Source organism: Paenibacillus sp. FSL R7-0345, from assembly GCF_038595055.1.
GTDB lineage: Bacteria > Bacillota > Bacilli > Paenibacillales > Paenibacillaceae > Paenibacillus_AQ.
Genome location: NZ_CP152002.1, coordinates 2123602 through 2181272 on the forward strand (window position 1 = coordinate 2123602; position 57671 = coordinate 2181272).

A 57671-nucleotide genomic window follows, 5' to 3' on the forward strand; every position below is an offset into this window, starting at 1 on the left:
GTTGCAGATTACAAAATGCAGCAATGTCACCATTACAGATTCGGATGAGCTGTTACTCACCCGGAGTTAGGATAATGTCACCGTCCGCGTTCTCCCGGGTACTAAATGAGCCGGAGGCGGGCCGGGCTTTGGCTTCCTTCCGGTACTGAAGCGGAGTCAGCCCGGTTGATTTTTTAAACGTCTTGTTGAAGTGGGAAAGATGCTCGAAGCCGACTGCCGAGGCGATTTCCTGGATTTTACCGGCAGAACCGGACAGCAGCCGCTCCGCTTCCCTGACCCGGATATGCACGATATACTCCCGGAAGTGAAAGCCTGTCAGGCGGTGGAAGACCCTGCTTAAATAAGAGGGGCTAATGAAAAAATGCCCGGCAGTCTGCTCAAGCGTCAGCGACTCGCGGTAATGATCGCGGATGTAGGTGGCGACTTCTGTTACCAGCTGGTGAAGCGGATGCCTGGTTGCTCCGGCCTGTGAGGTGGTCTCGGAACGCTGAAGCAGAATCATCAGCTCCGTCAGCAGTGTGATAATGGACGTCTCATAAAAGGGCCGCTGCAGCCGGCATTCCTCCAGCATCCGGTTCAGCAGGCTTTCCGCCTCATCCTGTTCACGCAGCGTCAGCCTGAACAGGCGGTAGCCGCGGCTGCTGAACCATTGCGCTCTATTGCGCAGCACCGGCGGGAGCAGGGCCGGGTCATAATTGATCAGAATCCGCTCAAATTCAGCGATTTCGGAGCTGGCTGTAGCATGAAGCTCGTTGCCGGGGATGAGGATCAGCTCACCTTTATGAACGGTGACCACCCTGTCATCGACAAAGTAGACGCGCTCCCCCTCCAGCAGATAATACAGCTCTGTTAACTCGTGGCTGTGCGGGCGCGGCATGGCAGTAATGCCTTTGCGCTTCATATGCTGAATGCTGCAGCGCCCGTCTGCAATATGATATTTGGGATTAGGGCTGCTTACGCTGGTCATGAATCTCCTCTTTTCTACAGGCCGATACGGCTATTATAGAATACATTCAGTTGGTTATGAAAGGAGCCGCACATGCTTATTACCGTTTCAAAAAATAGCGCCGAAGCGTTCAGCAGCCTGCAGGAGGCGCTGGATTCTATTCCGCCGGAGCAGAGTTCAGCGGTCACCATCCGCATTAAGCCCGGTGTCTATGCAGAAAAAATCACCGTAGGGCAGCATCTGCCTCCCATTCTGCTGCTCGGTGAGGATTCGCATTCCACGATCCTCAGCTGGCCGGATAACGCGCATACGCTCGGCCCGGACGGCGAGCCGCTTGGTACATTCAGATCGGGCACGCTGAATGTTTTTGCCGCAGGCTTCACCGCCGAGAATCTGACCGTCCGCAATGCCTCCGGTCCGGGTACAGGCCAGGCGGTAGCCGCTTTTATCGACGCAGACCAGGCTGTCTTCCGGCGTGTCCGCCTGCTTGGCGACCAGGACACCCTCTATACCGGCCAAGGCAGACAATATTACGACAATTGCTATATTGAAGGCGATGTGGATTATATTTTCGGCGCGGCCACCGCTTTGTTCGACCGCTGCGAGCTGCACAACAAGCGCTCCAGAGGCTACATTACAGCTGCTTCCACTCCGGAAAACACGCGGTTCGGCTATGTCTTTCTGGACTGCCGGATTACCGGCGGCGAGGGTGTAAGTGAAGTGTATCTGGGACGGCCTTGGCGGGACTTTGCCCGTGTGGCCTTTATCCGCACCATTATGGATGCTTCTGTTACCCCGGAAGGCTGGCACAACTGGGGGCAGCCTGGGCGGGAAACAACAAGCCGTTATGAGGAATTTGCCAGCAGCGGCCCCGGGGCCAATCCTGAGGCAAGAGTATCCTGGTCCCGGCAGCTGAATGCCGGGGAAGCAGCGGAATACCGGGTGCTGAACGTCCTCGGCGGCTGGCATCCGGAGGGGTATTAAACGCCTGCTTAACGCAGGCTCCACTTGAGGAGGCGGACAACGCATGGATGTATTGCAGCAATATATGAACAGGCTGACGGATTCCGCGCCCCGCAGCTCGGCTTACCGGGGGAATGTTCCTTTCAGCGAGTGGAGATCCGGCCTTGCCGCTGCCTTCACGGAGAAGCTGGGCGGTTTCCCGGAGCGGCACGCGGAGCTTGAACCCGTATTGCTGGAGCGTGTTGCCTGCTCCGGCTATGTCCGGGAGCGGATCGAGATCACCACTTATAAGGGACTGCGCATGCCGCTGTACCTGCTGATACCGGAGCAGGCTTCTGCCTCCCCGGCGCCTGCCGTTATCGCCGTGCACGGGCACGGCTACGGCAGCCGGGAGATTACCGGGCTTCATCCGGACGGCTCTGAGCGGCAGAGTGACCCGGGACTGCATAAGGATTTTGCCGTATCCCTGGTCAAAGAGGGATTCGTTGTCGCCGCGCCGGAGGTGCTTGGCTTCGGTGACCGGCGGCTGGCCGAAGACCGTGCAAGCGGCGAGCCGGGCAAAAACTCCTGCTTCCGCCTGTCCTCCGCACTGCTAATGGCAGGGCAGACAATGGCGGGCTACCGCATTTATGAGACGATGCGGGTTGTCGATTATCTCCAGACCCGCAATGAAGTGCACAGCGGGAAGACCGGCATTATGGGGATTTCCGGCGGCGGGCTGGTGGCCGGGTTCACAGCGGCGCTCGATGAACGGATCGCCTGCGCGGTAGTCAGCGGTTATGCCAATACGTTCGCGGCTAGTATTCTCTCGCGGAACCACTGCCTGGATAACTACATTCCGGGGATTCTGCTGGAAGCCGAGATGCCTGATCTGCTGGGCCTGATTGCGCCGCGCGGACTGTTCCTGGAGTCAGGCGCTGCCGATCCGCTGTTCGGTCCGGAAGGAGCCAGGCAGGCGTTAGCCAGACTGCAGGAGATTTACAGAGCGGCCGGTCATGCGGGGCAGGTCGGGGCGGATTTTTTCCCGGGCGGGCATGAGATTCACGGCGGGCTGGCGTTTGCGTGGCTGCGCGGGCAGCTTGCCGACTGACTTATATGCAAGATAAACGACAGGAGGAATGAAGAATGCCTACAACCGAAGTGAGTACCCTGAGCTGGTCCCGCAGGATTGCGGACACCATCCTCGGGCAGTGTAATGAGCAAGGTGAGCATGCTTATCTGCTGGAGCGCTGGGCTTATGTTCCGGGGATGATGCAGCTGGCAATGGCCAGAGCCGGGATTCAGCTGGGTGAGCCGGAGTATTTCGATTATATGCAGCGGCATATGGACAGCTTCATCGGGGAGAACGGCTCAATCCGGACATACCGGCTGGAAGAATACAACCTCGACCAGATCAACCAGGGCAAAAATCTGTTCCTGCTCTACCAGAAAACCGGAGAGCAGCGCTACGCCGAAGCCGCCCACCTGCTGGCAGCGCAGCTGATCAGCCATCCCCGCACCTCGGAAGGCGGCTTCTGGCACAAAAAGGTCTATCCGTTCCAGATGTGGCTGGACGGCTTATATATGGCTTCACCGTTCCTGGCCCAGTTCGGCGCAGTCTTCCAGCGTCCCGAGCTGATCGACGAGGCGGCCCGCCAGCTGCTGCTGATCGAGCGCCGGACCCGCGATCCCCGTACCGGGCTGCTGTATCACGGCTGGGATGAATCGAAGGAGCAGGAATGGGCCGATTCCACGACAGGCTTATCCTCCCACTTCTGGAGCCGGGCGATGGGCTGGTATGTAATGGCTTGCGTAGACTGCCTGGAGCACTTCCCGGTGACCCATCCGCAGCGCGGGACCATTATCGGCATTTTCCAGCGGGTGTGCGGTGCGCTTCTGGAGGTGCAGGACAAAGAGACTGGCCTCTGGTATCAGGTGCTGGATCAGGCGGGACGCAAGGGCAACTACCTGGAAGCGACCGGCTCAACCATGTTCGTCTATGCCATGGCTAAAGGTCTGAGACTGGGCTATCTGGAGCGTTCTTTTAGAGAAGGTATGCTGAAAGGCTATGACGGAATCATGAAGCATCTGGTCACAGAGGACAACGAAGGTCTTCATCTGCATAAAATCTGCAACGGAGCCGGACTCAGCAAAGACCGCAACGGTTCTTATGACTACTACATTTCTGAGGCAGTTGTTTCAGATACCCCGATGGGAGTGGGGCCGCTATTGCTGGCATCGCTGGAGGTGGAGAACTATGGGGACGGGCATTAGACAACAGCCGGAACAATCTGAGCAGCAGGCGGGATACCGTTACAACTTCACCAGCGTCCCGAAGGCCGGATATGTAACGGTTCCCTACGACCGGGAGACCGGTGCAGTGCGGTATGAGGATACCGGCAGTTACGGATTTGTGGAGCAGACCGGTGCCTTGCCGCCGCGCCGGGTGAACCGTGCGCAGATTTCGGCTGCTCATGGAGGATTCGAGTTGAGTGAGCCGGAGGCAGACAGCGGGACGGAAGTGCAGAGTGGGGAGCCAGGCAGTCATGGCAGCGGCGGCATGGCTTTTCGTGTCAAGCTTCCCCGCGGTGCCTATAAGGTTCAGGTCACGCTGAGCTCTGCCCCTGAGGATACAATCATCGCCGTTTCCGGCATGAACGCTGACGCGCTCAGCCAGGCGGAGTACTGGGACGCAGCCCGGCTTGTGCCGAACCTTACCCGGCCGCAAACTCAGGGGAAGATCTGGTCATACGACTATGTAAGCGGCCGCGAGTATCTGGATATTGAGCTCGAGCCGCGGCGGCCGGGTGTGACGGTGGGGATTGCGGAGCTGGTACTGATGCCAATCGGGCGCAAGCACCGTACCGTTGCGGAACTGCCGGTTATTTTTACACTCGGGGATTCGACGGTAAAATCATATGTGTTCGAGGAAGCGCCGATGTCCGGCTGGGGCCAGGTATTCGGCAAGCTTTTTGACGGGGAAAAGGTTCAGGTAGTCAATTACTCACAGGGCGGACGCTCCTTCAAAAGCGCACATAACGAGGGGCGGTTCAACGACATTCTGCTGACCGGCAGGGCAGGCGATTATCTTCTGATCCAGTTCGGCCATAACGACGAGTCAGAGGATGAGGAGCAAAGGTTCGGCAGAGGCTCGACCGAGGAAATGTACCGTACCTATGTGGAGGAAATTTATATTCCGGCTGTACGCGAACGGGGGATGATTCCTGTACTGCTGACCCCAATGTCGAGGACAGACGGAGCGGCGCAGCCGGGGCATGTATATAAGGATTCTTTTGCGGAGCGGAAATTCCCCGTTATCCTCAGAGAACTGGCCGGGAAGCTTGGAGTCCCGCTCATCGACCTGAATAAGGCCAGCCTGGAGTATTACAATGAGCTTGGAGTTGAAGCGGTAACGGCGATTTTTATGTCGGTTGAAGCCGGAGAGACACCGGGCAAAACCAATGACGGCAGCTACGCGGGCGGCCACCCCTCCTCCAAAAATGACGGCACCCACTACAAGGAAGCCCTGTCCAAGCAGTTTGCCCGGATGGTTGTTACGCTGATTGCTGAGCTGGGAAAAGAGGGGGATGCCGACGCAGCCCGGATTGCTGGTATGCTGAAGCCTACGGTGCATGCAGCTATACGGTCGCAGGACTGGTCAGCTGTGTATCCCGAGATTACCCCCGATATCGTGTCCGGCCCTGGCGCGTATTACCGGAATCAGATTGAGAAGCTGATTCAGCTGGGTGTGCTTGGTACAGATGAGGAAGGCCGGTTTAACCCGGAAGGCCTGATTACTGTTGGGGAGTCTGCAGCAGCACTGGGTAAAGTAATGAAGCTTGATCCTGCGGTGCTGGCAGACTATACGTCTGTGGCTGGAGCAGACGCGTTGACGAGGGAAGTGATGGGCGTCATGCTCTGGGATGCTTATCAGGCAGCTTTTACCGGGAAGCCGCGCTTTATGACCGATTATAACGGGGATGCCCTGGGCCCGGACGATCCCGGCTATGCCCCTTATCTGCCCCCGGAGCAGAGAGGGATCATGTATTACCCGCTTGTCTCCTTTGAGCAGCTGACGGATACGGATCAGGTTGACCCGGAGCTGCTGCCCAAGATCGAAGCTGCTTACAAGCGGGGACTCTTCCGAGCGGAAAAAGGAATCCGGCGGGGCGAGCTGTCTTACGCTGACGCACTTGAGCCCAAGCTGCCGGTTACCCGGGCCAAAGCCGCCAAGGCTTTGTATTATATGTGGGTGCTGATCCACCCGGTAAATGTGGAGAACCATGTGCTGCTGTAATGTAGCGGATGGCCACGTGGAGCTGCCTGCTCTTCCCCTTTAGAGGGGGAGGGGCAGGATTTTTTTGCTGAGGAGAGTTGAGTTTGCTGATATAGCTGCAGTTTGTGCAACTAAAACGAGCAAAAATGGGTGTCTTCGCGATATAAGTGTAGTTTGTGCAGCTAAATTTGCCCGGATTAGGCTATATAGGCTTTTTTCGGCTTTTTAAGTGTACGGAGTGCAGTTAAACGGATTTTGCGGAAAAAAAGGGCTGTTTTAGTTGTACAAAGTGCAGTTAAGACTGGTAGGAAGGGCCGGAAGCGGTATGTGCAGACCCCGGCGGCAAGTGTGTGCAGAGATCACCCGGATACGTGGTGGAGAAAATCAGCTTTTGGTGACGGCCTGAGACTGAATGTACTGCTCCATCTGCTTCTTATGGTGCTTGTCGTGAGGGAGGAAGCCCCGCAGGTGTCCGCGGCAGCTGAATGTTTTGCCATCCCCGTCCTTATACGTCCGCATAAAATCCTCATCGCAGATATCGGTCATTTCGGCAACAATCAGGCCCCGGTACAGCACAAACTGCCGGATTACCTCCTGCACGGTTACGGTCTGTGCATACTCGATCGCCCGGGCGTTGAACTCGCTGAAGTTCAGATGCTTCGCGGTCACCGGCTGACCTTCTTTTACTTTCGCAAAAGCCTCCTCGTAGAAGTACTGATCCCAGCGCATCATGTGGCAGAGCAGCTCTTTAAGTGACCATTTACCGTCCCTGATTGGATTTTCCCATAGGGTAACGTCTAAAGTTTCCAGTGACTGGACATAGGGGATAAATGAGTGAAATTCGGCTACCAGCTGAGCGTTTGTTTTTGGTGCCATCAAAGTAATCCTCCTGCATATAGGGTTTATTGGTTATATTTCTTATGCTGACTATACCTCATGTAACTTGACCACAGTGCGTCAGGTTTAATAATGCTGCGTGAATCTCCATTCCAGCAAAACAGGAACAGTCCTCCGGGCGGCGGGTTGCTATAATAAAAGTACCGTACGGGAAAGGCTGGGCTGCTCAGTGAACTACAGTAAGGATATAGAACGATGCATCGATTATATTGAGGAAAATATTAAGGAAAATCTGACTGCGGAAGGGATCGCCGCTGTGGCCGGTTATTCGTTGTATCATTTTTGCCGCGTGTTCAGCCTGTGTAAGGAGATGACGGTGATGGAATACGTGCGCAGCCGGAAGCTGTCTTTGGCGGCAGTGGAGCTGTTCAGCGGACGGAGTGTGACGGAGATTGCGCTGGATTACGGGTTTGAAACCCCGGGAGGCTTCACAAAAGCGTTCCGCAAGGCTCACGGTTACACCCCCTCGCAATATGCAGCGCGGATGGCCGGGTATCTTCAGAACGGTCCCGAATTTGAGATCGGAGGGTATGTAATGAATCCTGTTTTTGTGACTAAGCCGGCTTTCAAGACAGCTGGCTACGGCATTGAGACGAATGTGGCAGACAGCAGCTATACAAAGGATATTGCTTCGTTCTGGAGCCAGTATGAAGGGGAGAATCTGGAAGCCAAAGTGTACAGTATTCTTAATCCGCCAAGACACGGTGAAGTAGGGCTGTGTGTGCCGGCCTCAGGTGACAGAAATGCTGTGTATCTGCTGGGCGTAATCGTCGAAGATTTCTCTAGCGTGACGCCGGATATGCTGACTGTGGAGGTACCGGCCGCAGAGTATGCGGTGTTCACCACACCACCGGTGGACGGAACAGAGAATGGCGATCCGGATGTGTTCGTGCAGGTGATCAGGAGCACCTGGAAATATATTTTTGAGGAGTGGTTCCCGGCCAGCGGCTATGAGTTTGACGAGGATAAGCTGGACTTCGAGTTCTACGATGAGCGCTGCCATTCGCGGGTGGATACGGTGATGGAGATTTACATTCCTGTGAGGGTGCGGGCGTGAAAATCGGACTTTAACGTTGTTGCTGCGGGGCAAATACTGTCCGGGTGAAGGGGCTGCACTGCGGGAATGTTTGGGCTTCCGGCCGGATCAGGCCCGCGACGCACGGAACCCGTGCTGGCGGGCCATTGCTGTGAGCTGCTGCCTGCAAAGCAATTGGCAAACGTTTTTTTCGTAAGATCATCTAATACCAATCATTCCCGGCGGAATCTATAATGGGTTAGGATATATACCTATTGCTGAAAGGGATGTTCTGCAAATGCCATTAGTAGATATGCCGCTAGAACAGTTAAAACAATACCAGGGAAGAAACCCGCGTCCGGCTGACTTCGACGCTTACTGGGAACGCGCGCTGGAGGAGCTTGCTGCAGTTGAAGCGCAGCTTGAGCTGATTCCGAGTCCTTTTCAGACGCCGCAGGCGGAATGCTTTGATCTGTACTTTACGGGAGTACGCGGTGCGCGTATCCATGCCAAATACCTTCGTCCGAGAGCGGTAAGTACGCCGCAGCCGGCGGTTTTGCAGTTCCACGGATATACCGGTGATTCCGGCGAGTGGCAGGATAAGCTGGCGTATGTCTCGCTGGGCTTTTCGGTGCTGGCACTGGACTGCCGCGGGCAGGGAGGGTTGTCTGAAGATACAGGCGGTGTGAAAGGCAACACGCATAACGGGCATATTATCCGCGGACTGGACGATCATCCGGATAATCTGCTGTTCCGCCACATTTATCTGGATACCGTGCGTCTGGCTCAAATTGCGCTTGAGCTTCCCGGAGTAGATCCGGAGCGGGTGTATGCCATGGGCGGGTCGCAGGGCGGAGCTCTGACCATCGCTTGTGCCGCACTCGAGCCGCGTGTGAAAAAAGCTGCAACTACCTATCCGTTCCTCTGTGACTATAAGCGTGTATGGGAAATGGATCTGGCCAAGGATGCATACCACGAGCTGAGCATCTATTTCCGCAAGTTCGATCCGCTGCATGAGCGGGAGGACGAGGTGTTTGAGAAGCTGGGTTATATCGACCTGCAGCATCTGGCGTCCCGTATTCAAGGTGAGGTGCTGTTCATCACGGGGCTAATGGATACCATCTGCCCGCCATCCACCCAGTTTGCCGCCTACAACAAAATCACCGCAACCAAGGAGCTGGTCGTCTATCCGGACTTCGGGCATGAATATCTGCCCGGCAGCGGCGACCGGACGATGCAGTTTTTGCTGGGGGAATAGCTGCCTGCGTTAGAAAAGCTGAGTGCGGGTAAGCAGACAGCCTGCTGACAGATCCGTTCAGCCCCGTACATTTGGCTTAGATGAATGCAATATTAACAGTAAAGGCACTATCATTGGCCCAATTAAGGAAATGGCCAGCTGATAGTGCCTTTTTAACCGCTTGTAAGTCTTAACCTACATAAACTTCCGCTGCACCTTTTTCCCGTCATAGGTAAAGAGGGCTTTTTTGTCTTCAACGACAGTCTGCAGATGAACGGTGCGTCCCCAGAGGGAGTAGATATGCGGGAGGGTGCGCTCCAGATATTTCAGGTCAAGCTCGATGCTCTCGTAGCGGTGGGCGATCAGCAGCTCGCCGTTGCGCTCATAGTCGGCATCCTGGATGACGAGGTAAGGAGAGCCTCCGTTGACCCGGGCCAGCACGAGCTGGTCACGGACATTTTCCCAGGCTTTGTCGGTGATTTTCCACTCCGGGCCTTTTTTCTCGAATACATAGAGGTCAAGGTCGTTAACCAGCTGCTTCGACAGATAGCTGCGGATGAAGGAAATGTCGGAGTCGAGCTCGCGTACCTCGAACATTTTGTCACGGTCCCAGCGGCGTTCGATGTCTTCGAAGATCTTCAGGCCAAGATAATAAGGGTTCAGGCTTTGGCGTGACGGCTGCACGACAGACGAGTTGAGCTTGGAGTACTCGATCGTTTCCTCCGAAGTCAGGTCCAGCTCGCGCATGATCCGCTGATGCCAGTAGGAGGCCCAGCCTTCGTATTGCTAAGGTGCTTTACTTGTTCTAATTTTTCTAGATGAGATTTGTGATGTAGCTGAGGTTTCTTTAAACGTTTGATGAAGTGTCTGTAAATGATTGTAAAAATAATGTTTACCCATTTTTGAACCCATGTCGTAATAATTTAAATATAAATCAGTATCATGCTTTCTTTGCAAATAGAAGCGGGCTAGTTCGTAATAATATCGTTGTTTTAAGTTATGCTCATCATCAGGATGATCTTGAATAACATTTTTTATTGAAAGCTCATAAAAATACTTACCTTGTTTCTCACATTCCTCTATATCTAAACAGGAATTTCTAAAATACCATAGACCCATTGTGGCGTAAGCGAAGGAATCGCATTTATCATATTTTAAGCAAACATCTAAAAAGTGTTTTGAAGCTCTAAACGACTGATTTTCAATCAGCTCATGAGATACTTGGTTTAAATATTGAGTGAAATTATAAAATAATTCTTCATTATTAGCTAACAGGTAATTGTTTAATGAATCCATATTAGCAGTAATGACACCAGAATTAGCGATTGCTTTCGAAATTCCAAACTCTCCTTGGATTATATTGTGAAAGTTTGAATTTTCAGAAAGTGATAATTCTTTATAAATATTCATTATTTCTAAATTTTCGGTTCTTGGCGAATCATTTTTAGATTCCTTTATAACTAAATTAAGCAAAAATGTATTTGAATTACCTTTTATTGATTCTGTATAGATCTGATTATACAAAGGTAATCCTATCAAAAGTTGGTCATAACCAAAATTTAGACGGAAAAAAATTTTGCACTTGTCCACATAAAGATAAGGAAAATCACTTTCTATCTCAAATTTTTCTGCGATATCCCTTAAAAGTGTTGATATAATCCATGCATTTCTATCTATAATTGAGTTATTCATAGAACTGATGGTTTCAATTTTTAAGGAATCATGAGTTTTAGCCTTGTTTGTATATTTTGGAAATGAGATACATAATTTCGGGGTATAATCAACGTTTTTAAAGTCACGATGATTATTGAATAATGATTTTGAAAAATGATCGAACACATCAATAAGGTCGTTTTCTGTGATAATTTGATGTTTTGCAGAATTTTCATTGACCCAAATTGTCCATCTACCCTCTTTATCAAGGTGTACGTTCACGGCAATAGGTAAGGGATCAAGTAGCTCATAAATGTAATATTTCAATCTGTTTGTAATATTTGGTGTGAAGTTCATAGTGAATATAATATCTTCATAACTGAATTGCCCATCTAAATGCAAGGCAGTCATAAATAAATAACAATCCAACCCATGTATTGCTTCTTTTAAATCAATATCAAAGTAAGTCTTCTCTATATCCTTAGAAGGTTGATCGAGAACCTGTTTATTTGATTCTGATTTAGGAGGTTTAGGTTTTATATCATCCACAGAGAGTTTTTCTTCACCTTTGGAAAAGGAAATTAATTCACATTGCTTATACAATTGCTGAATAACATTTAAGAGTAAACTAACTTCTCTTGTTGAGGTTTTAATTTCGAAATCATAATCATAGTCAGCCGTTTGTCTTAACCAGTATAATCGTAAGGCAATAATAAAAAAAGAAAAGATAATGGATTCTTCTTCAGTTTTAGCGTCAAGAATAGATCTATAGGAAAATGCGATGCAAGCCTTAACTTCTGCTTCTTGTTTAGCGCCTTTCTCCCTAGGTCTATTCTTAATTGCTGACTCAATAAAATCATCAATATTATTTATAGAATCGTCAGTTAATTCTTTACCGAATAGTTCCTTATATAAGAAATACAGATAAGGATTGATATAATTGGCGATTGTAATACTTGTATCAAAAAGTACAATTGGAAGAATTTTAAATGGATTTGCTCCTTTTTTCTTAGTTGTAGAGAGAACATTTGAATAATTTTCTTTGTTTACATCAGTAACTTTGAATTCAGATAAATTAAAGTGCTTTCTGTAAATGTCGTTAAAAAACACCTCGCTTGTAAAATGTTCAACTTCGTTAAAATAAACTGCATGCTCGTCGACTTCTATTTTTTCAGACAGGTATTGAAACATTTTTCCTGTGGTGAAATTATGTAGGGAATAATACAGTAAACTTACACTTGCACGTAAATCCTTACCCAATAATCTAGAAGTAGATAATTCTATTTTTTCTCTTGAGTTGCTAATATATATTTCAGATCTCTGGGCAATTAATTTGTAAATCCTTTTTTTATGTTTCTCAGTGATTTCTGGTGAAAGAGAAGGAAAAAATGAAATAATGTTATTAGATATCTCTAATACACTTTTTTTTGGATTTATTAGTTTTATTGCATTCATTCCTATATGCTGTTCAGGATATTCATCATTAAATTCTTTTATAATCCGTACTTTTGCATAAATACTCAAGTTTTTAGTTTCAAAGATTGTAGCACCATTCTCATTGCGGAAAGTAAGCACTTCATTCAACCTAAAATCCCCCCATAAAAAATCGCGAGTGTTTTTTGAATGTATTCATCAATAAAAAATGAATTGAATTAATAATTCGACGTAAAACATAAATAAACCTTTTTACCAATGGGAAGAAAAAAAGTATATACTGTCAACTTTTCGCTTTTACAATTTATGCGTTAATAATCGTACTTAAATATTTAACTCTATATCCAACTCCCCCTCCCCCAAAACCGTGACCTTCGAAACCAACGTCCTTAGCAGCACCTTAGCCTCCTCAACAGGCAACACATTTATCGCATCCAGTACCGTCTTGATCTTGCTCTCAAGCATTTCCTTCAGCTCATCCACCTTTATTTTCTCTCCCTGTTCATTAGAACTCTGATTCTCCTGTATAACTTTCTCCATCCGCTGCTTCTCCTCGTTTAAATCCTGCAACTCAATCAATCCAGCGGTATATGCTTCAACCTTCCGCTTATAACGGTTTTTAGCTGCCGTGATTTGTTGATCACCACGGCTGCTCTGGCTGCTACGGGCCTTCTCAACCAAATGAGGAACCAGTTCAAGGAAAAGTGAATCAGATAAACCTGCTAACCCCTGCAAAAACCAGGATTCCACTTCGTCGGCTTTATACTGCTTGCTTGTGCATGTTCCTTTGTTCTTATTCGCAGAGCAGCGGTAGACGCGGTAACGTCTGTCTCGTGAACCTGACCAGCCAATGCTCATCCCCGACCCGCAGTTTCCACATTTCAGTATGCCGCCGAGAAGATGGGGGCTGGTCTGGGCGCGGGGAGCAATGCCTGGTCTGCTCATTTTGGTCTGCACTCTTTCCCAAGTGTTCTTGTCGATAATGGCGGGTAGGCAATCGTCAATGACAATCCAATCCTTATCATCCTTTATGGTTCTTTTCTTCTTGCTTGAATCCACGCGGTTCCATATAAAGGTGCCTTTATATACAGGATTAGTAAGCAGCAGTTTTACGGAACGAATGGACCATTCTTTGTTGTGTCTGGAAGGTATACCTTTTTCGTTCAGTTGTCTGGCAATTGCGAAGAATCCCATTCCCTGATTGAGGTATAGATCATACATCTGTCGTACAGTCTTAGCCTCGGGCTCATGGATGATAAGAACTTTATCTTCCAAGCGGTACCCGTAGGGACTCTGGGTCAGCCATTTACCTTGGTTGGCAGCATGGAACATATTATCCAGTACACGCTCTCGAATACGCTCACGTTCAAATTCCGCGACAGCACCAAGCACTTGAAGTGTTAAACGACCTGACGGCGTGTTCGTATCAAACGATTCACTGATCGAGATAAATGCGACTTGGTGCTGCTGGAACATGTCGATCAGCGTAAGCAAATCGAGCAATCGGCGGCTCATCCGATCCAGTTTGGTGACCATAACTTTTGAGATTTCCCCATTCTCTATGTATGTCATCAACCGCTTGAGCTGAGGGCGGTCTGTGCTTTTTGCGGAGTAGCCATCGTCAATGAACAACAGGACCTCGTCTGTCCAGCCCATGGCCTTACAGTAGGCCTTCAGGCGCTCCTGCTGCTCATCCAAGGAAACACCTTCACGTGCCTGCTCATCGGTCGATACGCGGCAATAAATCGCTACAAAACGGCTTGTGGTATTCTCAACATTCATAGGCGCTCCTCCTGATGGGCTGGTCCTTTATTCTATGCACCAAAAATTTGATTTACGATTATAGGGTTGTCCTCTCCGATCCGCCACATAGGTTGTATTAAAGGGGGGAGCACGATGGACCTGAAGATTCGTTTTACTGTCAACACTCCTTCGCAGCAGATTTGTTTTGGTAATCTTAAGGAAATCGATCATTCCGAAACATTAGAGAAGTTAGCGGAACACTTCGCTTCTTGGGAGAAGACGCTAAAAGAAAGAGCAGCCGCACATCTTCTCACAGAGACCCTAGGTTCGGAACAAGCTAGCGGGTATCAAATTAGCTTTGTTCATAAAGAAGAGAGACTTCCCGAGGTGGGATAGACTCTCCTTTTTTTTGTACGGCAATGGGTCTGATTATGCACGAAAAAGGGAACCAACCTATTGCAGGTTAGACTCCCCTTTAACTCGATCATTATTCACGGCTGTAAACGCATATTTATGAATATGTAGCTTGTTCCGTTCATGATTTTAAATATTTGTTCATGTGTATGAATAGTTTCTCTTATACATGCACATATTACCAATTACCGAGGCGAGGAGGTGTAATGCGATAAGAAAGCTTCGGCTCCTTCTTCAACACAGCGAAGCAAATATTCAACGGCATCAGGTTTACAAGTTTGCAAATTCATAAGAAGTTCGTACACCCTATCCAGACGCATTCGAATTTCATCACTGCTATCCGCAGGAAACGGGACTAAGTTAAGATCCTTTTGCAGTTGTTCCAGAACACTAAGGGTTATGTTTTGGGTTTTACCCGTTTCTAAGTTAGAAAGATATCCCGAAGATACACCGAGTTCATTAGCGTAGGCATTTAGACTAATGCCCTTCCGATTGCGAATTTGACGAATTTGTTGACCGATTTCCTGCATGACGCAGCCTCCTTAATTCAAAATACTAGAAGGGAATTGAACCCATGAAAAAAAGATACCAAGAGATTCAGGATACCCAAATTCATTCTGTAAAATACGTGAATGATCCCGCAGCGGCCAAACAATATCACGATTTGTTTCTTGAGGTTATTCAGCGGATTATTGAAGAAGAAATGGATAAGCAGAATCAGGAGCTTCCATGAAGACGGCGTTGTATGCAAGACATTCAATTGACCAAAAAATTCAAAAGACATCGTTGAAATCACAGATAGCCGAAGGAGAAAACACGGCATTCAAGAACAAGTTGTTCATCGATGAGCGATATCTTGACCCTAAAGTCTCAGCGCGTAACAATAACAGATTTCAGAGACCTGAACTGCATCGTTTGCTCTCCGATATTCAGGCGGGGATTATTCAAAATGTAATTGTTAGCAGACGTTGTAGGTTGGCACGCAACTTGACGGAACATCTTGAGATTTACGAAATTTTCAAGAAAAATAAGATCAGCGTGATCTTCTCGGAGGAGACCGAACCTCCTATGATCTATTCCGAGGAGGGGGAGATTCTTGAAGCCATATTTGGAGCGAAGAACGAGCTTGAAGGGGACAAGATTGTTGAAGGGATCAAAGCGGGTAAACGAGCGAAAGCGAAAAAGGGTGAAAGCCCAGGAGGTCAAACGCCTTATGGGTACCGACTAATTAAGACAGATGACAAAAGAGAAGCTGGGGCAATGATGAAACAAGAAGAGGAAGTTGTAGTGATAAGAAAGTTGTTCAATGTATTTCTCGAACAAAACTTCAAGTCATTCGCTAATTATGTAAAGTACTTAAAATCACAGAATATAATTCCCCAAGATTGGAGTGACTCTCGAATTCGCGGGATGTTCGGTAATCAGTATTACAATGGATATCTGAGTTATGGGGATGTGCGTACAGCGGTTCCTCACCTGCGTATTTTTGAAGATGAAGATTGGAATAAGATTCAGGAGAAGTTCGCAGCATATTCAACTGGCCGAAAGAACGCCAAACATAATGTCGTATATCTCCTTAAAGACAAAATCACCTGTTCATTATGTGGAGGTATGATGTCAACCCTGAATTATAACTATAAAGATGTTGAGGGGTTATACATTTGCAAAAAGCATGGTCTTAAACTTAAAAAGAATGAAGTTGAAGGAAGTTATTTACAAGCTGCTAAGGAATATCTTCTGCATGAGTTACCCTTGGAATTAGAGAAGCAGTTTCCCAAATATGTAACTGAAAAAACAAGCGAGTTAGAAAGCAGATTATTCCAGTTAGAGTTCGATCTCAGTATTATCGGCTCTTTGTTAATAACACAAACCAGGCAATACATGCTCGATAAGTCGAATCACAATAAGGATGAATTAATAGAGGTAAAGCGTAGACATCAATTCATACAGGAGGATATTAGCTGCATTAGGGGTGAAATTGAAAGGTTTAAAGGAATGGTACAATACGCTGCATCACCTCATTTGAAAGCGGCCGAATTTGCTCTGGAATCCAGATTATCGGAACTTGGGAGTGATGAGTTAATCCGATTTCTCATATCTATGAGCGTACGGATTACGGCGAATTCCAAAATATTAAGAATTGATTGGAGTCAGGGTCAAAGTAAATACACGGAGGTGGAGATTTGATTATAACTGACTTCATTAAACCTGGAATGAAGGGGGCTTTCTATGGAAGGCATTCGACGGATAAACAGGAGATGGATTCCCAGAACAGTGCTTGCGAGGAGTTCGTAAGACGGCATGAGTTAAGTCTCGTTGGCCGTTATTTGGACAGTGCGGTATCGGCAAGAAAGAAGGAGATGAATGAACGTCCCGAGTTGAAAAGATTGCTCGATGATGCACAGAAGCGGTTGTTTGATTTTGTCCTGGTGTGGGCTGAAGATCGATTGGCAAGAAAAACCAGAGAGCACCGTGAAATTCGCAAGAAATTTGTGGAGTATAAAATCCCCGTATATGTGCTTCACAATAACACCCGTTATGACGAAGGTGAGTTATTATCGCAAACGATTCGCGACAGTTTCTCACAGTATCAAGGGGATAAAATTGCTGGTGATACTAAACGCGCGATGAGGACATTGCTGAAGGAAGGTCAGTGGACGGGCGGATCAGCTCCATATGGTTATAGATATCTTAAGGATACGAAGAAATTTGAGACCATTCCCGATGAAATTGAGCATGTGCAAAAAATATTCTCTCTCTACAAGCAGGGTAATTTGGGATTCAGGGCGATTGCGGGAATGCTGCCCAAAGAGTCAAGAAGAGGTCGGGATTGGAAATGGAACCATATCAAAGAGATCATAACGAATCCTTTTTACGCGGGAATATTGACTTTGAACCGTCGCGATTCCATTTCCCATTTAACAGTAAATAAAGAAATGACGGATTGGCTACAAGGCAGTAATACTTCTATTAAACCCGTTGTGACACTTGAGGCGTGGAAAACAACCTGGTTCATATATAAAAATCGCAGGGATTATTACGATGGTGAAGAATCTTTGAAAAACGCAGGGCTTAAATTTGCTCAGTTCTATGTCACAAAGAATGTATTGAATGGACTGCTGTACTGTGCAGAATGCAATGAACGTTTGAAATGCAAGGATATGACCTCCAAAAATAAATACAATGGAAAGGATTATGGTGATATTTTTTATGTATGCACTGAGTGTAACTATAAGGTAGGGGCAGAAAAATTATCGCCGATTATTGACGCAATTTGGAAAAAGATACAGCGGTCAATCGATATTACCAGGATCTCGGAAGTAGTATATGCTCGCTTTCAAAATGAAGTAACCACCATACAGCATCGAACGGAATTGTATGAAAAGCAAATTCAAGAATTCTCAAACAACAAAGTGCATTACGAATCATGGATTGAAGAGTATGGGAAGATAAACAGTGAAGACAGGGATGTCTACGAGGCGTTCAGTTTAGCTAATGCCTATAATGAGCAAAACTTATTAGCTGCTAAGAAAATGTACACACGATATAAACATAAACTGGATTTCTTAAAACAAGATAAGGAGACGGTTATTCAAGAGACAGAGAAGCTTGTGAACAGAATAAAATGTGACCGTAAGAGTTTACCTGTTCATGACGAGAAACAAATACTTCAATTTGCTCTAGCTTACCTAACTATTGATCAGAACGGGAAAATTGAATACGCGATTAAGTCAGAATTGTTGTGAGCCGTTCTCTATATTGGAGGCGGTTTTTTTGATTTTTATCAGGAAAAGGGAAATGAATGTGGAGTGTGGAATTATAGGTATATCTCAAAATGGAAGGAATAAATACATATGATTAGAACCTTGGAATGTCCTAACTGCGGACAATTAAATGATGTAGACACTCAGAAATTCGCTCAAGCTTTATGTGGTTCTTGCAAAGGGAAATTTAGTAGTCTTACTGCTCTAGGTGCTTATAAATCGAGTAACGAGTTAGCCTCAGCACTTGAAATCGATACTGAGTATTCAGAGTCCGAAAAAATTGATGTTAAATCGTGGACATCAAAAATTGGTGGAGCTGAAAAGCAAGAAGAGTATGTGAAAGAAGGTTTCTTGAAAAAAATTAAAAAACACGCCTCAAAAATTCCCTTTGCCAAAGATGCCGTTGCTATGTATTTTTGTGCAACAGATAGCAAAACTCCGTTATCAGCACGTTTGATTGCTATGGGGGCCCTGGCGTATATTGTGCTTCCTATTGATGCAATACCTGACGTTGTTATAGGGCTGGGTTATACTGATGATGCGGCTGCATTTTGGGCAGCTTATAAAATAATTAGTATACACATTAATGATAACCATAGACAGCAAGCAGAAGAATGGTTTGGGAAATAAGTGATATTTGGGCTGATTGCAGTGAGGTCATTCGTGATCAGCTCGTTTTAATAATTCATTTCTCGGTAAGTGTATTAGACTAATCGGTCATTTGTCAAAATGTTAAGGCAAGCGTATAGGGTACCGATCGTCCCCCTATACACTTGCCTTAACTAATTTAGACCAAAACGTTGCTGCATCTGCATTTGTAACGCAAAAAGAACTGACGCAGCATCCTTTACAGGGACGCTGATCAGTTCTTTTCGGCAAGCGTATATGATGGCAGTATCTAATTTCGGTAAGTGTATATTAGTTCGTGGAAACATTGGCTCCAAATGATTGTTAGGGTTGATTCGGTTCTGAGGGTTCATTTTGTTCATTACTAACCAGTTCGTTGTACTGGTCTAGAGATTCATGATCCCAAGGCTCAGACTGATTTTCATGTGTGGCGTCTTTTAACGTTAAAGCTTCAAGTGTCTTCGTATTTTTCAGAGTTCTCGTTTTTCTCGTTTTGGGTTCTGTTTCGTCGGGGTTGCTTAAAGTATCCGTCTCCAGTTCACTTTTATCTTTCGTTTTTCTAGAACTTGGTTTTGCTGCTTTACGTGAAAGTCGTGCATTCTCTTCTTTGAGTTTTTGGATTTGAGATTTCTGACTTTCGTTGGTGTGTTTGAGTTTTTGAATTTCCTGCTGCAACAATTCGTAGTTATGAGACAGTTGTTCGTGTGATCCAGCCTCATCGATTAATGCACCTTCATTTTGTACGGGGAACTGTTGAAGATATTGCTGCATCTCCTTGAGGGCATCCTCGAAATAATGATGTACTCGTTTTCCTATGTCGTAGTACAGCTTGGCCTGACCTTCTTCGATCTTGCTCAAAAGCTGTTTTGACGAAATTGGCTCATAACTTTCCACTGTTAATCCCCCTCTGTCCAATGATCGGTTGATTAATATCTATGGTAAAGTCAGCTCAGTTATGTTGTCCGTTGCATCAAATTGCTAAGGTGAACGTTTAATAAAACAGAGGCAATGAACATTGAGTTCAAATGCCTCTGTTATAGAAACGTTATTTATAATGTTTGTATAAGCTTAAGGCAGGTCCAGACCTAGTTTTCCAGCAATTTCAATTAATTTGAGCTTATAGTACGGGTTCCCATGTTCTATGCTTAATGCTTCAATCAGCTTTGCCTGTGCAGTTTCCTTGTGATCCAAAGAATAGTAAAGTATTATTTCGTCATGAATATTAGGTAAGGAACCAAAGATATCTTGTTCTTTGGCAACTTCTATTGCTTTAATTAATGAATCTGTTGACCGTAGCGGGTCTATGTATGGAAGTATATAATTGATCAAATCGCTTCTCAAAGACTCAGCAACTTTACTCATATTTGTTTCCGAAACAATATGATAATTAGGAGTATATCCACGGGGAGCTTTTAAATGCTGTATATTACCTCCAAGTATTGGTCTATGCAACGAGGAGTTGAACCAACTCTTAGGTAGTTCATATTGCATGAGGGCATAATAAGGTTTCGAGAATAATGCAAAGTCAATTGAAAAATCATAATAATCGGGTAAATTCCAACTTGAAGCTGCAAGATGCACGATCTGAACAACTTCAGGGTATTCTCTGACAAACACATTGTTTTTCTTTTTATAGCTCCTCTCCTTAAATAAGGGTGTAATACTTTCTGATAACATCATTTTATACATCTCTTTTGGCTTCATAAAATTAATATCACCTCAGACCGATATACATGGACTCATTTTAAAAGGAGGAGTTGTTGTGAATAGAAAATATTTGGTGATATCTTCCTTAGGTATTACCTTGTTACTTGTAGTAGCTATAGTTTGGACATATCTTGGGGGAGAGCAAAGAGAATTGGTGTATGTCTATGATGAAAGCATACTTCATGACTTTTGGATTGATGATTCAGGCTACGTCACCTTCAATTGCGACATAACTATAAAAAACAGAAGTAATACTGAAATGAAGTTTACCATGACGGCAGATGTATCGAAGGATATTGGATTGACAAAGGAAACCTTCGCCTATTCTTTCAAAGGTGATTCACAAAATTACGAAGTGTACAATATTGCCCCGAATTCCAAACAAACTTATAAAGTGGAGTTTAAAGCACTTAACGGTGATAAAAAGACTAAGATGGACAGACTGCCTCCGAAAGAAGTTATTCTCAGTCCACTATAAAGCAACAATTTTCACGAAAAGAGCCAATTTATTTAGAAATTCCATAAGTTAACCACGTTGTAGGGTGATGAGTCAGCTATTCATCATCAGGATCAATACCCCAAAATACATAATGAGATAAACCCGTATTTGCAAAGTAACAAGCATCCACATACACTTCACGTAGCTCATCATCAACCCTGTAAATAACAATTACGTTGCCAATCAATGTCCAATAATAGCCGTTAAATTCAAACCCAGGAAAATCCGATATTCCATCAGCTTTGTATTTCGGCTCATCGGCCAAGACAGATTTAGAGCGTCTAAAGACGTTCATGGGGTCAACCTTATATTCCTTCATTCGGGCAAGAGCTACCCTAGCGTAAGTGGTCCAGAGCACCTTGTAACGGTCAGTCATTCTGAACCTCTTTCAGTAATTGTGCAAACTCCTCTTCGCTGTCACTATATGTGGAAATTCCATTCTCTCGGTCATACTTGGCCTGACGAAGCTGGGAAAGAACGTATTCATCTTTGAAAATGACAGATGTCATTCTTTTCTTCTGTTCATCAGTAAATGCAGGTTCATCTTTCCTCTGAAGCGTAACGTTAAATCCGAAATTATCCTCGATCAATTGCACCAGATCTTTAAGTTCAACATAAGGTTTGCCTCGAAAGCTTTGCTCCAGTTGTTCCTTTGATATGGACATTTCATTCACCGCCTTTTGCTCATTATAACATAAACCAATAGCAATCTAATTGTGTTAACATTACATTAATTAACATCTACGAGTCCAAATAAAATCTAAATTTTCTGAGGAGATGCAATATGGAAATAAAAAATCGACTTGGATTAAATATTTCTAATTTGACGGACTGGTTTCAACATGCTCCTCCAGCAAAAGGTGAAGCACATTGGGTAGATGGTAGAAGTGCGAAGGAACTTGCAAAGGCATGGACTCAATCGGGTGCTCCTACAGTTCCAAAGGAGTTGGAACGCTTGATAGACTCACATCAAGATATTAAGGGTTTAATTCCCGAGATAGCCATACCTGAGTGTGAAACTAAATTGGACGCCTTCAACGGCAATGGGCGTAAACATGATTTGATTGTATATGGAAAAACATCCGATAAAAAAACACTAATTTCTATTGAAGCAAAAGCTGATGAACCATTCGGAGAAGTTATCTCTAATCTGATCAAAAGATATTCAACCAATCCAAGAACAAAAGTACCTGAACGAATAAAGCAATTAGGTCTTTCTGTTTTTGGAGATAAGGATTTTGGACATATCCGTTATCAGTTACTTCACGCCGTTGCTGGAACATTAATAGAGGCCCGCATAAACAACTGCGGTCAGGCAGTATTTGTTGTTCATGAGTTCGTACCATCGGGAATACATTCGAAAAAATCGAAACAAAACAATGAAGATTTGCAGACGTTTGTTGAGCTTCTTACGGATATACCATTAATTGAAGGACAACTCATTGGGCCTATCAAAGTAATTGGTGGTAATAATATTCCAAGTAACATTCCATTGTATATTGGAAAAATCGAATCAGCCATAGAAATTTAATATCAAAATAACAGAGAGGACTGATTCAATGAAAATAGAAATCGGAGAATCCTTGATGCTCTCATGGCTGAGACATGCAAAGAATTGTCAGCTTGTTCAATTGAACTGGAAGCCATCCGTGAAGTCTTGGGAAATTTATAACGAAGCCGTTGTTGAAAGTATGATGAAAGATTCAGACCAATATTTTAAAGAGAAATACAGCCTTGATTTGTTCAAACAAAATAGTTCATTCTCTCAACTACTCCAACAAGCTGAGATTGATGCTCTGGGCTTAGAAGTAGGAGGGGAGAATGGTGTTCAAAACATATATGGTATTGATGTAGCTTTTCATGAGAATGGCTTGAATTACGGCTCCAAGGAAGAAACGATATCCAGAGTACTGAAGAAAATGATTCGCACTGCTATGGCGATTCATGGCTACTTCAATTTGAATGCTGGAAATATTATATTTGCTGCTCCAAAAATATATGGTGCAATACGTGAGCCGCTGCAACTCTACATAGCCGAACTCCAGGAGCTGTTCCATGCAAAAGGTTTAGATTTTCGTTTTGAGCTTCTTTGCAATGAAGACTTCAAGGAGAAAATCTTCAATGTGGTTACAGCCTTATCTAATTCTGTGTCTGATACTTCGGAGCTGTTTATGCGAAGTATACAAATGTATAATCTTTTTGCAGATGATAAGCAGAGTATAGGGAAGTCGATAAGCACAGTTAAGATTAAGAAAATGCCAGCCGATTTTAAAGGATCTGAGGAAATAAAGATTGGTGCTTTGGTTAGATCCAGTTTTGAGCGACTAATTGCAGATGATCTATTAACAGAGCACGAGGTTGAGCGGTTGCAGCGACTGGACTACGCCAAGAGGACATTTAATATCACTTATCCTGTATTGAAAAAAGTCGACCCTACCCAATCTTTAATCGAACAACGAAATATTAACGGACGGCCGAGATTCTACAGTGATCCATATTCGATCTATGGTTATGATTATCTATTATGTAATCATTGGGTGGAGAACCTCAGCAGAAGTTATTTCGATGCCTGGCTAAGACGTATAGATGAAACAAATGTAGGGGGGGACTCAATTTGAGTCCTCATTTTTTTATACTCTCCTTGTATTTAGACATGTTATTATGGACTTAGGAATATTTTCCTATGAATCATTTTACATTTTAAGAATAAATCATCCAGAGGTGAATGGAATGAGTAACAGCAATTTCACTTTCTTGTCGAACCATTGGAATATTCTCTCCAATCTGGCCGAAATGGCCGAGCGGAACGTTTATATTGACCCTAATACTTCCTTGATCAAGCTTCGTATGTTCGGGGAGACGATAACGAGATACATATGTGCTTTTGAGGAACTGCAATATCCAGAGCGAGCGACTCAGGACGATAGACTTAGGCTTTTGAAGCAAGAAGATCTCCTGACGCAAGAGCTGCTGGATATCCTCCACGCTATTCGCATGATTGGGAATAAAGCTAATCATGCTGAAGGAATTTACGGAACTCCAGAGGAAGCCAAAGCTTTGTTAAATATGGCCTTTCGCTTATCCGTCTGGTTTATGCAGGTGTATGGGGAGTGGGACTTTGTAGCCCCAGAATATATCGAACCTTCTAAGGTAGAGGATTCACAGAATCAGGAGCAACTTCAGTCACTAGCCGCTTCTTATGATGCGAAGGTACAGTATCTGGAACAAGAATTGCAGAAACTTACTCAACAGCAAGATTCCAAAACCCCAGACGAGAAGCAAAAACGCCATACGAAGGCGAGACAACTGGGCAGTGCTCTTAAGCTTACTGAAGCCCAGACACGAATCATTATTGACGAGAAGCTCGTTCAGGCTGGATGGGAGGCAGATACATTACAAATGCGTTTTAGCGCAGGGACTCGTCCTGAAAAAGGCAGGTACCTCGCTATAGCCGAATGGCCTCTGAAAAATGGGTTTGCAGACTATGCTCTTTTTTATGGAATGGAATTTATCGGTATCGTTGAGGCTAAACGTCAGAGCAAGGATGTTCAAGCCGACATTGAACAGGCGAAAAAGTATGCCTCTTATGTAGTTAAGCACGGTGAAGAAATCATTCATGGCCCATGGGGAAATTATCAGGTACCGTTTTTGTTTTCAACGAATGGGCGTCCCTATCTGAAGCAGCTTGAGCATAAATCGGGAATATGGTTCTTAGATGCACGTAAGTCTACGAATCATGCCAGGGTGCTGCAAACCTGGTATTCACCTGAAGGGTTAAAAGCTCTTTTACAGCAGGACATAGATAAGGCGACAAAGGATCTCAGAGATGAATCGCTGGATTACCTGCATCTGCGGGAGTATCAAGAGAATGCGATTTTGTCAGTGGAACATGCGATAGAAGCAGGACAGCGCAGAATTCTGGTAGCCATGGCCACAGGTACAGGTAAGACAAGAATGGCCATCGGCTTAATTTACCGTCTGATCAAACATAATCGTTTTAAAAGAATACTATTCCTCGTTGACCGTTCAGCGTTAGGCCGTCAGGCTGAGGCGGCGTTTAAAGATTCCAAGCTGGAGAGTTATCATTCGTTTACCGAGATTTTTGAGCTTCAGACGCTGGATGACAAGAAACCGAATGTGGAAACGAAGGTTCAGATTGCAACCGTTCAAGGTATGGTGAAGCGGCTGTTTTATAGTGAGGATGCTAAGGGCATTCCTTCTGTAGACCAGTATGATTGCATCATCGTGGATGAGGCTCACCGTGGTTACACGCTGGATAAGGAAATGAGTGAGATCGAACTGGAGTTTCGTGATCATGCCGATTATGTGAGCAAGTATCGGAAGGTACTGGATTATTTTGACGCTGTGCGAATCGGGCTTACGGCTACACCAGCTCTTCATACGGTTGAGATTTTTGACAAAGCAATCTTTAACTACTCCTACCGTGAAGCTGTCATTGATGGCTATCTGATCGACCATGAGCCCCCCGTCCAGTTTGAAACGGAACTGAAGAAGAACGGCATCAAGTGGCAGATTGGTGAGGAAGTAGCTGTATATAATGTGGACCTGGGAACCGTGGAAAAAGAAATGCTGGAAGACGAGGTCAACCTCGAAGTAACCCAGTTCAATAAGACGGTGATTACGGAGAATTTCAATCGTGTAGTGCTGGAGGCGCTCACTGAATATATCGACCCCGAAGCGGATGGTAAGACCTTGATTTTTGCGGCAACGGATGATCATGCGGATATGGTGGTTCGGATTTTCAAGGAAGAATTGGAGAAGGTCTACGGCCTAGTAGATGATGGAGCCATTCTAAAAATTACAGGTTCGATTAAAGATCCGCTGCATGCGATTAAGCTCTTCAAAAATGAACGGCTGCCGAACATCGTTGTCACTGTGGATCTGCTCACAACGGGGATTGATATCCCGAGTATCTCTCATGTAGTGTTCCTGCGGCGGGTTCGCTCTCGTATCCTGTATGAACAAATGCTGGGACGGGCTACCCGCCGCTGTGATGAAATCGATAAGGATCATTTTATGATCTATGATGCCGTAGGCATCTATGAGTCGCTTAAGCCCTATACAGACATGAAGCCTGTTGTGACTAGACCGCAGGTGAGTCTGGATCTCCTGGTCGATGAGCTGAAGCAGATGAAGAGTGAGCATCATATCAAGTCGCATCAGGAAGAGATTGTGGCCAAGATGCAGCGGAAGAAGCAGAGCTGGACGCCTCAGGATCATGAAGATTTCAAAGCTTTATCAGATGGGCAGACTATTGATGAGTTCATAGATAAGGTGAAGAAGGCAAGTGCTGAGCAGGTTAGCGAAGCTTTATTAAGCAAACCACAATTGCTGCTGTTTATTGAAGAGAACAAAGGGCGGCATAACCGCCAGTTCATCTCGGATCACAAGGATAAACTGATCGGAGTTACACGTGGTTATGGGGATGCCAACAAACCAGAGGATTACTTGGAAGGGTTCAATGGCTTTATCCGCGAGAATCTGAACCTGATCCCAGCGCTGAACATCATCTGTACCCGCCCGAATGATCTGACCCGTGAAGAACTGCGGAAGCTTCGTGTGGCCCTGGATCAGAAAGGTTTTACCGAGAAAAATCTGCAAACCGCTTGGCGCGATGCGAAGCAGCAGGACATTGCCGCAGACATCATCAGTTTTATCCGCCAGCAGGCACTTGGTGATCCACTCATCAGTCATGAAGAACGGATCGAGAATGCCATGAAGAAGATTTATGAGATGCGAGTATGGCCGAAGGTGCAGAAGGATTGGCTGAAGCGGATTGAGAAGCAATTATTGCAAGAATCTGTTCTGGACCCGAATCCAGAAAAAGCATTTGATGTGGAACCTTTCCGCAGCAAGGGCGGCTATAAGCAATTAAATAAAATTTTTGATGGTCAATTGGACGAGATTGTTGCTACAATAAACGTTGCGCTATATCCAACCAGACAGAAGGAGCAAGCTTAAACCATGAGGAATCAGGAAATTGTACAAAAGCTTTGGAACCTGTGTAATGTACTGCGTGATGATGGCATCACGTATCACCAATATGTAACGGAACTCACTTATCTGTTATTTCTTAAAATGATGAAGGAAACGAACAATGAGGGGATTTTGCCTGAGCAGTATCGCTGGGATTCGTTAGAAGAGCGCCACGGCCTTGAATTAACCAATCATTACCGCCAACTGCTGCTTGATCTTGGTAAAGAGGGTAACGAGATCATTAAGCAGATCTATATGAATGCCAGCTCTAATATTGATGAACCCAAGAATTTGGAGAAAATTGTGCGTTCCATTGATCAACTTGATTGGTATTCCGCCAAGGAAGAAGGTCTTGGGGATCTTTATGAAGGATTGCTTGAGAAAAATGCGAGTGAAACCAAGTCGGGAGCAGGTCAATATTTTACGCCGCGTCCTTTGATCGATGTGATCGTAAAGCTGGTTGATCCGCAGCCAGGTGAGCGCTGTAATGACCCTGCCGCAGGTACGTTTGGATTTATGATTGCAGCGGATAGCCACATTCGGAGCAAGACTGACGACTACTTTGACCTGAGTGAAAAAGAAGCCGAGTTTCAAAGAAACGAAGCTTTCACTGGGGTTGAGTTAGTTAAGGATACGCATCGCCTGGCGATGATGAATGCTATGCTTCATGATCTGCATGGGGATATTATGCTTGGAGATACGCTTTCCGATCTCGGCAAGAGCTTGAAGAATTACGATGTAATTCTGACCAATCCGCCATTTGGTACCAAGCAAGGCGGAGAGGGACTCACGCGGGATGATTTAACGTTTACAACTTCCAATAAACAGTTGAACTTCTTGCAGCATATCTATCGGGCGTTAAAAGCGAACGGAAAAGCTCGTGCTGCTGTAGTGCTTCCTGACAACGTATTGTTTGAAGGCGGTGCGGGAGCGAAGATTCGAGCAGACTTAATGGACAAGTGTAATCTGCACACAATTCTGCGACTGCCTACGGGGATTTTCTATGCTCAGGGAGTAAAGACGAACGTTCTGTTCTTTACACGGGAGAAGACGGATAAGGATAGTACAAAGGACGTTTGGGTATATGATCTGCGGACGAACATGCCTAGCTTTGGGAAGCGGACTCCGCTGACCACAGCGCATTTTGATGCGTTTGTGGAGGCTTATAAAGCTGAGGATCGAAGTAGTGTGCAGGATGATAGATTTAATGTTTTTACTCGCGAGGATATCCGCAAAAAGGACGACAGTTTGGATATTGGTTTGATCGCAGATGAGTCATTATCTGCTTATGATAATTTGCCTGATCCGATTGATTCGGCGGAATTGGCGATTGCCAAGCTGGATGAAGCTATGACATTGTTGCTGGAGGTTGTGGCGGAGCTTAAAGCGGTAGATAACAAGCCAAAGTACGCTGCTGAGGAAGAGCAAGAGTTTCTTCAGGTTGCTGAAGCGCGTGGAGAGTATAACGTATGAGTAAGAATAAAGGGAAGACGGCGGAGGAATTGTTGCAAGAGGCTCTGGTGCCTGTGGGGGAGCAGCCTTATAATCTGCCTGTTAATTGGATCTGGGTAAAAAGTGAGTATGTTGCAAAATGGGGATCGGGAGGAACCCCATCGCGTAAAAATCCCGAGTATTATGGCGGAGACATTCCATGGATAAAAACTGGTGATTTACGGAATGGAATTATTACAGAAGTTGATGAATGTATTACGGATGAGGGATTAAAGAAATCAAGTGCTAAGATGTTTCCTAAAGATTCTGTAGCTATAGCAATGTACGGCGCAACAATTGGAAAGTTAGGGATATTAGGTTTTGATGCGACTACTAATCAAGCTTGCGCAGTGGGAGTTCCGTTATCAATAACAACGACAAAGTTCCTATTTTATTACTTCTTATCTCAAAAAGATGAATTGATAAGTTTGGGTAAGGGAGGAGCACAACCTAATATATCACAGCAAGTCATTAAGCAATTCCCTTTTGCATTACCTCCATTAGCAGAGCAAGAACGTATTGTACAAAAAACTGAAAAACTCTTGAATAAAATCAATCAAGCCAAACAACTAATCGAAGAAGCTAAGGAAACATTTGAAATTCGCCGTGCGGCAATTTTGGATAAGGCTTTTCGTGGAGAATTGACAGCGAAGTGGCGGGAGGAGAATTTAAGTAAAGCCACTGCGGGCTCCTTTCTCCAAAAAATTGATGAATTTAGGCAGAATAGCAAGACTAAAGTGAAAAAATCAAATGAGAATATCATGACTGAGCCATATAAACTTCCTGAAGGTTGGAGGTGGGTAACACTTGAGGATTTAATCCAGACCTCATCCTATGGGACATCGGCGAAAACAAATGATGATGACGATGTTCCCGTATTACGTATGGGTAATATTATTGACGGGGAATTACATTTAGATAATCTGAAGTACTTACCTTCCGATCACAAAGACGTAGAAAAATATAAGCTTGAAGAGTATGACTTACTGTTTAATCGGACTAACAGTTATGAATTAGTCGGCAAAACAGCCGTTGTTTATGGGCAAGCAACAAATATGACCTACGCTTCTTATTTGGTTAATGTTAGGTTGTTCTATAAGGAGGAAATTGCGGAGTACATTTGTTATTACATCAATGGACACTTTGGAAGGAATTTATTGCTTTCAATGGTTACTCAACAAGTAGGTCAGGCTAACATTAACGCGAGTAAGCTGGCTTCACTTATTGTTCCATTACCTCCTAAAGACGAGATTGTTGAAATTACTAATAAAATTAATTCATTAATTGAAATTGAACGATCTATAGTGAATTCATTGCAGCTAAAGAATGATCTGGATAAGTTAACTGAAGCTATTCTTTATAGTGCTTTTAGAGGGGATTTGGGTACGAATGATGCAAGTGAACCCTCAGAGATCAGCAAATTGTTGGAATTGAAAATTTAGTTTTATAAACTTATACTCGACTTCTTTCGGTAGTCTAATAATATTTTCCAATAACATCCCGCAAACCGCGAAGTGTTCGAATCTCAACCTTCAATTCTTCGTTTGCGGTATGCGACACTATCACGCCATCCTTAGATTGTAGCAACTCCTTAGTTGCTTCTTGAGGATCTTGAATGGCTCGAATCAGTGCGACTTCATCGACAAACTTGGTGTTTCCTTCTTCTGTATGAGATGCAAGGATTTGTAGCTTGACGTATTGATTGGAATAAAACTTCCGAACCTCTTCCCATTGCATGGCTGACACCTCCAATTGGGCTTGTCCCTATATTGTAGCAGAATATTGGCCATAAAAAAGCTCTCCAAAACGATGCTTATCGTTCCTGGAGAGCCTTTTTGCGTAAGCACCTTGAGGATACGAAGCCCAGCCTTCATTCATGATTTTCGTCTCCATCTGCGGCCAGAAATAGAGCATTTCATCGCGCAGCATGGTCATAATATCGCGCTGCCAATCCTCGAGAGTGGTCGAATATTGCTGGATGAACCAGACAATATCCTTTTCCGGCTCAGGCGGGAAGGCCCGTTTGGCGGCAACATCCGGCTCCTGGGGACCGGCTTTGGCCTGATCGAGCTTCCAGAGCTCGCTGTAGGCATTGTCCTCAGGAGGCTTGCCGGCCTGCACATCTTTGTTGGCTCTCATCTTGGCTTCCAGCAGATCGGTTTTGCCGAGCTTGCGCGGCTGGATCAGGCTGGGGTCGATATGCTCCTGGATGGCCAGCACCGAGTCAATGAACCGTTCCACCCGGTCAATGCCATAGGTTACCGAATAACCGGCGATCCGGTCGGCTGTGGCGGACATGCTCTCGACCATATCACGGTTGGACATGGAGAAGCGCATATTATTTTTGAAAAAATCGCAGTGGGCAAGCACATGGGCCACGATCAGCTTGTTCTGGATCAGGGAATTACCGTCCAGCAGAAAGGCATAGCAGGGGTTGGAGTTAATCACGAGTTCGTAAATTTTGCTGAGTCCGAAGTCGTATTGTGATTTCATTTTGTGAAACGTTTTTCCAAAGCTCCAGTGCCCGAACCGGGTAGGCATCCCGTAGGCCCCAAAGGTATAAATAATATCGGCAGGACATATTTCATACCGCATCGGGTAAAAATCCAGCCCGAACCCGGTAGCAATCTCCGTGATCTCGGCAATCGACCGCTCCAGCGCCTTGATTTCATCTTCACTTGGCATGATCCTACTCTCCTTCCAGCTTCCTGTTCTTTTAAAGTATATGGGCGGGAGGGGGAGAGTATGATGAGAGGCATATAGATGTCGCTTTGTATGAAGGAGAAACATTAAACATTACTACCGGGATCAGGGGATTTTCGTCCAGCTCATACCGCATCGGGTAAAAATCCAGCCCAAACCCAACAGCACTCTCCGTAATCCCGGCAATCGACCGTCATAGCCAGTCATCACACACTTATCATCAAAAATTAGCTCCTGCCGTTTACCCATGGTACAATTAGTAAAAACTCATAAACAAAAAGGAGGCCGAACACAGTGTCAAATCCGGTTGAAAAGAAAGTTTATTCCTATGTGGATTGGCTGACATGGGAAGGGAATTGGGAGCTAATCAATGGTACAGCTTACAATATGTCCCCTGCTCCGACGTCTTTACATCAGTTTATTGTAGGAGAGCTTCATTTTGCGCAGCGGACCTTTTTTCAGAACCGGAGCTGTTACGTGTTCGTGGCTCCTTTTGATGTATTTTTTTAGTGAAAGTGGAGAGTATCAGTCACCCGACCATATTACCCAACTCGATCTCTCAGTTATTTGTGCCAAGGACAAGCTATCAAAAAGTGGCTGTAACGGCGCTCCAACTCTAATCATTGAAGTGCTGTCACCTTCTACCGCACTCAAGGATTTTAATGAGAAGTTTAACTTGTATCAGAAGCATGGAGTACAGGAATATTGGATTGTTGATCCCGGAAACAGGACTGTTCACGTGTATACTATGGAGAATGGCAGCTACACGATACGTAATTTATATATAGAGCCGGAAATGATACAATCGGTTGTTTTCAAAGATTTACAAATTCCAACGGGCACACTGTTCAACCTTGAATAAATCAGCTTTATAAAAAATAAGAGCGGCATATCCCCCATTACAGGAGGTACGCTGCTCTTTTCTTTTAATCGGCCAAGCTTTGCCTAACCTCAATACACAAACCGCCGCTGCGCCCAGTAACTGAACACGAAGATCGATACCTCGGTCAGAATCTTCGCAACAGCCAGCGGGATGATCAGCTGCTCGCTGTAGAAGTAGAGCAGGCCGTAGTTGAACAGCAGCACAAGAACGACGAGTGAGAAGTATTTCGGGAGCGACTGGAGGCGCGAACGCTTGCCGCCGCTGAAGACATATCTCCGGTTCACAGAATAATTAAAGATCGAGCTGCACAGTCTCGCGGCGACTACGGACAGGAACAGATTGTGGGTCAGGCGCTGGAACAGGAACAGCAGCACGAAGTCGATCAGCGCCGACAGCAGCGATGAGGTGCTGAACATCAGGATCGGCAGATAGATCCGGAAGGAGTCGGCGAGCGGGCGGAAATGCGATGATTTGTTGTGATCCAGATACACCGTATCTATGAATTCCTCGGTGATGTCGTAGCCCTCCTTGCGGGCGGTCAGCAGCATGTTCATCTCATATTCGAACCGGTCGCCGGGAATCCGGCCCAGCCAGTCCAGCATGGACGGCGGGAAGCCGCGCAGGCCGGTCTGGGTATCGTAGATTTTGCCGCCTGTGGTGAGGGCGAACACTCCGCGGGTCACGGAGTTGCCGAAGCGGCTTCGCAGCGGGATTTTACCGCTGAAGCGGCGGCTGCCCAGTACGATTCCGGGCTTGCTCTGGCTGTGCAGCAGCTCAACAACCCGCTTGATGTCATGGGGCAGATGCTGTCCGTCGCTGTCTGCGCAGACTACATAGCCCGGCAGCCCTTGTTCCTGGATGTAGCGGAATCCGGTCTTGAGCGCCCGGCCTTTGCCGTAATTCACAGGATGGGTAAGCACAGTACAGCCGAATGCTTCAGCTGTCTGGAACAGCCCCCGGTAAGCGGGGCCGCTGCCGTCGTCGACAATGAGAATCGGGCCAAGCCCGTAATCCTGCAGTTTAATGATCAGGTCAAGCAGGCGGTCGTCAGGTTCATAGGCTGGAATTAGTATAGTCATAATCATGGTCACTCCTTAATGTAAAGTATGTCGCTGACGCCGCGCTCCTGGTTTTTACCCTGCGGATTGTTGACCACCCGGCCCATGAAGTACATGGTCGAGGAACCGCCGCCGTCCAGATTGTAAGCTTCTGTTGCCCCGAGATCCTGCATCAGATCCGCAAGCTCGGTTAGTGTCATGCCGCGGCTGTAGCCCTCATTACGCCCGTCAACAACAACGAACACATAATGGTTCGGGGCTATCATACCGATGGCTGTGCGCGGATTGGCATTCTGGATCGAGCGGTTGCCGAAGTTGGTATCGATTTTGACACTGCTGAAATCACTGGTTATTGTCCCGTCCTGAATCAGAATCGGCCCGAATGACAGCGTGTTAGACACTCCCTGCGCCAGCAGCTCGTCAGAGGAAACCTCCTCCTCGTTATAAGTCTCCATTGTTCCATCCTCCAGCAAGGCCATTGCATCCCGCACAGGCTCATCACGGTACACCGTACCATTGCGGATAATCACCCCGTCGTCGCGGAAGCCGTAGTAATCGCCATTAACCGCAAAAATCGCATCATTACCGGAAGCAATCTCCGAAGTCACCTCGGTAATATTCGTACCAAAGCTGTTATCGGCAAAAGCGGACTTCAAACTGCTCGCATCCTTCAGCACAACATCCGCCACATAATACGTGATCTTGTCCGAACCGGACCCTGTCTCTACCTGGTCGATCTTGATCTGAATATCATCGCTGCTGTAGTTCCAGTCGTCGGAGGTAGCATTAACCTCGGCTGAAGAGGAAGCAGTCTCAGTACTTGCGGTGGTACCAGTGCCATTGCTATTGCTATTGCTATTGCTGTCTGCCGAACCGGAAGCTTCATCCGCCACAACGACCTCAACATGCTCGATTAAGTAACGGTCAGCCAGTTTATACACCACTCCGCCGATCACCAGGATTACGGCCAGAATCATGATTCCTGTCTTTTGTTTGAAGCTCAGGGTTTTCTTTTTGTCGATCTTTATCATTTCAGTATCACCTCAGCGTGTAAGTTCTTAAGTTGGATCATACGCGCCGTACCTTTAATGAACCTGAAATGAGAGACGGGGATGAAAGAGGAAGATACTGCCTGACCGGCAAGTTTAAATAATTGGGTAGTAAGAGCCGTAGCGGCTTGGTATACTCAAACGATAGACAAACTTTTCCAGAGTGAATAAGGAGGGGCCAAACCAATGCCATTTTCATCAAAAAACAGCCGGCCGCACATGCCCCAATCTGTACAAGGGAAGACGGTCCGCTGTGGAGTGCTGACGTTGACCATTCTCCTCGTAATGACACTTCTGCAGGGCTGCTTCCTCACGGACAGAAGGGCTGCCCCGGGTAAGCTCAGCCATGAGATTAATGAGCAGGAAGATGTGGTCAATTTCCTTGGAACAGGATTGATTAACCTGAACAAGCTGGATGAATTCCTGGAGCGGAAAACCGGCAGCCAGCGGATTATCCAATATACAATTGAAGGTGACCCGATCTTCACGGAGCTGCGGTACGAAGGAGATCAGCTTAGCGTTACTTATGACAACACGGAAGACGCTTTTGGCTCTAAAGAGATAAGGGTGTATAACTGTTCAGCGCTATCGAGACAAGAGGGAAGCACAGAGCTGAGATATACAGTGACAGGCTGCGAAGGAGAATTTCCGGAAGCTGAACTGCTGCGGGTCAATTACGGGCTGACTGGGCAGACCGGTTTTGGTTTTGTGCTGAAATACGGGGTGAACCGGAGGAACGAAATTAATACACTGGAACAACGGCTGGTTAAGGACCTCCAGGACGGTACAACAGTCGAAGCCGCAGAATTCAGGCTGCCGCACTCACAGCTGCAGAGCATTTACCGTGAGCTGGTGCTGGCTGGTTACACGCAGGACAAGACATTAACCGAGGCGTGCAATATCAAACCGGCTGTGACCTACGAACTTCAGGTTAAAATGAGCGATAACGCACGGAATTTTGTCTGGAGCGAATGCGATCAAAGCGCGGATGGTAAGGTAATGACTGCTCTGGCACAGAGCATCATCAGTGAGGTGCAGGAAAGCGAGTTTTATCAGGCGCTGCCGGAGACGAAGGGGTATTATGAATAAGAGTTGTTAAGGAGGTAGAGCAATGCAACAGCGTGTACTGCTGATTGAAGATGATGAAGATATAAGCAGAATGGTAAGCTCTTATCTGGCAAAAGAGGGCTATGAGGTCGAGCAGGTGTTTGACGGGGAGGCTGCCGAGCGCAAGGTTCGCAGCGGAGCCGCTTATGATCTGGTACTGCTGGACCTGATGCTGCCGAAGCGCAGCGGGATGGATGTGCTGCAGAGCATCCGCGCAGGAAGTCTGGTGCCGGTGCTGATTATGTCTGCCAAGGACAGCGACGTGGATAAGGCACTCGGACTGGGCTTCGGCGCGGATGATTATATTACCAAGCCGTTCTCGATGATTGAGCTGGCCGCCAGAGTGAAGGCGGCGATCCGCCGGGCGGGCTATGCGGCAGTAGGTGCTCCCGGCAAAGAGGAGCCGGCTGCAGCCGCAGAGCAGCAAGCCAGGGTTATACCGCTGCGCGGGCTGACGGTGAACCTGGACACTTTTTCAGCACAAAAGCAAGGGGAAGAGGTCAAGCTGACGGCCAAGGAATTCCAGATTCTGAAGCTGTTCGCCGCCAATCCGGGCAGAGTGTACACAAAGGCGCAGATCTACAGCCTGGTCTGGGAAGATGATTATTACGGCGACGAGAACGTCATCAATGTACATATGCGCAGACTGCGCGAGAAGATTGAGGATGATCCTTCCCATCCGGAATACATAAAAACACTGTGGGGCATCGGCTATAAACTGGGAGATGTGCTGCCATGATCCCTTTTCTCGGCGGCATTGTTGTAGTGCTTCTGTTCATTATCCTGTGGCAATCTTTGCGTTTGCGGGAGCACGGGCGCCAGCTGCAGTACATCCGGACCAAGCTGGAAAGTATTATAGCGAGCGGCTCGCATGAACGGCTGCTGCTGTTCAACAGTGATCCGGCGCTGCAGCAGCTGCTGGCTACCCTTAATGCTCTACTTAATGTCAATCATAAAGGCGCTGTGGAGAGGGCTCAGCTGGAGCAATCCATGCGCCATATGCTGGCTAACATTTCCCATGACCTGAAGACGCCGCTGACCGTTGTGCTCGGGTATATCGAGACCCTGCTTCAGGATCACGATCTGCCTGCCGGGGAACGGGAGAACATGCTGCGGACCATTCATTCCAAAGCGCAGGAAGTCATTACGCTGATGAACCGTTTTTTTGACCTGGCCAAGCTGGAGTCAGGGGACAAAGAAATTCCGCTTACACGGGTAGAGCTGGGCGAGCTGTGCCGCCGCAACATACTGTCTTTCTATGACCTTCTCAGCGCCGGGGGCAGCGATGTGCAGATCGAGATCCCGGATGAGCCGCTGTATATTTTGGGCAATGAGGAGGCGCTGGACCGTGTGCTCGGCAACCTGCTGTCCAATGCAATCACTTACGGAGCAGACGGAGGCGTGCTGGGTTTGAAGCTGTTTTTTAAGGAAGACAAGGTATGCATTGAAGTATGGGATAAAGGCAAGGGCATTGCCGAAGGCCATCAGGATAAAATCTTTGAGCGTCTGTACACCCTGGAGGATTCGCGGAACCGTGATTACCAGGGCAGCGGCCTGGGCCTGACCATTACCAAAAGACTGACCGAGCAGATGAACGGTAGCATCACTTTGACCAGCAAGCCCTACGTTAAGACGGCGTTTACTGTATCCTTCCGCAGGCTGGAGTTTTGAAAGCTATAGGAAACATTTTTTTTGGGAAAAAATACGGGAAAAGTGGCGGAGGGGAATTTTGGAACTGTAGGAGCGTTAGCGACCGCCTTTGTCTGCGGATTTCAACCGCGAACAGCGGTACAATTAAAGAAATCTGCAGACAACAGCGGCCGGAAGTCCAAATATTCTCTGGAGCCACGGCGAAGCCCAAATTTAAGTCTCAGGTTTAATCTATATGCGAGCTTAAGATTTTCGTAAGAAACAGGTAATAAAAAAGAAAATTCCGCCCTGTAATATATAAATCAAGGAAGACAACGAAGCCAAAGGGGATAACGGAAATGACAACGATACTGCGGACATGGAATTTAACCAAGGTCTATCAGGGCAAAGAAGCTGTGAACAACGTGAACATGAATATTAAGCAGGGTGAGATTTACGGTTTTCTGGGACCGAACGGGGCCGGTAAGACAACCGTGATGAAAATGATCACCAATCTGGTGAAGCCTACTGCCGGGGAGATCGAATTTTTTGGCGAAAAGATGACGTCCCGCTCTTACGAGATGCTCAAACGCATGGGCTGCATTATCGAGAATCCGGCGTTTTATGACAAGCTGACCGCCCGGGAGAATCTGGAGCTGCACGGGGAGTACATGGGCTACTATGACCCGAAAGCGCTGAAGCAAGCATTGGAGCTGGTGAACCTTACCGGGACAGACAAGAAGCCGGTCAAGCAGTTTTCGATGGGGATGAAGCAGCGGCTGGGCATTGCCAGAGCAGTGATGACCAAGCCGGAGCTGCTGATTCTGGATGAGCCGATCAACGGGCTGGACCCGCTGGGCATCAAGGAGCTGCGTGAGGTGTTCCGCATGCTGAGCCGTGAATACGGGATGACGCTGCTGATCTCCAGCCATATCCTCGGAGAGGTGGAGCAGATAGCCGATACGATCGGTGTCATCAAGGACGGGGTTCTGCTGGAGGAGGTCACAATGAATGAGATCCGCAGACGGGATACGGACTATATCGAGCTGATTACGGATAACAGCAGCAAAGCGGTATTCACGCTGACTAATAAGCTTGGACTGAGCAACTTTAAAGTGATCGGTACGCGGACCGTCCGGATTTATGACCAAATCTCACAGCTGGAGCTGAGCAAAGCGCTGGCAGCAGCAGATGTGGAGCTGGAGAGCCTGAACCGGAAGCAGCATTCGCTGGAAGATTATTTTGTCGAACTGATGGGGGGTGAAGTCATTGCTTAAGCTGATTAGACTTGAATTGCGCAAGAATAGAATCAGTTTGTTTAAAGGATCTCTGATAGCAGTCTTGGCTATTATCCTGTTCATGCTGCTGGTCGTATTCACAGAAATGGATGATCAGGGTGACTTCGCTACCTATGCCAATGTTTTTGACAGTGTGCATATCTTTGTAAAAGTAGTGTTTATGGTCTTCGGGTCTGTCCTGATCAGCAAGCTGGTTATTGATGAATATAAAAATAACACCATTGACCTGCTATTCATGTACCCGATCCCCCGCAAAAAGCTGATGGCAGCTAAGCTGCTGATTGTCTCCTTGTTTATGCTGGTTACGATTTTTGTATCCAATGTGGTGGTGGGTGCGGCGATGGCCGGCTTCAATCATTACTTTGTTAATGCCATCTCCGGTGAGCTGACGCCCGGGCTGATCGGTGAACAGCTTACGATATCTGCTGCAGATGCATTGTACTCGGCAGGGATCGGACTGATACCGCTGTTCTTCGGAATGCGCAAAAAATCAGTTCCGGTCACGATCGTTTCAGGTGTGCTGATTTCTGGTGTTCTGTCATCCAATTTTGGCAGCTTCCAGCTGGGAAGTCAGGTAGGAGTATCCTTAGTTCTCGGACTTACAGGTGTGGTTGTTGCCTATCTTTCGATCCGCAACATAGAGACGCAGGACGTAGCATAACCAGATATCCGGATTATAAAAAAAGGTGATAAAACCGCTTGGCACCGCTGTTTTTCTGGCGACCGCCAGCGGTTTTTTTGCTATAATAGAGTTTAATTCAGGAATTTCTACATAAATAGAGAATTTCCGCAAATGCGGGATCAGAGTAGCAGGTTCAGAGCAGCGGAGGAGGTGGGTAATGCTTAAAGACTGGGCTGCCATTCTGGGCAGGGTGCTTTCTGAGGAAGGTGCTTTTAAATCGTTATATGATCATCATCCGGACTTGATCATTGTGCTCGACAGACAGGGAAGATACGTGGACAGTAACCGTGCTTTCAGCTCGGTTGCTCCGTGCGTTCCAGCGTATCGGCCTGCAGTCACAGAAACAGTCCTGACTCCAGGGAAAACACATTTTGCAGCGGCCCTGGAAGGGCTGACCACCAGCTTTGAGCTTGTGGAGGAAGGCAGCGGCGGCATATCTGCCCCTCCGGTCATAACTTATGCTCCTGTTAAGACGAATGAGGGGATTGCCGGTGTATTTGCCATTATTCGTCATGATGTGAATACCCTGCTCCCGGTAGCGCTGATGGAATGGTTCAGCCAGCTCCTGGCAGCCGAAACGGAAGAAGAGCCTGGCGGGCAGGAGGAGGAGCTGCAGTCGTTAATGCTCGAAATGGCTGAGGATAAGCGGCTTAGCCTGATTCTGAATTCGGTCTCGGCCGGAATCTTCGGGCTGGACAGGGATGGCCGGACCATCTTTATCAACCGTGAAGGCGCGGATATGCTGGGCTACCATCCGTCCGAGCTGGCAGGGGTATATCTGATGGATCAGATTCAGCATGCATATAGCAGCGGATCAGCCCATTCGCCGCTGGAGTGTCCGATCCGCCATACCCTGGAAGACGGGCTGATCCGCAGTAGCCTGGACCAGATATTCTGGCGCAAGGACGGCACGAGCTTTTTTGTAAGCTACCGGATAGCACCGCTGCTCGATAAAGGCATTATCTGCGGTGTGGTAGTCTCCTTCTCCGACATTACCAATGAACGTGAAATCCGGCGGGCCAAGGAATCTGCTGAGCAGGCGGCTCAGGCGAAGTCGGATTTCCTGGCGATGATGAGCCACGAAATCCGTACACCGATGAACGGAATGATCGGCATGGCCGATCTGCTGCTGGAAACGGAGCTCGAAGAGGAGCAGCGCAGCTATGCCGAGATTTTGCGCAGCAGCAGCTACAGCCTGCTGCAGATTTTAAATGACATCCTGGATTTCAGCAAGATGGAAGCCGGTAAAATGCAGCTGCAGTCCGAGACCTTTGAGCTGCGCGAGATGATTGAGAGCATTATCGATCTGTTCACGCCTAAGGCGGAGGAGAAGCAGCTCGCCCTGCGGTGGTGGGCGGACACCAGCGTTCCGGAAGCAGTAACCACCGATCCCAGCCGTCTGCGGCAGATCATCGTGAATCTGGTCGGCAATGCGCTGAAATTTACCGAACGGGGAAGTGTAACCTTATCGGTGAAGAATATTCCGCTGCCGGGATCGCCGGATTATCTGCTGGAATTCTCGGTCCGCGATACTGGCGTTGGTATTGCCGACAGCAAGCTGAACCTGCTGTTCCAGTCCTTCTCCCAGCTGCATCCGCTCATAAACCGCAAGTACGGCGGTACAGGCCTGGGCCTGGCCATCTGCAAGCAGCTGGTGGAGCTGATGGGCGGAACGATTTTTGTGGAGAGTGAGGAAGGCCGCGGCTCGATCTTCCGGTTCATGCTTCCGTTTGTGAAGGAAGCGGTAGAGGCTTAACAGGTGGCTGCGCGGCGGCACCAGTAAGAGGTCTTTGCCCGCACTGCTGCTATTATTAATACAAAAGCCAGCCAGCCCCGTTGCTCCGGAGTCAGGCTGGCTTATTTGTTGGTTGCATTTCAGTTGCAGAGGGTGCTCAACAGACTAAGTGGAATTATGACACCTATTTTCCGCCAGAACAGCGGCTTCAGAACTTTAGTTGGATAAACGCTACTTCATTTCAGTGATTTCATCGCTGGAAGGCTGTTGAACCTATATTAGATGTTGTTTTTCCAACTAATCATTGTAAAAGTTGAAATTAGACGGAATTAAGTGGCGAAAATCCAATTAAATCTTAAGAGGTTATCCTTGGGCAGGTTTTAGCGTTAATTACGCTAATGCGTAAGCCCCTAACCCGTAAGCAGGCAGGTTGCCCCACCACTCCTAACGCATATACATCAGGCCGACGGTAGCCGGTCCGCAGTGGCTGCCGATCACACAGCCAGCGTTGATAACGGCGATTTCCTTGACCTTGGTCTGCTCGCGCAGCGCCTTCTCCAGGAACCTTGCGTCCTCTTCGGCCAGCGTGTGCGCAACGATCAGCAGCTCCTGGTCGATCTCGTCCACATTAGCAAGCGCGTTCTGGAGCATTTGCTCCACGGCTTTTTCTTTTTTGCCGCGGACTTTGCTGACAGGCACGATGGCGCCGTCAACCAACCGCAGAACGGGGCGGATCTTCAGCAGGCTGCCGATAAAGTTCTGCATTCCCGAGCAACGGCCGCCCATATATAAGTAGTCAAGGGTATCAACGACAAATTCGGTCTCCACCCGGCTGCGTGACTGCTCCAGCATAGCGGCGATTTCCGCACTGCTGTGGCCTTTGGCGGCAGCACGTGCAGCCTTCATAACCAGCAGTGCGATCCCTCCGCACAAGGTTTCAGAGTCAACAACCCGGACACGTCCTTCCGGGAATTCACCTGCAGCCAGCAGGGCATTCTGGTATGTAGAGGATAGGGCAGACGACAGGCTGATGTAGACCACATCTCCGCCGCTTGCGATAACAGGCTCAAAAGCCGCGATGAAGTCAGCTGGTGACGGGGCAGCCGTCTTAGGCAAGGCTCCGTTAGCCGCTACTCTGCGGTAGACTTCCTCCGGTGTAATGTCTACACCGTCTTTGTATGTACCGTCCTGAAAGACCACGTACAGCGGAACGATGCCGATATCATACGTTTGCTTCCAGCCTTGCGGCAAATCGGAAGTGCTGTCTGAAAAGATTTTTACAATAGACATGAAATTCTCCTTCACCGAATCTGAGTCTCGGATCACAGTTATAAGTTACAAAAATACCATATAATCTGTCTATTATACCAAGCCCTTGCCGAATCTCAAAACAAAAATCACCGGCTGATAGAAAAAAAGACCATCCCCATAGGATAGTCTTTACTGTTTCCTGCTTCATGCAGTATGAAGGGGCATAGCTTATTTTTTTACAACCGGAATCCAAACCTCGCAGACATAATCCTCCGCTGAAGTATCTCCGGGAGGGTACAGCTCGATTTCCGGTCCGCCGGCATGCTCGTAGCCTGTTCCCGGGAACCATTCCTGATAAATCCGCTGCCAGACAGCCTGAAGCGTATGAGGCAATGGTCCTTTGGAAGTGAATACCGCCCAGCTGGCAGCCGGAACGATGCCTTTCTCATAGCCATGGGGATCGGCAGCTTCCTCTGCCTGGACCCCGACCCAATAGGACAGCAGATCTTTTTCCATGTCCATGCTCATACAGATGCCAAGCCACGCCTCCTCTGAAGCAAGCCCGATCAGCTCATCCGAGGTGCCGCCCTCGTTGCATTCCTTCCAAAACTGGGGGATTCTGCGGAAATTCTCCCCGTCCTTGCAGGTAACCTGTATTGATTTGCCGATTACATTAAAAGCAGGCTTTTCCACGATCTTGTATTCCATTTCCTGATCTCCCTTCAATGATAGGTGGAAAGAGAGGCGGGGGAATGCTTTAAGCTGGACCCCGGGTTCACGCGCCGCCGAGGGAGTAAGCCCATGGGCTTTGCGGAACGCCTTGGCAAAGGATTCCGGTGAGTCATAGCCGTATTTCAGCGCTACATCCAGCACTCTGACTCTGGAGCTTGCGAGCTCCTGGGCGGCCAGTGTCAGCCTGCGCTTACGGATATAGTCTGCCACCGTGAAGCCGGTCAGCATACTGAACATGCGCTGAAAGTGAAACGGAGACACATGCACGATTTTCGCCACATCCTCAATGCGCAGCGGTTCGGTCATTTTGTTCTCCATATAATCCATTGCTTCCTTCATCCGGACCAGCCATTCCACGTGTACGCCATCTCCCTTTGAGTTCATCCTATCATGGCCAGAGGAACCAGTCCTGTTATTCTCTGCTCATTAATGACAGGTTTTCTTCAAAGTATAACGTATAACGTATAACGGATACAGCTGTCAGTTCCCCAGCCGGTACACTCTGGCTTCATAAGGACGCAGCGTGTTACGTACATCTGCTGCGGGCTCGTCCGGGTAATTGCTGATGATCGTTTCATGCACTGCGGCAAGCACATCCGGAAGCTGAACCGTCTGCGGTGCATCGCTGAAGTTGAGCAGCACAAGCCATTTTTCATCATCCAGTATCCGTGTGTAGGCGTAGATATAGTCGTCCTCCGGCAGCAGCAGCTCGTACTCGCCATAAGTCATGATAAGGTGCTTTTTGCGCAGGGCAATCAGCTTCTGGTAGTAATAAAAGACGGAATCAGAGTCGGCCAAGGCCTGCTCCACATTGATTTCCTTGTAATTCGGATTCACCTTCAGCCAGGGTGTACCTTCTGTAAAACCGGCGTTTGCCGTGTCGTTCCACTGCATTGGAGTGCGGGCATTATCCCGGCCTTTGGTATGGATAGCTTGCAGAATCATATCGTGATCCCCGCCGCCCTCCGTTACCTTTTCCCGGTACATGTTCAAAATCTCGATATCCTTATAGTCTTCCAGCACAGGGAATTTGACATTGGTCATGCCGATTTCTTCACCCTGATAAATATAAGGTGTGCCCTTCAGGGTATGCAGCAGGGTAGCGAGCATTTTGGCCGACTGGACGCGGTATTCACCGTCATGCCCAAAGCGCGAGACCATCCGGGGCTGATCATGATTGTTCAGATACAGGCTGTTCCAGCCCTGCTCAGCAAGTCCAACCTGCCATTTATGCAAAATATCGCGCAGCCCCTTCAGGCTCCACGGGATGACCTCCCATTTACCGCCGGGGCCGGAATCGATGTCCATATGCTCGAACTGGAACACCATCTGCAGCTCCTTGCGGTCCTCTGCCGTATAGAGAATTGCATCCTCTACACTGGCACCGGGAGTTTCTCCGACGGTCATCACATCGTATTTGGAGAGCACCTCACGGTTCATCTCCTGCAGATATTCATGGACCCGCGGGCCGTTCATATAAAATTCTCCGCCGCCGGCAAGTCTGCCGGGCTCCAGATCGTCGCGTTTGACTGAAGGCAGGCCGTCTACTTTGGAGATCATGTTGATGACATCCATCCGCAGGCCGTCCACACCCTTGTCCAGCCAGAAGGTCATCATCTTGTAGAGCGCCTCGCGCAGCTTGGGGTTCTCCCAGTTAAGATCCGGCTGCTTGCGCGAGAACAGGTGCAGGTAGTATTCACCGGTCTGTTCATCCTTCTCCCAGGCCGGGCCGCTGAAGATCGAGCTCCAGTTGTTCGGCAGCTCACCATCCGGGCCGCCCGGTCGCCAGATATAGTAATCCCGGTATGGATTATCCTTGGAGGAGCGCGATTCGGCGAACCAGGCATGCTCATCAGAGGAATGGTTGATGACAAGGTCCATCATTAGCTTGATGCCGCGTTCATGCAGCCCGGCGAGCAGCTCTTCCCAGTCCTGCAATGTGCCGAATTCATCCATAATGTCCTCGTAATCGCTGATGTCATACCCGTTGTCGTCGTTCGGCGACTTATAGACCGGCGATAGCCAGACTACATCTATGCCAAGCTTTTTCAGGTAATCCAGTCTTGAAATGATTCCACGCAGGTCGCCGATCCCGTCCCCGTTGCTGTCCTGGAAGCTCCGCGGGTAGATCTGGTAGACGACGGCTTCTTTCCAAAAGGCTCTGTTCATTTTAACGACTCCTTTATATGTTAAATTGTGTGCCCATATAAAAAGCCCCGTGGACCTAAGTCCCGGGGCCGCCAAAAATTATGCCGTTACCGAGGAACCTTCAGCAGTGACGCTGCTTAGCCCGTTCACAGTATACTCTTTGCCGTGGATCGTGATTGCCGCCGGTACATCGGTCTCATTCGTTACAGTAACCTGCGCATCAGTAACGGTAACCTTGAGCCGTGAGCCGCGGAACATGATTTTGAACGAATAGGCGGTCCAGTGACCCGGGTTGGACGGGTTCAGGATCAGCCGGTCTGCCAGTACGCGCAATCCGCCGAAGCCGTGTACAACCGACATCCAGGTACCCGCCATACTTGTAGTGTGGCAGCCGTCTTCCGTATCGTTGTTGTAGTTGTCGAGATCCAGCCGGGAAGTACGCAGGTACATTTCATAGGCTTTTTCCTTGTAGCCCAGCTCGCAGGCCAGAATGGCATGGATGCAAGGGGACAGGGAGGACTCATGAACGGTGATCGGCTCGTAGAAGTCGAAATTCCGTTTTTTCGTATCCAGATCGTAGCGGTCGCCCAGGAAGTACAGCCCTTGCAGGACATCCGCCTGTTTGATGTAGCAGGAGCGCAGGATGCGGTCCCAGGACCATTTCTGGTTGAGCGGCAGATTCTCAGGAGCTACTTCCTTCACCGGAATAATCTCCTTATCAAGGAAGCCGTCCTGCTGCAGGAAGATGCCGAGCTCCTCGTCAGACGGATAGTACATTTTGCTGATGATTTCATTCCACTTGGCAGTTTCACTGTCCTGCAGCTCCAGCTTATCAGCCAGCTCTGCGTAACGGGCAGCTTCATTTTCCTGCAGATATTTCAGTGCTTCGAGCGTATATTCCATCGTCCAGGAGGCGATCCGGTTGGTGTACCAGTTGTTGTTGACGTTGTTCTCATATTCGTTCGGCCCGGTAACACCCAGCATTACATACTGGTCCTTGCGCGGCGCATAATGCACGCGTTCCTCCCAGAAGCGGGAGATTTCCACCAGAACCTCAAGTCCGTATTGGCCGAGATAAGCCTTGTCGCCAGTGTAGTTGACATAGTTATAGATAGCATGGGCAATTGCCCCGTTGCGGTGAATCTCTTCGAACGTAATTTCCCACTCGTTGTGGCATTCCTCACCGTTCATGGTCACCATCGGGTAGAGCGCACCCTTTTTGAAGCCGAGCTTGCGCGCGTTCTCTTTAGCCTTTTCCAGATGCTTATAGCGGTAGATCAGCAGGTTGCGGGAAATGCTGGCATCCGCCGTACTCAGGTAGAACGGCACGCAGTATGCTTCTGTGTCCCAGTAGGTGCTGCCGCCGTATTTTTCACCCGTAAAGCCCTTAGGCCCGATGTTCAAACGGTCATCTTCACCGGTATAGGTCTGATTCAGCTGGAAAATATTAAAGCGGATCGCCTGCTGCGCCGACGCGTCTCCTTCAATAATAATGTCGCTTTCCTTCCATTTGTCGCCCCAGGCGGCAGCCTGCTCATTCAGCAGGGTAACAAATCCGGCTTCACGGGCAGCGGACAAGGCGTTCTGAGCGGCTTCAACCAGCTGGCCCAGGCCGTAATTGCGGGAAGTGACATTGGCGGCATACTTATAAATAACCACCTGGTCGCCGGACTGCACAGAAAGCTCCACTTTGCTGCCCACATATTTCTCCTGCTCCAGCGCCTCAGCGCCGGCGGTAACCTTTTCACCATTAACCAAAATGTCAAAAGCAAAAGCCGAAGTCACATGGAAATCGAGCTTTTTCGTCTTGAGTGTCAGGTAGCCGCCTTCCGTGCCGCTTTGCTTCTCCACTTCATTCCAGAATTTTTCGTCATAGTTGGAGTCCTTGTTCTTAATGTCTCCGTCGAGGTAAGGAGTAACGGCCAGTGTTCCGGCGAAATTGAGCGGAGTAACCGCATAACGGATCGCGCCGATCTCATGACGGGCCATGCTGACGATGCGGATGCTCTCCACCTGTACCTGCTTGCCGCCCTCCAGCTCAGCTGTAAAGCTGCGCAGCAGTGTGCCTTCCTTCATATTAAGAACACGGCGGAACTGGGTCACGGTGCTGGTTGCCAGATCAAGCGGTGTGCCGTCGATATCAATGTTAATGCCGATCCAGTTCGTGCTGTTCAGTACCTTGGCAAAATACTCCGGATAGCCGTTTTTCCACCAGCCGACCCGCGTTTTATCCGGATAATAGACACCTGCCATATAGCTGCCCTGCAGGCTGTGGCCGCTGTACTGCTCTTCAAAGTTGGCTCTGCCGCCCATGTAGCCGTTCCCGATGCTGAAGATACTTTCGGAAATTTCCTGGGTATGCGGATCAAAGGATTCTTCAATGATGGACCATTCATCGATTTTGAGATATTGTTTCATTGTTTTTTGGCTCCTTTTAAATGAGGGATGAAGATATAAGAATGAATCAAAGAAGTTGTATTACTATTACGGTAACAGTGGCGCTACTGCACAGAACGTTTGGACTTCCGGCCGCAGCTTCGTCACCATAATACTAATAACGTATTTTTAATTCATTTTATAAAAGAGTAGGGCAGAAACTGCTTCATATCACAATTACCGGTTAATATGGATCAAACCGCTGCGAACCATTCCCGGAGCTGGCCGGTGCTGACCTGGGCGAGGGAAGGGACAACCACATTCGCCTCGGACAGTGTTTCCGGTGAGCCGATGCCGATGCTGCGCATGCCGGCGCGGGTGGCGGCAAGGATTCCGGCTTCTGCATCCTCGAACACGACGCAATGCTCAGGATCAATGCCTACGGCCTTGGCACCCAGGAGGAAAACTTCGGGATCAGGCTTGGCAGCGCTCGTATGTGTGCCGTCGATGATTGCATCGAAGTAGGGGGTCAGGCCGGTGTTGTTCAGGATGGCCATTGCATTTTTGCTGGCAGACCCCAGAGCCACCTTGATTCCGGCTTCGCGGCATTCCTGCAGAAAGGAAAGGGCACCCGGCAAAATCTCGGAGCTGTCCATCTTGGAGATGTATTCGACATAGCGGTTGTTCTTTTGCTCGGCAAAGCGTGCTTTCTCTTCTTCGCTGAACGTGAGTCCGCCAATCTCCAGTAGAATATTCAGCGAGGCGGCCCGGCTGACACCCTTGAGCTGTTCGTTGTCCTGTTCGGTGAATACGAAGCCGAGCTGCTCGGCAAGCTCTCTCCAGGCAATAAAGTGATATTTGGCGGTGTCGACGAGTACGCCGTCCAAATCAAACAGGCAGGCTTTGATTTCTGACATGTTGAACCTCCTAAAAGTTTTGTGAGCTGCGCTTCCTGAAATCCTTCGTACAAAACTCGCTTCGTAAGCATGGGCTAAGTTTTGTGAGCTGCGCTTCCTGAAATCCTTCGTACAAAACTTGCTTCGTAAGCATGGGCTAAGTTTTGTGAGCCATACTTCCTGAAGCATGAACTGATTTTTGTTAGCGCTTGCTTACATCGTTTTTTGTGTATAGAACTAGATTCGGTAAGAGGGTTCCGGTTTTGTAGAGCTGTGGCCGAAATTCAGCGCAAACGTTTGTACAATATTCGAAAAAATAAATGAAGCAACAGACTGCTTCATTTATTTCAGAATCTGGATCATTTCTTCCCTGGAGCATACATAGACGACTCTCTCACGATCAGTCGGTGGGGAATGACAAAACGATTCGTATATCCGGGATCGTTGTCCGGCTTCTTGATAGTCTGGATCAGTACCTGGGAAGCCGTATATCCGAGATGATAAATACCGATGTCGATACTGCTGATCGGCGGGCTGGACAATTCCGAGAGCGGGATGTTGTTAAAGCTGACAATCGCCAGATCCTCAGGCACCTTGTATTTCAGCTCATTCAGTCCGCGCAATACGCCGAAAGAGACCATATCATCGACCGCGACCAGTGCTGTCGGGCGGTTCGGGAGATTCATAAAGAAAGACATCGCCCGGTAGCCGCTGTCCTGCAGAAACTCACCCTCCACAATCCATTCGGGCCGCATTTCCAGACCGCTGCTCTGCATAGCCTTGCGGTATCCTTCAAGACGGTCGCGCGAAACAATCAGATTGGGTGGTCCGCTGACAAAGCCGATACGCTCATGACCCATGGAAATCAGATGATTCACGGCATCAAAGGCTGCCATGACATTGTCATTATCCACGGATAATATATCCTCATAGCGGTCGCTTCGTCCAACGAGGACAAAGGGATAGCCGCCGGATTCGAGAAAATCAATAACCGCATCATCTTTACGTGAATACAGCAGAATAACGCCGTCAACACGGCGTCCCTTGAGCAGCCGGGAAACAGCTTCGAGCTCTTCCTTCTCGTTGGCTCCGGAGCTGATCAGCACATCATAGCCTGAACGGCTTGACTGGGTGACAATCCCGCGGATCAATTCCATAAAGAACAGATTGGAGAAAAGCTCCTCAGCCGGCTTCGGCAGAATAATGCAAATGCTGTTGGTTGTTTTCGAAACCAGGCTCTTTGCCATCATATTCGGAGTATAGCCCATTTCCTCCATGATCGTTTTCACTTTACGGGAAGTTTCTAGGCTGATTCTGGGATGACCTGACAACACCCGGGATACCGTGGAGGGAGAAACTCCCGCTTTCTTAGCCACATCCTTGATGGTAACTGTCATAGAAACCTCCTTCATGGAACCGTTTGCTTTACACAGTAATATTAATCGAAGTGCTGATAATTGTAAATAGAAAAAGTCCTGCAGCCAGCTGTTTTACTGCGTTTATAGAATAATATTGACGATTTGCGTCCTGATTTCGCATGATTTTACAGCCCGATCAGGTAATCCAGAACAATAAAGGGGTTTCAGCGGCGCAAAACGGCAATTTGGTATTCATAGCCCAGAAGGGAGGTGTGCAAACGGTTTTCACCTGTGAAAACGTTCGATTGTAAGCTTTCTCGCAAAATGTTTGTGCAATTATGTGCAACATCCTGAAAATATTTTCAGAGCACTCAGCTTGTAAAATGTTTTGAAAAAGGGGGAATTACAGTTGACAACGCTTTAAATTGAGGATTAATATGGTAAACAAGGTTTAAAAGCGCTTACAATCATGTTTTTAATGCAGATTTGGCTGAAAAGACTGTTTTTAGTTCACTGCAGCTTTCTTTGCTTTCTTTTGCAAACGTTTGCGCTAATGTTTACGGGTTTAAATGGTTCGTCATTTTTATTTTGAGAAGGAGGGTGGAGGCTTAATACGGTCTAAGCAGCCGAAGCGGAAAGTGAACCCATTCACGGCATAATGCAAACCCGCGTACAGCGGAGCAAATCTCATATTTAGGGGGGCTTTTTGGAATGAAACTGGCTTCATGGAACAAAAGGGTGTTCGCCATCAGTATGATCGTTGTTCTGGTGTGCTCTTATTTTAGTTTTCCGGTATCAACGGTACAGGCGGCGGCAGGCAGAGCGGTTCTGGTCGGCACGCTTCAATCGGAGCTGTCCACGGAAACCAATCAGACGGCAGACTGGAATCCGGATACGACCGTCACTGAAATGACGTATATGAATAACGGTACTTATATGTTCACAGGAACACTGCCGGCGGGCACTTATGAATATAAAGTTGCGCTGAACGGTAAATGGGATGAGAGCTACGGATACAGCAGCTATACCAATCCTCAGGGCGTAGACAAAGAAGGCAATATTGTACTTACACTGGCGGCGGAGACCGCAGTAACTTTTTACTACAACGATATTACCAAGAAAATAGCAGACTCCACGTATTACACACCGCTTGCCCAGGACAAACTGCCAAGACTGGTGGGCTCCCTGCAGACAGAGCTGGGAGATGCAAAGGATCATTCTGCGGCAGATGCCCGCGCTTTCCTTACTGATTATAACTTTGACAGCGTTTACGAGAACACGGTGAATCTGCCTAAGGGAGATTATGCTTACAAAATCTATGTGCCGGGAGCTACTGCGGCGGATGATCAATCCTATCCCGCAGACGAGCAGAATCTTAACCTGCCTGCGGATCTTCCGGTTACCTTCCAGTACAATGCGCACACGCATGCGGTGAATGCCAAATTCACAGCACCTGTTGACCCGGGCATCGTGACTCCTGTTCCGGAAGGCAGTATGCGGATTCACTACAATCGTCCGGCTGGCGATTATGCCGATCAGGGTTTATGGCTGTGGGATGATGTAACGTCACCTTCTGCAGGCTGGCCGGCGGGTGCGGCTGCTTTTCCTGAAGGGCAGGCAGATGCCTACGGTGCTTATGTGGATATTCCGCTTAAAGCAGGCGCCAAAAAAATCTCCTTCCTCGTCGTTAACCGCACCAATGAGGCTAAAGACGCTGGAGATAAAACCTTCCTGATCAACACGCCGCAGACCAATGAAATCTGGATCAAGCAGGGCAGCGATCAAGTGACCCCGTACGAACCGGTGAGTCTGCCTGCAAATACTGTCCGGATTCATTACAGCAGAGCCGATCACAAGCAGAGCGAATTCGGTTTATGGACCTGGGAGGATGTAGCGCAGGCTCCGGCAAAATGGCCGACAGATGCTGTTATGTTCCCGGCTGGGAATACAGACCGTTTCGGTGCTTATGTAGATGTTCCGCTAAAAGAGAATGCCAGAAAGCTGGGCTTCCTTGTTGTTAACCCGTCAAATGAAGCAAAGGACGGCGGAGATAAGGCGTTCAGTCTGCTTGACCGCTACAATCAGCTATGGATCAAAGAAGGCGACAACACGGTATATGTCTCTCCGTTCGGCGAACAGCCTATAGGGCTGGTATCGGCTGAAGTGCTGTCCGCCAGCAAGCTGCTGCTCGGATTTACACTTACTGACGGACTAGATGCAGCGACACTGAAGAGTGCAATCACAGTTAAAGATAAGGACGGCGCTGCCATTGCTGTATCAGCAGTGAGAATTACCGGCACGGCGTCTGTTGAAGTGGATACGGCAGCTTTTGACCTGGAAAAAACACCGCTGAGTGTAACTTATTCCGGCAAAACCATATCTGCGTCCAGCGGCTGGAGAATGCTCGATGAGATGTACAATTACACCGGCGATGATCTGGGGGCTACCTATCATGCCGCAGATAAATCGGCAACGCTGAAACTCTGGGCGCCTGTGGCCAGCTCGGTTACAGTCAATGTGTACAGCAAGACTGATTCCGCCGAGCATGTCGGCCAGGTCAGTCTGACTCAAGGCGAGCAGGGGGTATGGTCTGCCGAGCTTACACCGGCGGATATCACCGGAGTAAGCGGGGAAAAGGATGTCCGCGGCTATTATTACCAGTATGAAGTAACCAACCACGGCGTTACGAAGCCAGTGCTTGACCCCTACGCCAAATCAATGGCCGTATTTACGGTTGATTCCAGCGGCGCAGCCGGTCCTGACGGGGATATGGTCGGCAAAGCGGCAATCGTTGATCTCAGCAAAACCAATCCTGCGGAGGTTCATCCGGCAGATATTGAAGGCTACGAAAAACGTGAGGATGCCGTTATCTACGAAGTCCATATCCGCGATTTCACTTCGGATGTCTCGATCGAGAGCAGTCTGAACGGCGAGCGCTGGGGTTCCTATGATGCTTTTGCTAAAAAGCTGGATTACATCAAGTCGATGGGTGTTACCCATATTCAGCTTCTCCCGGTGATGGCCTGGTATTACGGGGATGAAACGAAGATGGGCGAAAGAGAAACAGCCTATTCTGCACAAAATAACGAGTACAACTGGGGTTATGATCCGCACAGCTACTTCTCCCCGGATGGTGCCTATTCAGAAAATCCTGCTGATCCCGAGGCACGGATCAAAGAGCTGAAGGGCCTGATCGATGCAGTGCATGAGGCCGGAATGGGTGTCATTCTGGACGTTGTCTACACTCACATGGCCAAAAAAGATTTCCTGGACGACATTGTGCCAAACTACTACGCGTTCCAGGATGCGAGCGGCAACTTTATCGGCGGCTTTGGCAATAACCTGGCCACGAACCACAAAATGGCCGAGAAGCTGATGATTGATTCCGTTAAATACTGGTTCAGCGAGTACAAAATCGACGGTATGCGCTGGGATATGATGGGTGATGCCACACAGGACGCGGTGCAGGCGGCTTATGATGCGGCTCAGGCGATCAATCCGCAGGCGCTGTTTATCGGTGAAGGCTGGATTACGTTCGGTGGTGCAGCTTCAGACCCTTCACTTGCCGGCCAGGGAGCTGACCAGCTCTGGATGGATAAGACGGACAGCGTCGGTGTTTTCTCCGATGAATTCCGCAATGAACTGAAGTCAGGTTACGGTTCGGAGGGAGAGCCTCGATTTATTACAGGGGGAGCGCGTTCCATTGCGACTATCCTGAATAATATCAAAGCCCAGCCGTCTAACATTCCTGCGGATGATCCGGGTGATGTGGTGCCGTATATCGAGGCCCATGACAATTTGACCCTGCATGATGTCATTGCGCAGTCTATTAAGAAAGACCCGGCGGTCCCGGCCAACGAGCTGGAAATCCAGCAGCGGATTCGTCTCGGCAACACGCTGGAGCTGACTTCGCAGGGAACGGCCTTTATGCAGGCAGGCCAGGAATACGGGCGTACCAAGCAATGGCTGGGTACAGGCGTGCCTGAACAGAAATATACCGAGATGAAGGATGCGAATGGCCAGTCCTTTGGCTATTTTATCCATGATTCCTATGATTCCTCCGATGCAGTCAACATGTTTGACTGGTCTAAAGTAACGGACGAAGTGAAATATCCGGTACAGAACACAACAAAGGATTATACAGCGGGCCTGATTCAGCTCAGAAAGTCCTCGGATGCTTTCCGTCTGGGTGACAAAAGTCTGGTGGATTCCAATGTTACGCTGATCCAGGCGCCGGAAATGAAGGCAACGGATCTCGTAATCGGCTACAAGAATAAAGCAACCGACGGCACAGGCAACTACTATGTGTTCGTTAACGCTGATGATGAAGCCAGAACCCTTACGCTGTCTGAGGATCTGACTAAAGGTACTGTTCTTGCTGATGATGACCAGGCAGGAGTGACGGCCATTCCGGCCGGAGAGCAGAGCGGGTTTGCACTTACCGGCACATCGATTCAGCTGCAGCCGCTTACTGCGGTGATTATCCGTATGGATGCAGCGGCAGCCGTCTTTACTTCAGTAGAGACAGACAATGCAGCATATTCACTGCAGGTGGGCACAAGTCATCAGACAGCTGCCTATGCCAAATATGACGATGGAAGCAAACGTAATATTACCAAAACCGCCCTCTATACTTCTGACAAACCGGAAGTAGCCAGCGTGTCGGCACAGGGTGTTGTAACTGGGGTTAAAGCCGGAACGGCTCATATTACGGTTACTTATGGCGGTAAATCCGCTGTTGTATCGGTTAAGGTAGTAACAGAGGCTGTAGACACCAAACGGTATGTTGAGTTTACGTATGTGCGTACAGATAAGGATTATTCCGACTGGAATATCTGGGTCTGGAACACAGGTGCGAAGAACGATCAAATTGATTTCACTACCTTTAAGGACGGTAAGGCCAGCGTGCTGATTGAGGTTGCTCCGAATGCGACCAGTGTAGGCTTTGTTCTGCGCAAGGGCACCGACTGGAATACCGGCAAACAGGATTATCCGGATGACCGGGTCATTCCGCTGACAGCAGGCGAGAGCTATACCAAGGTCATCGTCACCAGTATGGTGAAGGAGCTGGATATCAAGCCGTTTATCAGCGGTCCGGTGATGAAGGACGGAACAATTACCTTCATGTACCGTGATGAAGCGCTGTTCCGCAGCGGTAATCAGCAGGATATCGAAGCAGTTGCTGTAAAGGTGAACGGTGCCGAATATCCGATGATTTACGATGCTGCAAACGAATGGTTTAGCTACGAGCTGACAGGTGTAGAAGCAGGAACGTACAAATACACCTTCCTTGTCACCAAGGACGGGGTAACCGAGGAGCTGGCTGATCCGAAAAATACGGTGGGCGGCGAATCCTCAGTTACCTACCACAAACCGGAGGTTAAGATTACTGCGGCAGTAGAACCGCAAGCGGTAAGCTCGAATGAAAATGCGGTTGTTACGATTACCGCAGCTTCAGCAGAAGAAGTTTCCTACAAAGACGGCTACATGGATCTGACCGCGCTTGGCGGACCGGCTAAGGTGCAGATCGATACCGGACTGATGAAGCAGACAGTGGCGGTAAAAGATACAGTGGCAGCAGGAATCAAAACCATTCCGCTTACGCTGATTGACGAGTACGGAAATACGCATAAAGGCTCGGCAACGCTGGAAGTTAAAGCGAGAACCTACAGCGGGGATAAGCTTGATTTTGACTGGGATGAGGCGCGGATTTATTTTGCGCTGACTGACCGGTTTGCCGACGGTGACCCGACGAATAATGAGAATGTGGATAAAAGCCATCTGGAAGCCTACCACGGCGGCGATTTCCAGGGCATGATCGATCATCTCGATTATCTGCAGAAGCTCGGCATTAATACACTTTGGATTACGCCGGTTGTCGACAATATCGACTTCAACAAAGGTGCTGGTTTCGGCGGCGTCCAGTACGGCTACCATGGCTATTGGGCCAAGGATTTCACCCAGCTCGATGAGCATTTGGGCGACATGGATACCTTCAGGGAACTGATTGAGAAGGCGCATGACAGAGGCATCAAAATTATGGTGGACGTTGTCCTCAACCATACAGGCTATGGGCTCAAGGAGAGTGACAACGAAGAAGGAGTAACGGCTGAAGATAAGGCGCGCTTCGACGGCATGCTCCGCACGGATGGCGTATCTTCGGATACCGATCCGGTTAAAGGCGAGCTGGCCGGACTGCCGGACTTCAAGACGGAAGATCCTGCGGTGCGCCAGCAGATTATTGACTGGCAGACCGGATGGCTTGACAATGCGCGGACCGACCGCGGGGACACGATCGATTATTTCCGTGTGGACACGGTCAAGCATGTGGAGAGCACAACCTGGAAAGCATTCAAGAATGCATTGACCGCCATCGACCCTGAATTTAAACTGGTCGGCGAGTATTTCGGCGGGACGATAGACAGCGACGGCGGAAACCTGCAGTCCGGCCAGATGGACAGTCTGCTTGATTTCGGATTTAAAGGCGCAGCCAAGAGCTTCACGGACGGCAAAATTACAGAAGTGGATGCTTATCTGCAGGACCGTGAAGCCAAGCTGGACAATACGAAGACTATGGCCCAGTTCCTGAGCAGCCATGACGAGAACGGCTTCCTCTCCGATTATGTAGGCGGCGATAAAGGCAAGCTGATGATCGCAGCCGCGCTGCAGATTACGGCAAAAGGCCAGCCGGTAATCTACTACGGCGAAGAGCTCGGCCGTTCCGGAAGCAATGCCGGCGATATGTCGCAAGGACAGTTCAGTGAGAACCGCAGCGATATGCCGTGGGATCAGCTGACTGCGGAGCAAGGGCTGCACGACCATTACCAGAAGCTGCTGAATATCCGTGCCAAGTATTCCAAGGTGTTCTCCAAGGGAACCCGCACAACACTGGCAGGCTCGGATGAGCTGGGATATCTGGCGTTTGACAAGCAGTATGCTAATGAGAATGTTGTCACAGTAATTAATACCAAAGCTGAGGCAGGGTCTGTAAGCATTCCTGTACCGTTTGCCGCAGGTGCGAAGGTAACAGATGAATACAGCGGCAAGACGTATACAGTATCTACTGACCGGAAGGTGACACTGGATCTGCCGGGCAGAGCTGACGGGGGGACCGTTATTCTGGCAGCGGCGCCCCAATCCGTGCCGGGGTCTAATCCGTCTGCAGGCACAACGGTTACTCCGGCTGAACAGAAGAATACTCATACCATCAGTGCAGACAGTCTGAAGAATGCCAAGGACGGCAAAGTAGTCCTGGAAATTCCTGCAGCTGCAACATCTGTCCTGCTGCCTGTTCAGGCTGCAGCAGCCTTGGGCACGAACGCTCTTGAACTGCAAATGGGCGGATTAAGTGTAACCCTGCCGAACGCAGTACTGCTCCAGCTCCAGAAATCACTCAGCGGAGCTGATGCGGAAGGCGCACAGATTCAGTTTAGTGTAAGTCCGCTGCAGGATAATGCGGCAAGCACTCTGGTGAACGGGCTGAGCAATACCTTTACCAAAGTTAGTGCAGCATCGAAGATTTATGATTTCTCACTGTCGTTAGTGAAGAAGGACGGCACAAGTACTCCGGTATCCACATTCGCTGCACCGGTAGAGCTGTCCTTTGCCATCAGCAGCAGTGCGGATAAAGATCTGACAGGTGTGTTCTATGTTGGTGAGAACAATAGCCTGGAGTATGTCCGCGGCGTATTTAACGGTGAACGGATTACAGCACAGGTAACGCATTTCAGCAAATATGCGGCACTTGAGCTGAACAAATCGTTTACAGATGTACCAGCTTCTCATTGGGCTTCGCAGGCTGTGAAGTCACTGAGCGCCAAGCAGATTGTAACGGGGGTCTCTGCGTCAGCATTCAATCCGGGTGCTAAGGTTACCCGTGCGGAATTTACTGCGCTGCTGATCCGCGCGCTGGGTATTGAGCCAGCAGGCCAGTCCACATTCAGCGATGTGCAGGCGGATGCCTGGTATGCTCCTTATGTGGCTGCAGCTGTCAGCCAGGGCATTGTTTCGGGGCGCAGCTCCGGACTCTTTGCGCCGAATGCGGCGATCAGCCGCGAGGAAATGGCGGCTATGGTCATCCGTGCGCTGGAAGTGAAGCAGGGGCAGAAGATCAGCCAGAGCGCT

Annotated in this window: 43 protein-coding genes and 3 pseudogenes (2 of these 46 only partly in view); 26 read left to right on the forward strand and 20 right to left on the reverse strand. The window is 48.2% G+C overall.

Annotated features, from left to right (window positions below; translation table 11 throughout):
• Positions 1-70 carry the 3' portion of a glycosyl hydrolase family 28 protein gene (locus NST84_RS08845; RefSeq protein WP_342565226.1) on the forward strand. Its footprint begins 1385 nt before the window's first position, so the window shows 70 of its 1455 coding nt (coding positions 1386-1455); its start codon lies off the left edge, out of view; the stop codon is at positions 68-70.
• Here the strand turns inward: NST84_RS08845 and NST84_RS08850 are convergent.
• A complete protein-coding gene (locus NST84_RS08850; RefSeq protein WP_342565227.1) occupies positions 53-967 on the reverse strand; it encodes an AraC family transcriptional regulator in 915 nt (304 codons plus the stop codon). The genes NST84_RS08845 and NST84_RS08850 overlap by 18 nt on opposite strands.
• 72 nt (positions 968-1039) lie before the next feature.
• Between NST84_RS08850 and NST84_RS08855 the strand changes: the two genes are divergently transcribed.
• The 4 genes from NST84_RS08855 to NST84_RS08870 are packed head-to-tail and all read left to right on the forward strand — an operon-like array spanning position 1040 to position 6185.
• Entirely contained in the window at positions 1040-1930 is an 891-nt protein-coding gene (locus NST84_RS08855; protein ID WP_342565228.1) for a pectinesterase family protein, read from the forward strand.
• A 43-nt stretch (positions 1931-1973) separates the two neighbouring features.
• Positions 1974-2999, forward strand: a complete 1026-nt coding sequence (locus NST84_RS08860) for an alpha/beta hydrolase family protein (RefSeq protein WP_342565229.1) — start codon at positions 1974-1976, stop codon at positions 2997-2999.
• A gap of 35 nt (positions 3000-3034) precedes the next feature.
• Positions 3035-4162, forward strand: a complete 1128-nt coding sequence (locus NST84_RS08865; RefSeq protein ID WP_342565230.1) for a glycoside hydrolase family 88 protein — start codon at positions 3035-3037, stop codon at positions 4160-4162.
• A complete protein-coding gene (locus NST84_RS08870; RefSeq protein WP_342565231.1) occupies positions 4146-6185 on the forward strand; it encodes a GDSL-type esterase/lipase family protein in 2040 nt (679 codons plus the stop codon). Before NST84_RS08865 ends, NST84_RS08870 begins: the two co-directional genes overlap by 17 nt.
• A gap of 363 nt (positions 6186-6548) precedes the next feature.
• Here the strand turns inward: NST84_RS08870 and NST84_RS08875 are convergent, their stop codons facing one another.
• Complete coding sequence (locus NST84_RS08875; protein ID WP_342565232.1) at positions 6549-7040, reverse strand: DinB family protein; 492 nt, start codon at positions 7038-7040, stop codon at positions 6549-6551.
• 190 nt (positions 7041-7230) lie between these two features.
• Between NST84_RS08875 and NST84_RS08880 the strand changes: the two genes are divergently transcribed.
• Together NST84_RS08880 and NST84_RS08885 are read left to right on the forward strand one after the other, a co-directional pair.
• Positions 7231-8118 carry an AraC family transcriptional regulator gene (locus tag NST84_RS08880; RefSeq protein ID WP_342565233.1) on the forward strand — a complete coding sequence of 296 codons (888 nt, stop codon included), beginning with the start codon at positions 7231-7233 and terminating at the stop codon, positions 8116-8118.
• 256 nt (positions 8119-8374) lie between these two features.
• Positions 8375-9334, forward strand: a complete 960-nt coding sequence (locus NST84_RS08885) for an alpha/beta fold hydrolase (protein WP_342565234.1) — start codon at positions 8375-8377, stop codon at positions 9332-9334.
• A 174-nt stretch (positions 9335-9508) separates the two neighbouring features.
• On the opposite strand, the pseudogene NST84_RS08890 reads toward NST84_RS08885, so the two are convergent.
• The 3 genes and pseudogenes from NST84_RS08890 to NST84_RS08900 form a co-directional block, all read right to left on the reverse strand.
• Positions 9509-10093, reverse strand: a pseudogene (locus NST84_RS08890) (SpoVR family protein); the annotation flags it as partial.
• A gap of 6 nt (positions 10094-10099) precedes the next feature.
• Positions 10100-12550 (reverse strand): hypothetical protein, encoded by a 2451-nt coding sequence (locus NST84_RS08895; RefSeq protein ID WP_342565235.1) that lies wholly within the window; start codon positions 12548-12550, stop codon positions 10100-10102.
• A gap of 174 nt (positions 12551-12724) precedes the next feature.
• Positions 12725-14182, reverse strand: coding sequence for a recombinase family protein (locus tag NST84_RS08900; RefSeq protein WP_342565236.1), 1458 nt, complete (start codon positions 14180-14182; stop codon positions 12725-12727).
• A 114-nt stretch (positions 14183-14296) separates the two neighbouring features.
• On the opposite strand from NST84_RS08900, the gene NST84_RS08905 reads away from it, so the two are divergent.
• Positions 14297-14539, forward strand: a complete 243-nt coding sequence (locus NST84_RS08905; RefSeq protein ID WP_342565237.1) for a hypothetical protein — start codon at positions 14297-14299, stop codon at positions 14537-14539.
• A 203-nt stretch (positions 14540-14742) separates the two neighbouring features.
• Here the strand turns inward: NST84_RS08905 and NST84_RS08910 are convergent, their stop codons facing one another.
• Positions 14743-15087: a helix-turn-helix transcriptional regulator gene (locus NST84_RS08910; RefSeq protein WP_342565238.1), complete on the reverse strand. Its 345-nt coding sequence runs from the start codon at positions 15085-15087 to the stop codon at positions 14743-14745.
• Between the two features lie 44 nt (positions 15088-15131).
• Between NST84_RS08910 and NST84_RS08915 the strand changes: the two genes are divergently transcribed.
• The 4 genes from NST84_RS08915 to NST84_RS08930 all read left to right on the forward strand — a co-directional run bounded on the left by NST84_RS08915 (position 15132) and on the right by NST84_RS08930 (position 18951).
• Complete coding sequence (locus tag NST84_RS08915) at positions 15132-15290, forward strand: hypothetical protein (protein ID WP_342565239.1); 159 nt, start codon at positions 15132-15134, stop codon at positions 15288-15290.
• Entirely contained in the window at positions 15287-16744 is a 1458-nt protein-coding gene (locus NST84_RS08920) for a recombinase family protein (RefSeq protein ID WP_342565240.1), read from the forward strand. Before NST84_RS08915 ends, NST84_RS08920 begins: the two co-directional genes overlap by 4 nt.
• A complete protein-coding gene (locus NST84_RS08925; protein WP_342565241.1) occupies positions 16741-18303 on the forward strand; it encodes a recombinase family protein in 1563 nt (520 codons plus the stop codon). The genes NST84_RS08920 and NST84_RS08925 overlap by 4 nt, the downstream gene beginning before the upstream one ends.
• Positions 18304-18411: 108 nt before the next feature.
• Positions 18412-18951 (forward strand): YkvA family protein, encoded by a 540-nt coding sequence (locus NST84_RS08930; RefSeq protein WP_342565242.1) that lies wholly within the window; start codon positions 18412-18414, stop codon positions 18949-18951.
• 321 nt (positions 18952-19272) lie between these two features.
• On the opposite strand, the gene NST84_RS08935 is transcribed toward NST84_RS08930, so the two are convergent.
• Both NST84_RS08935 and NST84_RS08940 read right to left on the reverse strand, forming a co-directional pair.
• Positions 19273-19842 carry a hypothetical protein gene (locus tag NST84_RS08935; RefSeq protein ID WP_342565243.1) on the reverse strand — a complete coding sequence of 190 codons (570 nt, stop codon included), beginning with the start codon at positions 19840-19842 and terminating at the stop codon, positions 19273-19275.
• Between the two features lie 174 nt (positions 19843-20016).
• A complete protein-coding gene (locus NST84_RS08940; protein WP_342565244.1) occupies positions 20017-20652 on the reverse strand; it encodes a DUF4304 domain-containing protein in 636 nt (211 codons plus the stop codon).
• A 58-nt stretch (positions 20653-20710) separates the two neighbouring features.
• Between NST84_RS08940 and NST84_RS08945 the strand changes: the two genes are divergently transcribed.
• Positions 20711-21133, forward strand: a complete 423-nt coding sequence (locus NST84_RS08945; protein ID WP_342565245.1) for a hypothetical protein — start codon at positions 20711-20713, stop codon at positions 21131-21133.
• A gap of 76 nt (positions 21134-21209) precedes the next feature.
• Here NST84_RS08945 and NST84_RS08950 read toward each other — a convergent pair whose 3' ends face one another.
• Positions 21210-21530, reverse strand: coding sequence for a hypothetical protein (locus tag NST84_RS08950; RefSeq protein ID WP_342565246.1), 321 nt, complete (start codon positions 21528-21530; stop codon positions 21210-21212).
• On the reverse strand, positions 21523-21819 hold the full coding sequence (locus NST84_RS08955) for a hypothetical protein (protein ID WP_342565247.1): 297 nt from the start codon (positions 21817-21819) through the stop codon (positions 21523-21525). The genes NST84_RS08950 and NST84_RS08955 overlap by 8 nt, the downstream gene beginning before the upstream one ends.
• 119 nt (positions 21820-21938) lie before the next feature.
• On the opposite strand from NST84_RS08955, the gene NST84_RS08960 reads away from it, so the two are divergent.
• The 5 genes from NST84_RS08960 to NST84_RS08980 all read left to right on the forward strand — a co-directional run bounded on the left by NST84_RS08960 (position 21939) and on the right by NST84_RS08980 (position 30084).
• A complete protein-coding gene (locus tag NST84_RS08960; protein ID WP_342565248.1) occupies positions 21939-22685 on the forward strand; it encodes a hypothetical protein in 747 nt (248 codons plus the stop codon).
• Between the two features lie 28 nt (positions 22686-22713).
• A complete protein-coding gene (locus NST84_RS08965; RefSeq protein WP_342565249.1) occupies positions 22714-23772 on the forward strand; it encodes a hypothetical protein in 1059 nt (352 codons plus the stop codon).
• A 112-nt stretch (positions 23773-23884) separates the two neighbouring features.
• Positions 23885-27136 (forward strand): type I restriction-modification system endonuclease, encoded by a 3252-nt coding sequence (gene hsdR / locus NST84_RS08970; protein ID WP_342565250.1) that lies wholly within the window; start codon positions 23885-23887, stop codon positions 27134-27136.
• A 3-nt stretch (positions 27137-27139) separates the two neighbouring features.
• Positions 27140-28624, forward strand: a complete 1485-nt coding sequence (locus NST84_RS08975) for an N-6 DNA methylase (protein WP_342565251.1) — start codon at positions 27140-27142, stop codon at positions 28622-28624.
• The gene (locus tag NST84_RS08980) at positions 28621-30084 is read left to right on the forward strand and encodes a restriction endonuclease subunit S (protein WP_342565252.1); all 1464 of its coding nucleotides are present in this window, start codon (positions 28621-28623) and stop codon (positions 30082-30084) included. The genes NST84_RS08975 and NST84_RS08980 overlap by 4 nt, the downstream gene beginning before the upstream one ends.
• Before the next feature lie 34 nt (positions 30085-30118).
• On the opposite strand, the gene NST84_RS08985 is transcribed toward NST84_RS08980, so the two are convergent.
• Together NST84_RS08985 and NST84_RS08990 are read right to left on the reverse strand one after the other, a co-directional pair.
• Positions 30119-30379, reverse strand: a complete 261-nt coding sequence (locus NST84_RS08985; RefSeq protein ID WP_342565253.1) for a hypothetical protein — start codon at positions 30377-30379, stop codon at positions 30119-30121.
• Positions 30380-30496: 117 nt separating this feature from the next.
• Positions 30497-31327 (reverse strand): annotated as a pseudogene (locus NST84_RS08990) (SpoVR family protein); the annotation flags it as partial.
• Positions 31328-31639: 312 nt separating this feature from the next.
• Here NST84_RS08990 and NST84_RS08995 point away from each other — a divergent pair.
• Positions 31640-32207: pseudogene (locus NST84_RS08995) on the forward strand (Uma2 family endonuclease).
• Between the two features lie 89 nt (positions 32208-32296).
• On the opposite strand, the gene NST84_RS09000 reads toward NST84_RS08995, so the two are convergent.
• Positions 32297-33307, reverse strand: coding sequence for a bifunctional glycosyltransferase family 2/GtrA family protein (locus NST84_RS09000; RefSeq protein ID WP_342565254.1), 1011 nt, complete (start codon positions 33305-33307; stop codon positions 32297-32299).
• Between the two features lie 8 nt (positions 33308-33315).
• On the reverse strand, positions 33316-34317 hold the full coding sequence (locus NST84_RS09005; RefSeq protein WP_342565255.1) for a phosphodiester glycosidase family protein: 1002 nt from the start codon (positions 34315-34317) through the stop codon (positions 33316-33318).
• 204 nt (positions 34318-34521) lie between these two features.
• Between NST84_RS09005 and NST84_RS09010 the strand changes: the two genes are divergently transcribed.
• From NST84_RS09010 to NST84_RS09035, 6 genes are all read left to right on the forward strand, one after another.
• Entirely contained in the window at positions 34522-35424 is a 903-nt protein-coding gene (locus tag NST84_RS09010) for a DUF4362 domain-containing protein (RefSeq protein ID WP_342565256.1), read from the forward strand.
• Between the two features lie 22 nt (positions 35425-35446).
• Positions 35447-36181, forward strand: coding sequence for a response regulator transcription factor (locus NST84_RS09015; RefSeq protein ID WP_342565257.1), 735 nt, complete (start codon positions 35447-35449; stop codon positions 36179-36181).
• Complete coding sequence (locus NST84_RS09020; RefSeq protein WP_342565258.1) at positions 36178-37113, forward strand: sensor histidine kinase; 936 nt, start codon at positions 36178-36180, stop codon at positions 37111-37113. Before NST84_RS09015 ends, NST84_RS09020 begins: the two co-directional genes overlap by 4 nt.
• A 317-nt stretch (positions 37114-37430) precedes the next feature.
• Positions 37431-38348 carry an ABC transporter ATP-binding protein gene (locus tag NST84_RS09025; RefSeq protein WP_342565259.1) on the forward strand — a complete coding sequence of 306 codons (918 nt, stop codon included), beginning with the start codon at positions 37431-37433 and terminating at the stop codon, positions 38346-38348.
• The gene (locus NST84_RS09030; RefSeq protein WP_342565260.1) at positions 38332-39030 is read left to right on the forward strand and encodes an ABC transporter permease; all 699 of its coding nucleotides are present in this window, start codon (positions 38332-38334) and stop codon (positions 39028-39030) included. The genes NST84_RS09025 and NST84_RS09030 overlap by 17 nt, the downstream gene beginning before the upstream one ends.
• Before the next feature lie 178 nt (positions 39031-39208).
• Entirely contained in the window at positions 39209-40807 is a 1599-nt protein-coding gene (locus tag NST84_RS09035) for an ATP-binding protein (protein WP_342565261.1), read from the forward strand.
• Between the two features lie 423 nt (positions 40808-41230).
• On the opposite strand, the gene NST84_RS09040 is transcribed toward NST84_RS09035, so the two are convergent.
• The 6 genes from NST84_RS09040 to NST84_RS09065 form a co-directional block, all read right to left on the reverse strand.
• A complete protein-coding gene (locus tag NST84_RS09040; RefSeq protein WP_342565262.1) occupies positions 41231-42076 on the reverse strand; it encodes a DegV family protein in 846 nt (281 codons plus the stop codon).
• A 189-nt stretch (positions 42077-42265) separates the two neighbouring features.
• A complete protein-coding gene (locus tag NST84_RS09045; protein WP_342565263.1) occupies positions 42266-43153 on the reverse strand; it encodes an AraC family transcriptional regulator in 888 nt (295 codons plus the stop codon).
• A gap of 96 nt (positions 43154-43249) precedes the next feature.
• On the reverse strand, positions 43250-44938 hold the full coding sequence (locus tag NST84_RS09050; RefSeq protein ID WP_342565264.1) for an alpha-glucosidase: 1689 nt from the start codon (positions 44936-44938) through the stop codon (positions 43250-43252).
• 78 nt (positions 44939-45016) lie between these two features.
• The gene (locus NST84_RS09055; RefSeq protein ID WP_342565265.1) at positions 45017-47335 is read right to left on the reverse strand and encodes a glycoside hydrolase family 65 protein; all 2319 of its coding nucleotides are present in this window, start codon (positions 47333-47335) and stop codon (positions 45017-45019) included.
• A 212-nt stretch (positions 47336-47547) separates the two neighbouring features.
• Entirely contained in the window at positions 47548-48210 is a 663-nt protein-coding gene (pgmB, locus tag NST84_RS09060) for a beta-phosphoglucomutase (protein ID WP_342565266.1), read from the reverse strand.
• A gap of 338 nt (positions 48211-48548) precedes the next feature.
• Positions 48549-49586 carry a LacI family DNA-binding transcriptional regulator gene (locus tag NST84_RS09065; RefSeq protein WP_342565267.1) on the reverse strand — a complete coding sequence of 346 codons (1038 nt, stop codon included), beginning with the start codon at positions 49584-49586 and terminating at the stop codon, positions 48549-48551.
• 672 nt (positions 49587-50258) lie between these two features.
• On the opposite strand from NST84_RS09065, the gene NST84_RS09070 reads away from it, so the two are divergent.
• On the forward strand, positions 50259-57671 hold the 5' portion of the coding sequence (locus tag NST84_RS09070; RefSeq protein WP_342565268.1) for a pullulanase. 174 nt of this gene lie beyond the right edge of the window; only the first 7413 of its 7587 coding nucleotides appear in the window; its start codon is at positions 50259-50261; the stop codon falls past the right edge of the window.

What these genes read in the sequence shown, in the direction of transcription:
- NST84_RS08885 (WP_342565234.1), top strand. Translation starts at nt 8,375, where the DNA reads ATGCCATTAGTAGATATGCCGCTAGAACAGTTAAAACAATACCAGGGA.
- NST84_RS08855 (WP_342565228.1), top strand. Translation starts at nt 1,040, where the DNA reads ATGCTTATTACCGTTTCAAAAAATAGCGCCGAAGCGTTCAGCAGCCTG.
- NST84_RS09065 (WP_342565267.1), bottom strand. Translation starts at nt 49,586, where the DNA reads ATGACAGTTACCATCAAGGATGTGGCTAAGAAAGCGGGAGTTTCTCCC.
- NST84_RS08900 (WP_342565236.1), bottom strand. Translation starts at nt 14,182, where the DNA reads ATGAATGTTGAGAATACCACAAGCCGTTTTGTAGCGATTTATTGCCGC.
- pgmB (WP_342565266.1), bottom strand. Translation starts at nt 48,210, where the DNA reads ATGTCAGAAATCAAAGCCTGCCTGTTTGATTTGGACGGCGTACTCGTC.
- NST84_RS08910 (WP_342565238.1), bottom strand. Translation starts at nt 15,087, where the DNA reads ATGCAGGAAATCGGTCAACAAATTCGTCAAATTCGCAATCGGAAGGGC.
- NST84_RS08860 (WP_342565229.1), top strand. Translation starts at nt 1,974, where the DNA reads ATGGATGTATTGCAGCAATATATGAACAGGCTGACGGATTCCGCGCCC.
- NST84_RS09000 (WP_342565254.1), bottom strand. Translation starts at nt 33,307, where the DNA reads ATGACTATACTAATTCCAGCCTATGAACCTGACGACCGCCTGCTTGAC.
- NST84_RS08915 (WP_342565239.1), top strand. Translation starts at nt 15,132, where the DNA reads ATGAAAAAAAGATACCAAGAGATTCAGGATACCCAAATTCATTCTGTA.
- NST84_RS08985 (WP_342565253.1), bottom strand. Translation starts at nt 30,379, where the DNA reads ATGCAATGGGAAGAGGTTCGGAAGTTTTATTCCAATCAATACGTCAAG.
- NST84_RS08940 (WP_342565244.1), bottom strand. Translation starts at nt 20,652, where the DNA reads ATGAAGCCAAAAGAGATGTATAAAATGATGTTATCAGAAAGTATTACA.
- NST84_RS09025 (WP_342565259.1), top strand. Translation starts at nt 37,431, where the DNA reads ATGACAACGATACTGCGGACATGGAATTTAACCAAGGTCTATCAGGGC.
- NST84_RS08980 (WP_342565252.1), top strand. Translation starts at nt 28,621, where the DNA reads ATGAGTAAGAATAAAGGGAAGACGGCGGAGGAATTGTTGCAAGAGGCT.
- NST84_RS09005 (WP_342565255.1), bottom strand. Translation starts at nt 34,317, where the DNA reads ATGATAAAGATCGACAAAAAGAAAACCCTGAGCTTCAAACAAAAGACA.
- NST84_RS09035 (WP_342565261.1), top strand. Translation starts at nt 39,209, where the DNA reads ATGCTTAAAGACTGGGCTGCCATTCTGGGCAGGGTGCTTTCTGAGGAA.
- NST84_RS08875 (WP_342565232.1), bottom strand. Translation starts at nt 7,040, where the DNA reads ATGGCACCAAAAACAAACGCTCAGCTGGTAGCCGAATTTCACTCATTT.
- NST84_RS09015 (WP_342565257.1), top strand. Translation starts at nt 35,447, where the DNA reads ATGCAACAGCGTGTACTGCTGATTGAAGATGATGAAGATATAAGCAGA.
- NST84_RS09010 (WP_342565256.1), top strand. Translation starts at nt 34,522, where the DNA reads ATGCCATTTTCATCAAAAAACAGCCGGCCGCACATGCCCCAATCTGTA.
- NST84_RS08950 (WP_342565246.1), bottom strand. Translation starts at nt 21,530, where the DNA reads ATGACTGACCGTTACAAGGTGCTCTGGACCACTTACGCTAGGGTAGCT.
- NST84_RS08905 (WP_342565237.1), top strand. Translation starts at nt 14,297, where the DNA reads ATGGACCTGAAGATTCGTTTTACTGTCAACACTCCTTCGCAGCAGATT.
- NST84_RS08955 (WP_342565247.1), bottom strand. Translation starts at nt 21,819, where the DNA reads ATGTCCATATCAAAGGAACAACTGGAGCAAAGCTTTCGAGGCAAACCT.
- NST84_RS08965 (WP_342565249.1), top strand. Translation starts at nt 22,714, where the DNA reads ATGAAAATAGAAATCGGAGAATCCTTGATGCTCTCATGGCTGAGACAT.
- NST84_RS08960 (WP_342565248.1), top strand. Translation starts at nt 21,939, where the DNA reads ATGGAAATAAAAAATCGACTTGGATTAAATATTTCTAATTTGACGGAC.
- NST84_RS08920 (WP_342565240.1), top strand. Translation starts at nt 15,287, where the DNA reads ATGAAGACGGCGTTGTATGCAAGACATTCAATTGACCAAAAAATTCAA.
- hsdR (WP_342565250.1), top strand. Translation starts at nt 23,885, where the DNA reads ATGAGTAACAGCAATTTCACTTTCTTGTCGAACCATTGGAATATTCTC.
- NST84_RS09040 (WP_342565262.1), bottom strand. Translation starts at nt 42,076, where the DNA reads ATGTCTATTGTAAAAATCTTTTCAGACAGCACTTCCGATTTGCCGCAA.
- NST84_RS08975 (WP_342565251.1), top strand. Translation starts at nt 27,140, where the DNA reads ATGAGGAATCAGGAAATTGTACAAAAGCTTTGGAACCTGTGTAATGTA.
- NST84_RS08870 (WP_342565231.1), top strand. Translation starts at nt 4,146, where the DNA reads ATGGGGACGGGCATTAGACAACAGCCGGAACAATCTGAGCAGCAGGCG.
- NST84_RS09020 (WP_342565258.1), top strand. Translation starts at nt 36,178, where the DNA reads ATGATCCCTTTTCTCGGCGGCATTGTTGTAGTGCTTCTGTTCATTATC.
- NST84_RS09055 (WP_342565265.1), bottom strand. Translation starts at nt 47,335, where the DNA reads ATGAAACAATATCTCAAAATCGATGAATGGTCCATCATTGAAGAATCC.
- NST84_RS09045 (WP_342565263.1), bottom strand. Translation starts at nt 43,153, where the DNA reads ATGAACTCAAAGGGAGATGGCGTACACGTGGAATGGCTGGTCCGGATG.
- NST84_RS09050 (WP_342565264.1), bottom strand. Translation starts at nt 44,938, where the DNA reads ATGAACAGAGCCTTTTGGAAAGAAGCCGTCGTCTACCAGATCTACCCG.
- NST84_RS08930 (WP_342565242.1), top strand. Translation starts at nt 18,412, where the DNA reads ATGATTAGAACCTTGGAATGTCCTAACTGCGGACAATTAAATGATGTA.
- NST84_RS08865 (WP_342565230.1), top strand. Translation starts at nt 3,035, where the DNA reads ATGCCTACAACCGAAGTGAGTACCCTGAGCTGGTCCCGCAGGATTGCG.
- NST84_RS08850 (WP_342565227.1), bottom strand. Translation starts at nt 967, where the DNA reads ATGACCAGCGTAAGCAGCCCTAATCCCAAATATCATATTGCAGACGGG.